Below are 57,671 nucleotides of genomic sequence, written 5' to 3'. Positions count from 1 at the left end.
GAGAATCAGGACGCGGCGGTCGGCCAGCCGGGTCCGGAACAGGGCCGCGCGTTCGTCGGTGGACTCGGGTACGGCGGCGGCGCCCAGGGAGCGCAACAGTTCGGCGAGCGCCTCGTGGACGCTCTTGGGGCGCTCCGAGGTCGCCCCCAGGCGGACGTACAGCTGGCCGTCGGGGAAGCAGTGGCGCACCAGGTGGGCGGCGTGTACGGCCAGGGCCGTCTTGCCCGCGCCGGGCTGGCCGCAGACCACGACGACGCGGGGCGCGGCGGCCGCCGGGCCGAGCAGCGTGACGAGATCGGCCGTCTCGGCCTCGCGGCCGGTGAAATCGGCTGTGTCGGAGGGAAGTTGGTGCGGGACGCGCGCCGTCCGGGCGTGGCCGGACGGCGGGGGCGGGACGTCCGGCGGGTGTACGTCGCCGGGCTCGTGCACCGCGGCGCGGTGGGCGAGGGTGCCGTCCCTGTCGAGGATCCGTCGATGGAGGCGGCGCAGCTCGGGCCCCGGGTCGACGCCGCACTCGCGGGCGAGGAGGGTGCGGGCCCGGGTGTACGTGTTCAGCGCGTCCGCCTGGCGTCCGCTGCGGTACAGCGCGAGCATCAGCTGCGCCCAGGCGTGTTCGTCGAGCGGGTCGGCCACGACCATGGCGCGCAGCCGGGGCACGGTCTCGTGGTGCCGGCCCATCGCCAGTTCGGCTCCCACCAGGGAGCGTTCGGCCAGGCGCCGGCGTTCCATGAGGTGGACCGCCTCGGCCTCCATCGCCGCGGTGGGGGGAAGGTCGCCCATGACGGGGTCCCGCCACAGGTCCAGGGCCTGTCGCAGGAGCAGCGAGGCGGTGTGCGGGTCGTCGTCGAGCAGTCGTTCGCCCAGGTCGGTCAGGCGCAGGAAGTCGTGCAGGTCGAGTTCGCCCGGTTCGACGTGGAGTACGTATCCGCTGGTGTGGGTCCGCAGTCGGGTCCGGTCCTCGAGCAGTGCCCGGGTCTGCCAGACGTAGGTGCGCAGCATGCCCCCGGCGGAGGACGGGGGGTTGGGACCCCACATCAGATCGGTGAGCCGGTGCCGGGGAACCGGGCGGTTGGCGTGCAGCAACAGCACGCTGAGCAGGGCACGCTGCTGGGACTGGGGAATGTCGAGCAGGCGGTCGTCGGCGGCGCGAATCTCCAGAAAGCCCAGGACTCGAAATTTCACGGTGGGCCTTTCGCATCCTGGGGGGATCCCGGTGAACCCGAGCGGGATGGTGGGATGACGAGACGAGACTCCCGGTCGTTGCGCGGGTGTCCGCCGCGCCGGCGGCGCGCCCGAGGAGCCTCGCGCGGCTCTGTAGTGTGCCCATGGTCGACGTTTTGTGGTCGATAGAGCACGCTCCGTGGTGTATCTACGCCCGAACGAGTGAACGCCGTCGGACCGGTTCACCGGCGGTCTCCGCGATCGACGCCGGCCCCGCCCTCGCTCGGGAGGAGGCGACGCCGAGGAGCACCGCTCCGCCGGCGCCGCCCGGGGCGCGCAGGCAGATCCCCTCGGTGCCGTCGACCCGGTGGGGCCGCGACGCGTGCCGACCGACCGCCCCGCGAGAGGCGGTACTCGGGTGCGCGGTCGGAACCGCCGACCGGCATCACGATGCGCGAGGCCCACGACGGACGTCGCGTAGACGCCCAATAGACGGTGCACCTCCTAGAGTCGAGCGCTCGGCACCGTGGATCGTCATTCGGACAGTGGGAGATCGTCTATGCGCGTTCCGGGGCAGCGGCTCGGAACGCGGAGCGGGAATCCCGCGTCCGCATTCCCCACGATCGTGGACCGCCTCGAGGCGTACCCGCGGCGCGAACTGTGGTTCCACCAGGGGCGCGAGCTCGTGCGCCGCCCCTACGCGAAGGTCCACGAGGACGTCCTCGCCGCATGCGCCGCGCTGACGGCGGCCGGTGTCGCCGCCGGGACCCACGTGGGGCTCCTCGGCGAGAACAGCTACGACTGGATCGTCACCGACCTCGCCCTGATCCGGCTGCGCGCCGTCTCCGTCGCCCTGCCCGTCGAGGGCAACCGCGCGCGCACCGAGGAGGAACTGCGCGCCGCCTACCACCTCGGACTGCTGTTGATGTCGCCGGGCGAACATGCCCGACGCCGGCCGGAACAGCCCTGGGTCGCCCCCCTGGGAGCGGTCGACGGCGCGACCATGACGGCACCGAGGACGGGCACACCCGTGCCCGACGCGGACGCCTTCACCCTGGTGTTCTCCTCCGGGGCGAGCGGCAACCCCAAGTGCATCATGATGAGCGCGCGCGGCACGGTGGCGGCGATGGAGGAGTACGCAGTACAGCTGCGCGTGAGCGCGCGCGACGCCATCTTCGTCGTCCTGCCGCTGACCGCGTTCCCGCAACGGCTCATGGTGTACCTGGCCATCTGGTGCGGCTTCGACATGCGGCTCGCCGACATTCCCCGGATGCACCGGGCGCTCACCGAGATGAAGCCCACCCTGGTGGTGGGCCCGCCCGCGTTCTTCGACATCGTCGAGAGCCGCTACCGGGGGCTGCCGGAGGCCGACCGACGCCGGGCCGAGCGCCTGCGGCGCCTCACCGGCCTGATCCCCCTCCGCGGCCCGCGGCAGCGGGTCCGGCAGCGGTTGTTCCGCGACCTGCACACGCTCTTCGGCGGCCGGTCACGGCTGCTGATCACCGGGTCGGCGCCCGCCCGCCGCTCGACCCTGCGCCTCCTGGAGGAACTGGGCTTCCCCCTGCACGAGTTCTACGGAATGACCGAGGTCAGCGTCATCTCCTGGAACCTGCCGGGCCGGACCCGACACGGATCCGTCGGCCGTCCCCTGCTCCCGGGCACCGTCAGGCTCGCCGACGACGGCGAGATCCTCACCCGCTTCGACCCGCCGCGCAGCGTGGGCTACTACGCGGCCGACGCCCGCGACGCGGCCGGCACCTACCGCCCCGACGGCTGGGTGGCCACGGGCGACCTCGGGCGGTTCGACGGCGGGTACCTGTACGTCACGGGGCGCAAGAAGTCCGTCATCATCACCCGGTCCGGCTACAAGCTCCAGCCCGAACCCGCCGAGCAGGCACTCGCCGAACACCCGGACGTGGCACACGCGGTCCTGCTGGGCGGCGAGCACGCCCACGTGATCACCGCGCTGGTCTCGCTGCGCCGCCCGGCCGACGACGAACTCCGCAACGGCCTCGAGCGAATCGTCGACGACGTCAACCGGACCCTGCCCGAGCCGGCCCGGATCGCCCGCCTCCTGTGCACCGAGGCGGAGTTCACCCCCGCCAACGGATTGCTGACCCGGACGATGAAACCCGACCGCGCGGCGATCGCCGACCGCTTCGGCGACCGCCTGCTCGCACCACAGGAGACAGGTGAGGCACGATGACCACGCGGACACCGGCGACGGACGACCCGAACCCGCGGGTCGTCGCCCTGATCGCGGAACTCGCCGGGCCCTGGGCGAGCGCCGCCCGGGTCGTGCCCACGGCCCGACTGCGCGAGGACCTGGGCATGGACTCGTTGGCCAGGGTCGCGCTCGCAGCCCGGATCGGTGAGGACACCGGGGCCGACCCGGGCGAATGCTTCGAGGAGTTCGCCACCGTGGTCACCGTCGGCGACGTCCAGGCCCTCCACCGCCGACTGTCCGGCGGCACCGGGCGGGATCCCGCCGCGTCCACCCTCGACCGGCTCGTGCGGCTGCTCGGCCGGCTCGGCCCCGAGGCGCCGGACACCGCCGGCCTCGACCCGGCGGCCCCGCTGCGCGACCTGGGACTGCCCTCGATGGCGCTGGTGGAGTTCTTCGTCCGCATCGAGGAGGAGTTCGCCTTCACCTGGGACGAGGACACCGCCCCCGAGGTCTTCCGCACCCTCGCGGCCCTCGCCGCCCACCTCGACGCGCACGCCGGCCCGTCCGTCGGCGTCCGGCCCGTCCACCCGGAGCCCGCCCCGTGACGCCGTCCGCCGAACGCCCCCTCCTCGTCACCGGGACGACCGGGCTCGTCGGCGGCGCCGTGGTCCTCGAACTCCTGCGCCGCACCGACGCCGACGTCTACTGTCTGGCCCGCGACGGCCGCGACGAACCCGCCGCGCGACGGGTGCCCCGCCTCCTCGCCGGCATGGCCGGCGCCTACGGCATGGACGACGTCCTCGACGCGATCAGGACCCGCTGCAGGGTCCTGCCCGGCGATATCACCCGTCCCGGCTGCGGCATCCCCGAAGAACTGCTGCCGGCGACGGTCGATGAGGTGTGGCACGCCGCCGCCTCGCTCAAATATCGCGAACGCGACCGCGCCGAAATCGACCTGCACAACGTGACGGGCACCCGCAACGTCGCCGACCTGGCCGTACGCCTGGGCGCCCGAGCCTTCGACCTCGTCAGCAGCGCCTACGTGGCGGGCACGCGGACCGGCCGGATGCCCGAGGAGCCGGTCCCCGTCGGCTGCCGGGCCAACAACGCCTACGAGAGCTCCAAGATGGCGGCCGAGGCCCTGGTGTCCGGGGTGCCCGTCGAGACCGTCCGCGTGCTGCGCCCCGGCATCGTCATCGGGCACAGCACCACCCTCGCCGCACCGACCACCGCCGGCCTGTACGGCCTCGTCGACGAACTGGCCGCCTTCCGCGCCCGGATCGAACCCCGGCTGGGCAACTACCTGGACCACTACCCGCTGGCCTTCCTGGGCGACCCCGTCGGCACCCGCGGCAGCCTGGTCTGCGTCGACACGGTGGCCGCAGCCGCCGTCCGGCTGAGCCGGGTCGGCGCGCCCGGCGGCACCTATCACCTGACCAACACCGAACCGGCCTACCTCGGCCGGACGATCGAAGGGGTGCTCGCCGCCCTCGGCATGGCAGCGCCGCGCTGGGTGTCCGACCGTGCCGAACTCAGCTCCATCGACGACGCGCTGAGCAAACGGCTGGAGTTCCAGGCCCCCTACATGCTCCAGGACAAAGTCTTCGATTCGGCCCGGACCCGACGCTACTGCGGCGAGGAACTCTTCACCGTCCCCCTGAGCACCGAGCGCATCGCGGAGTTCGTCACCCGCTACGTCCGGGACCGGGCCGGCGAGCAGGTCGAGGCCGGGCGAAGGACGGTCCCCAGTGTTTGACTTCGCCGATCCGGCCACCTTCGACCTGCGCTACCGGGGCACGGTTCGCTGCCGCACCACCACCGGCGCGGACCTGTACTACGAGATGGCCGGATCGGGGCCACCCGTCGTGTGTCTCAACAACTTCTTCATCGTCGCCCCCGCCTGGCGCAACTTCACCAGCCGCCTCGCCCGCGACCACACCATCGTGACCTACGACCTGCGCAACCAGGGAGTGTCGCGGCCCGGCCCGGGCACGCCCCACATCGACGACCACGTCGACGACCTGCGCGACCTCCTCGACCACCTGGGCCTGGACGCCGTCCATCTGGTCGGCACCTCCGCCTCCACCCTGATCTGTCGGGACTTCGCCCTGCGCCACCCCGACCGGGTGCACGGTCTGGTCCTGACCGGCCCGGCGTTCTCGCCCTACGGGCCGCTGCGCATGCGACTGATGGCCAAGGACTGGCTGCAGCGCCTGGAACACGCCCAGGTCGCGGGCGTGTTCGACTACCTGTATCCGCTGGTGTTCACCGACAAGGCCATCGAACGCGGCGGCCGGGCCACCTACTTCGCGCTGCGCGAGCACTTCCTCGCGCTCAACTCCGAGGCCCAGGTGCGCACGTGCGTGACCGAACTCCGGCAGGCGTCCGGCGACCCCGACCTGCTCACGCGGATCACCCGGCGCGTCCTGCTGCTGATCGGGGACGGCGACCACCTGTGGTCCGCGTCCACCCTGCGGGACGCCCTCGCCCTGATCCCCGACGCGGTGGGCCACGTCATCGAAGGCGCGGGGCACATGCCGTTCATCGAGGCGACCGAGGAATTCGAGGACGTCGTAGCCCGCTTCGTGGCACAGGGATGACGCGCGCGAGCGACGCCGGCACCCCCGCCCCCGCGGACGTCGCCGAGGCCGGCTGGCAGGCGGCCCTGCACGGCTTCATCCCCGTGCCCGCGGCACACGCCCGGCCCGAACTCGACGCCGCGGCAGCCCGGAGCCTGCTGCGCTGCTCCCCGAGGGCGTGGGCGCTGCTCACCGCGGGAGGGCTCACCGCGCACCCCACGCCCGACGGCGAACGGTTCGACGGCCGCGACCTGTTCAACCTGGCCGTTTACTCCGGCTCGCGCGCGTCCGTGCCCGAACTCGCCCTCTCCCTGGCCATGCGCTTCGCCCGCCAGGACCCCCGGGACTGGGCCCGCGAACGGCGGTGGGACCTGCACACCACCCTCACCTGCCCCCGCCACCGGGGAGCGGGGGAATGGCGCGCCTGGTCCCCGCACTCGCACGACACCCCGGAGCCCGGCGGTGAACCGCAACGCTGGCGCGATCCCGAGCCGACCCAGACCCTGGAGCACCAAGTCCGGACCCGCGGCGTGCACGCCCGGCTGCGCTGCTCCCGGCTGGCCGCCGAGACCGCCGACGAGCTCGCCCGGCCGCTGCGCTACGTGCGGATGCCCGCCGCCGTGCGCGCCGACGCGCGGTGGATGGCCGACCTGGGGCTGGTCGACTGCGTGAGCGGCACCCTCGCGCTCGCCCGGCGGCTCGGCGCCGCCGGATTCGAGGTGCGCGGCCGGTCGGGCTGGCTCGTGGGTCCGCAGGTATCCGCGCACACCTGGCTGGACGTCCGCGACGACGACGGGCGGTGGAAGAGCGTCGACGTCGCCCACCACCACCTCGCCCGCGCCCTGTTCGGGCCCGGCGCGATCGCCCCCGAGGCATTCGCCGGCTCGCGCCCCGACCGCCTCGTCCCCACCTCCGCACCCGTGGGGGAGGAACTGTTCGCCCACCGGTGCCTCGCCGCACCGTCCGATGTGACCTGGCAGATCTCGGCCGCGAGCCGATAGGCCCCCGACCAAGGAGGCGTGGACAGACATGACCCAGGCGGAAAAGCCCGTACCGCCCGCCGTCGACCATGTGCGAACCGACACCGCGGTCGCCGACGCGCCCGACCGGGCGGTGACGCTGCGCGCGATGGCCCCGGTGCTGTGCGTCCTGTGCATGGGGCTGTTCATGGTCTGGCTCGACACGACCATCGTCAACGTCGCCCTACCCGAGATCCAGAAGTCCCTCGGCACGGGCTTCACCGGCCTCCAGTGGGTCGTCAACGTCTACACCCTGACGTTCGCGTGCCTCATGCTCGTCGCCGGCGACATCGGCGACGTGTTCGGACACAAGCGGGTCTTCCTCACCGGCATCGTGGGGTTCACCCTCGCCTCGGCACTGTGCGCGCTCGCCCCCACCATCGAAGTACTCCTGGCCGCACGGGCGTTGCAGGGCGCCTCGGGAGCGGTGATCATGCCCATCTCGCTCTCCCTGATCACCACGACGAGCGGCACCGCGCGCGTACGCGCCCAGGCCGTGGGCATCTGGTCCGGGATCGGCAGCCTCGGCCTGGCCGGCGGTCCACTCGTCGGCGGCCTGCTCGTCACCCACTTCGGCTGGGCAAGCGTCTTTTGGATCAACGTGCCGATCGGGGCACTGGCCGCGCTCGCCGCCCGCCGGGTCATCGTCGCCCACCGCCCGCACACCGACCGGCGCATCGACGTCGTCGGCATGCTGCTCTTCACCGCCGGCGTCGGAGCCCTGACGCTGGGCCTGATCCAGGCCAACGACTGGGGCTGGACGTCGTCCCGCGTCCCGGCCGTGCTCGTCCTCGCGGCGCTGCTCCTCGCGGGGTTCGTCGGATGGGAACTGCGCACCCGCGCCCCGGTCCTGCCCCTGGGCCTGTTCCGCGACCGCGGCTTCACCGTGCCCAACCTCGCGGGTATGGTCACCTTCTTCGGCATGTTCGGCGTCCTGCTCTTCCTGTCGGTCTACTTCCAGTCCTTCGAGGAACTGTCGGCCTACGAGACGGGGTTGCGCTTCCTCCCGCTGACCGCCGCAACGGCGGTGGCGGCCCCCGTCGCCGCGTGGGTCACCAGCCGATTCGGACCGCGGCTGCCGCTCGCCGCCGGCTGCGCGGTCTCCGCACTCGGCCTCTGCGCCCTGTCCCAGGTACGGATGGACGGCGGCTATCTCGTGTACACCGGCCCGTTCGTGCTCATCGGTTTCGGCACCACGCTCGCCGTCACCCCCGGAACCATCGCGGTCCTGGCCGCGGTGATGGACAACCGCGCGGGCATGGGCGCCGGAGTCGTGCAGACCTCACGCCAGATCGGCGGCGTCCTGGGCATCGCGATCCTGGGCACGGTCGTCGTCCAGGGCTTCCGCGACCGACTGCCCGACGCGCTGGCCGCGGTCCCGCTGTCCCCGGACTCCCGCGCCCGGGTCGTCGACGCGCTCTCGTCGGGAAGCAGACCGAACCTGGCCGGACTGCCGGACCAGGCGCGCACGGCACTGCTGCGCCCGGCGGGCCGGGCCCTGGCCGACAGCATCCAGACGGCCATGGCCGCCGCCGCGGTGTGCAACCTCGTCGCGGCCGTAGTGGTCCTCGTGGTGATGAAACGCGGGCACAAAACGCCCTCGGTGCCCGATCATGGGTCCCCATGATCGGACATCTGGGCCTCAACGTCCCCGACCTGCGCCGCGCCGTCGCCTACTACGACCGGATCATGCCGCTGCTGGACTTCGAGACATACCTCGACGACGCCACGCAGCACGCCTACCGGCCGATCGACGGCAAACGCGGCACCTACCTGTTCCTGTACGAGAGCACGGACCCGTCCGGCGGCTACTCGCGCCACCGCACCGGTCTGCAGCACCTGGCGTTCACGGCCCCGACCCGGACCCGGGTCCGGGAGGTCGCCGCGCAGGTGGTCGCCCTGGGCGGCGACCTCGTCCACGCCCCCGGCGAGTTCCCCCAGTACCCGCCGCCGTACTACGCGACCTTCTGGACCGACCCGAACGGCTGGCTGCTGGAGGCCGTGTGCCATCACGACAGGGAGTGACCGTGCACGACTACGTGATCGTCGGCGGCGGATCCGCCGGGTGCGTCCTGGCGAACCGACTCAGTCGCGACCCGCACGTCAACGTGCTCCTGGTGGAGGCGGGTCGCGACGACGCGGTCCGCGAGATCGGCATCCCCGCCGCCTTCTCGCAACTGTTCAAGACCGACGTCGACTGGGACCACCACACCGACGCCGAACCCGTACTGCACGACCGGGAGATCTACTGGCCCGCCGGCAAGGTGCTCGGGGGCGGCTCCTCGATCAACGCGATGGTGTACATCCGCGGCAACGCGGCCGACTACGACGGGTGGGAAGCGAGCGGCCTCCAGGGGTGGGGATACCGCGACGTGCTGCCGTACTTCCGGCGCTCGGAGCACAACGCGCGCGGTGCGGACACCTACCATGGCACCGGCGGCCCGCTCACCGTCTCCGACCTGCGCGACCGGCACCCGCTCAGCGACGCCTTCCACGCGTCGGCCCTCGCAGTGGGCCTGTCCGCGAACCCGGACTTCAACGGCGCCACGCAGGACGGCGTCGGCTTCTACCAGGCCACGGTCCGCCGCGGGCGCCGCTCCGGCACCGCGCGCACGTTCCTGCGGCCCGCCGCACGGCGACGCAACCTGACGGTGCACACCCGCACTTCGGTCCACCGTGTGCTCGTCGAGCGCGGCCGAGCGGTGGGCGTGCTTGCGGAACAGCACGGCCGCACCGTCGAGTTCCGCGCGCTCCGCGAGGTGATCCTGACCGCCGGCACGATCGGATCCCCCCGACTCCTCCTGCTCTCGGGAATCGGCCCCGCCGACGAACTCGCGGCACTGGGCATCGACGTGCATGCCGACAACCCCCGAGTGGGCCACAACCTCCAGGACCACCTGACCATCGGAGCGGGTTGGGAGGTGCGCGGCATGCGCACGCTGGAGTCCGCCCGGCGCCCCGTAGAGGTCCTGCGCTATCTGGGCGCGCGCCGAGGGCCCCTGGCCTCCCACGTGGTCGAGGCGGGCGGTTTCACCGGACCCGCCGGCGGCCCACCGGACCTGCAACTGCACGCCGCCCCCGTGCTGTGGGACAACCACGGGCTGACGCCGCCGCCGTGCCCGGGCTTCACCATCGGCGTGTCCCTGCTGACCCCCCGCAGCCGGGGCACGATCACCCTGCGAAGCGCGGATCCGACGATCCGCCCGGCGATCGCCCCGCGCTACGGGACCGAACCGCGCGACCTCGCCCTCCTGGTCGACGGCCTGGAACTGGCCGTCGAGATCGGCACGAGTCGGCCGCTGCAGCGGCACTTCGGGGGTCTGTACGGCCTGGCCTCGACGGACCGCCCCGCCCTGGAACGGTGGACACGCGCCCGAGCGGAGAGCATCTTCCACCCGGTCGGCACCTGCGCGATGGGCGACGTGGTCGACGAAACGCTCCGAGTGAACGGCGTCGAGGGACTGCGGGTATGCGACGCGGCGGTCATGCCGACGATCCCCCGCGGCAACACCAACGCCCCGACCGTGATGATCGCCGAGAAGGCCGCAGACCTGATCCACGGCTGACGCCCGCGCCGCGAGGAGCCGAGATTCGTTGCCTTCCTTCGCAGGATCGCTCCGGCCCCACCCCAGGGGCCCGGGACGGGGTCGACGGCGTCGAGCATGTCGTCCATCGGGTCCGGCGCGGTCGCCCACGGACCCCCGTCGGGGAGGCCGTTCCCACCGTCCCCAGGGCGCCCGTGCCGCGGCGGACGGAAGCGTCCGGCCCCGATGGCGCGCGGCGACACATCCCTTCAGCGGGTTCCCTCACCGGCGGGCGCCCTTCAGGCCGAAGGCCCGGCCTCGTTCGGCTCACCGCACCCTTCTGTCGCTGCTGAAGCGTGGTACCTCAACGGCCATCGACGCGAAGGGGCGCGGCGGGAGCCGCCGTCGGACGACGGTGTTCGTCTCGTTCCGGTGAACCGCCCGCAACGGGGGCGGTTCGGTGTAAAGGTGGGCGGGTGTCCTTCGCGGGGTCCACACTTCTCGCCTCGTGGCGTGCCGTGCGGGCTGTGCCTCGCGCAGGTCGACGGGGAAAGGCTCCGGCCGCGGCAACACGCGGTCGGAGCCTTTCTCGTTCGTCACGCGGACGACCCCGGCGGAGGGGACACCGTCTCGCCCGTGGACGGGTTCAGGTCGACTCGCCGCGCCGGATCCGGTCCGCGAAGCTCTCGATCTGCCGGTCGAACAACTGGTCCATGGTCGACACCAGTTGCGGGTCGATGTCCGGGCGCAGCAGGCCCGGCACCAGGTCGTCGAGTCCGACGTGGTGACCAGGCGTGTGGAGGCCTTCGAGGACGAAAGCGTTCAGGTTGGTGTTCAGGGTGCGGTTGATCGGTGCCAGGGCGCGGTTCGGCGGGCCTTGGAGAAGAGGTTCGAGGCGGCGGTACATCGCGCGGTGTTCCTCGTCGGAGCGGGCTGCGGCCTCCTCGGTCGTCACGGCCCGGCAGGTGACGCCATCGTCGTTGGTGAATTCTTGTGTGCGCCTGGTCATTGACCGTGATCGCGTACGGTCCGCAGGTGTTGCGCCTTGGAACCTCGTCGACCTCTTGGGGTGCGGGGCTACCGAATTGACGGGCGTCCCCGGGCTGGGTTTCGGGGTCGCTGGAGCGAGCGCAAGCGCCACCTTCTGCGACCTGATGGTTCGCACCGGCAGGCGCGTTTCCGAGCAGGCCCACGTGGTCGAGTGGGAGGCCCCCACAGGCCCCGGCAGGTTCTGGCTGCCGGGCACGATCGCGAAGGGGCAGTCGGCCGGCTGGATCTACGTTCCGGCGTCGGTCCGGCGTGACCTGACGGACTACGCCTTGCACGACCGCGCCGCGGTGGTCGAGCAGGCGCGAGCGGACGGCCGGTATGACAGGTCCGCCGTCCGTTGATTGTGGAGGGCCGCGCCAGGGCGGACACCGCCCGCTACACGACGGGGGCTGTGGCTCTGCCAAAATCGGATGGCGCCATCACAACGGAAGTGACTCCGCTCATGAGGCAGAGCCTGGGGGTCTGCGGTGCTGAGAGCCCCGTGAACCTGTCGTGTCATCGTCGTCGCGGTGTCGTTGTGGAACCGACCTGCGGACGCCACCGGGGGCCCGCGTGGCGGGCGAGGGCCTGGGTGAGCTCAAAATGCTGTTGTTCGGTCAGCGGCCCGAGGACACACAGGGGGACACGGCCCCACCGTGGGCTGGGAACCGTCCCGGCGTAGAACCAGCCTGCCGGACGCAGCGGGGTGACGTTGCTGTCGACGAAGTAGACGTGCAGTGCCGGGTACGAGTAGGGCACAGAGGCGCAGAAGACGGTCTCCACGGTGACGGTCTTGGCCTGCTCCCAGGTGACGGTGCGGCTGAAGACGTCGGTGGTGACGATGCCGTCGGGGCCGACATGGAGTGACCAGGGCGCTCGCCCCGGGAGCGCGTTCCGGTGGCGCCTGTTGCGGCGTGTGCTCGTCACCAACGCGAAGGGCATCGCGCACGCCGAAATCGCTGCCACAATCGCGAGGACGAGGAGCACGTCCCAGGGGTTGTCCTCCTTGCTCGGGGTCTTGGCGATGCCGTCCGTTGCGATCCAGACGCCGATACTGGTCGCCGCGATCGCCAGGAGGATCAGGAGGTAGAGCGCGAGCACGGGCGTGCGTACGCGGGCCGAGGCGTAGTCGGTGATCGGTTCCCGGCCGGTCCAGGAGATGTCGAAGGCACCGTCCCGAGTCGGCCGGCGTTCGATGCGTGGTGGGGGCGTGCGCCGCGTCCGCGTTGCGGTGACGGTGGTTGCGGTTCGGGTGTCGGAGGCGGCGAGAGCGGTCCGGAGCCGGTACAGGTGTTCGTGGACCTCCTCCGCGGTCCGGGGGCGCCGGCCGGGGTCGCGTTCCAGGAGTGCGGCGACCAGGTCCGTCAGCGCGGGCGGCAGGCCCACGCAGAGCGTGTCCAGGCGTGGGGCGTCCTCGGTGAGCTTCAGTTGCATGATCGCGAAGCTGGTGGGGCCGATAAACGGCGGTCGGCCGGCGAGCAGGGCGAACAGCACGCTGCCGAGCGCGTACAGGTCGGATCGGGCGTCCCCGCGGTCGGTGAGGAACTGCTCGGGCGCGCCGTACTGCGGGGTGCCCGCGGGGGCGAGCCCGGAGGAGGCGGCGAGGGTGAAGGCGGTCTGGAGGAACCCGGCGATGCCGAAGTCGACGACCTTCACGGCGCCGTCGGGGGTGATCATCACGTTGTGCGGCTTGATGTCGTAGTGGACGACCCCGGCCCGGTGCGCGGCGACCAGCGCCGCACAGACCTCCTGCGCGATGGCGAGCGCGCGGGCCGGATCGATCGGTTCCCCGTCGCGGACGTGCTCGGCGAGATTGGCGCCCTCGACCCGCTCCATCACCAGGAACCACAGGTCCTCGTGGATCCCCCGGTCGTACAGGGCGACCACGTTCGGATGGTTGATCTGCGCGGCGGCCACCGCCTCGCGCTCGAACCGGCGCGGCAGATCCGCGTGTCCCGCCGCGTCCAGGACCAGCATCTTGACCGCCACGTCCCGGTGCAGCACGCGGTCTCGCCCGGCCCACACCTCGCCCATGCCACCCCGGCCGAGCCGTTTCAGCAACTCGTAACGTCCCGCCACCAGTTCCCCGCGTTCCACCCGCCACCCCCGATGACAACGGCAATGTCGGGCAACAGGCTACGGCCGACCGGTCAACCACAAGGAGACCTCACGACACATCCGGTCCGGGGCCACGACAGCGGGCCTCGGGGATCGGTTGACCCGTCCGCTGCCGTCACGAAATTGAGATACGCGCCACAGCCAGTTTCACAGAGGCGCAACAGAGCAGCATCATCCACTTGCATGTCCCCGCCCCGGGGCCTAAGACCCCGCGGCGCCCGTCTTCCAGGACTCGGATCGATCAGACGGTCAGCGGTCAACCACAAACCCTGTCCACAAGAATTCCCGGATCACCCACATCAGGGGCACCTCCCAAGATCAACGGACCGGGAACGGTACTCCGCCCCCGCGCCGAGCGGTAGGGGTCGGCGGCGATTTCGCCGGTCGGAACCGACCCGAGGTGGCGGGGCGCGGGTGGCATCGGTACCGGGAGCCGTCCGAGCGATCATTGGCAGAGGCCGGGACTCGACACAGGCGTTGTTCCGCTCCGGTGTCCGACCGGTGGTTCAACTCGGTTGCGTTGAGGGGCTGGTTGGCGCTGGTATTCCGGCATGAGCAGAATCGCTGAAGTCATCGTCCTGGCGCAGGACGCAGACGAAGTCATGGAGCCGCTGACGCGCCCGGATGACACACGCACCTGGCGGGGCACCTTCCACGAGATGAGTCCCGGTGGGAATTGGGGGTTTGGCTGGGGCGCGGAGTTTGTGCGCGTGCGCCCGCGGTCCGGGCTGCTGAAGCATCTGGAGTCCTTGCCGTGGCCCCGACCGGAGACGGTGCAGGTGCTGATTCACGACGAGGAGGACGACTGCTTCGGTCTGTGGATGATCCACGACGGCAGGCTGGTGGAGATTCCGCTTCCGCGGACCCGGCGGGCCTACTGGAGCGGGCCGCACAACGAGGACTTCCCTCCCGATCCCGGGGTCCTGAGTCGGACGGACTGCGCTCCCGTCGACTGGCCGGAGGAGATCGAGGACGGCGACCGGTCGCGGCCCCCTGCGTGGTGAACACGATCTGGTGCGGAGCCCAATGGCGACGGCTGCGGCGGAGCCGTGCCCGGGTAGACGTTGGCCCGCTTGTCGTGCCGGGTCGGTGCGCCCCGAAGCGCTATGGAATCGAGTGAGGTGAGAGACGTTCGCCGGTTGTCGCGGCAATCCGGTCGAAGCTGGGGGCAGTTCGGCTCGGGGGAAGCCGAGTCGGGTCGATGGTCTGTTCCCGGTCCGGGGTGATCTCCCGTTCCAGGCCGATCGGGGCACCGGACACCATCACCCGCAAGAGTGAACGATGGTCTGCCGAAGGCCGAGCGCGCCCAGGGGTTGAGACCGAAGCGGCCGGCAGGTGCCCACCCTGTACTTCGAACCCCATGGGCCAACGAATCAGTTGACTAGGCTGCGAATCCGACCCCGGAAGCGAACTCGAAGCCGCCCCAGTCGGAGCCGAGATCGGCCAGGACCTCGTCGGTCCACAACTCGTCCAGGGTCCGTTCGTCGCCGGCCGCCCAGGCGCGGACGATGGCGTCCCAGCGGCGGACGTTGACGCTGCGGTGCCCGGCAACCCCGGCTCGCCGGTGCGGTTCGCGTACACCGGACTGGTCGTGGGGGTGCAGTTCCACGCGGGTGCCGCGGCCGTCGTTGTTCAGCGGCGGGTCAGCGAACGCGCCACGTTGCGCCGGCGCAGGTCGCGATAGGCCGCGTCGATCCGGCGCAGGTTCGCCCGGTTGGGGGTTTGGTCCTCGGCGAGCCAGGCGGCGAGGGTGCGCAGGGTGACGGCGATGTCGGCGGTGTCCATGGCGGTGTAGCCGGCGGTGGAGGCGGTGAGGTAGCGCAGGCGTGCGGCGAGGCCGCGTTCGGTGTCGACGGGCGAGGCGACGCCGTCGGCGAGTTCGTCCAGGCGCTGTGCGGCCAGGGCGGAGGCGCGGGTGCCGCGCATCGCGTATTTGCCGGGCTCCAGGGAGCGGTACGGCATGCGGTGTCAGGTCCTCTCGGGCGGGGTGGGGGCGAGGTCGGTGGTGGCGGGCGTCAGCTCTTGTCCTTGGTTTGGAGGGTGTAGGTGTCCTTGATCTTCACGTCTCCCACGCCGCGGCCCTCGGTGAACAGGGTGCGCCAGTCGCCTCCGGTGAGGTGGAGTTCGTCGGTGCCCATCACCCGCACCACCGTCAGGCCGCCCCGGTGGGCCTTGTAGGCCTTGACCCACAGGTTGGAGAACGCCTGGGAGCGGATGATGTGCATCCAGTCGGGGCGGTTGATCTCCCGGTTGTAGTTCGAACCGCCCATGGTGGAGACGAGTTTGGCGTACATCTGCTTCACGTAGTCCAGCGTGACGTCGTCCCCCTCGGCGATCGCGGCGTCGCGGGCGTCGCGCAACGCGGTCCGCAGCCGCTCGAGGAGGTTCTCGGTGGCCTGGTGGCCTGCCAACCGCGCCCGTGGCGGCCGGTGACCACACTCGGCGACGGATCCCACCCGCGGATCCCCGACCTGGTCGTACGCGATCTCGACGCCGACCGGATCGGCGCCAAACTCGTCGGCGACATCACCTACATCTCCACATGGGAGGGATTCCTCTACCTGGCCACGGTCATCGACTGCCACAGCAAGGCAGTCGTCGGTTGGGCCATGGCCGACCACTTCAAGACCTCCCTGATATCGTCGGCCCCCTACACCTCCGAAGAGTTCGCGAGGGCACTCGCCGGTCACGGGATGCGGCAATCCGTCGGCCGCACCGGCGTCTGCCGGGACAACGCCATGGCCGAGTCGTACTTCGGAGCCCTGAAGAACGAATGGCTCCACCGTTACGTCTTCCCACACACGCGAAAGCACGCGGCGAAGTCGTCCGATACATCGAGGGCTTCTACAACCGCCGCCGCCTCCACTCGGGAATCGGCTATGGCACACCCCACGAAGTCCTGCATCCAGAGCGGGAATTGAAACTCGCGGCATGGAACAGAAAACCGCCAAGCTGTCCGGAAAACGTAGGGCCCCTCAGTGACACCGGCCAATCTCGTTCCGGACAGATCTGGAACACGGCCGGGAAGAAAACCGGCTGGCGGTACATGAACAAATCCTTTCCCGAGAACCAAATGGTAACGTTCCGTGCTTGCGCGGGCGACTACGACAACAACACGTATTTCACCGGCACTTGCACGATGGAGGAGATGGTCAATACCTCCTGAGATGGCGTCGAGCGCCTGACGTCTTTGCGCTGGTGCTCGTTCGGCAGTCGATAGGTGATCTCCGTACCCGAAGGCCCCTGACGGGGCGTCTGCGAACCACACGTCGGTATGCCGGGCCGGTTCGCACCGTGGACTGGTCCTGTCCCGACAGCGACACGCGACCCCGGCGACGACCCGGCGTCTCGCCGAGGTTCGCCCACCCGAGCGGCAACCCTCTCCGGTCGGACCTCCTGCGGTCGATCGTCACTCTCGGTCGGCCGTCACCCTTGATCGGCGGAAGACGCGGCGAGCTCCGGGGTCGCGTCGCTCCCGGGACGTCGCGCGCCAGGCCGGTGCAGCGTTCCGTTCAGCAACGCGGCGCCCAGGGGGGTCAGTGCGTGGAGGACGGAATTGCCCAGGCGCGTGGTGGTGATGAGGCCGCTCTCGCGCAGTACCGTCGCATGCTCGCTGGCGGTGGGCGGGGACACGGTCAGGCGTTGTGCGAGTTGCCCGGTGGTGCATTGTCCGTCGCCGACAACCTCCAGGGCTCTGGCGCGGGTGCGGCCGAGGAGGGTCGCGAGGGCCGCGGGGTTTCGCGTGGCCTGCGCATCGCCGAGAAGCTGCGCGGCGTCCGCCGCGGTGCGCATCACCGGAAGGAACACGACGGGCTGTTCCCCTTCGTCGCCGACGACCTCGTAGGAAAGGGGGTATTGCGCGAACACGGAAGGCACCAGTTTCAGGCCTCGTCCGGCGAGAACGACTTTCCGGACCACCGGGCCGCGTCCGATCTCCAGATACGGGGGCCGCCAGCGAAATCCCGAAGGCAGCCCGGCAAGCATGGCCTCGACTCCGTGCGTCGCCAGTGTGCGGGCACGGTCGGCCTGCTCGGCCACGAACCGCGGCTGGATACGCGACCAGTGGGGAGCGATCGCGATCCGGTGATGCTCCTCGAGGAATCGGACCAGATCACCGCGCCTGGACCGGTCGTGGGCGAAGTCCCCCATGCCCGCACCGGGTCCTCGATCGGGTTTGCCGGTGTGGAGGGCTCGGATCTTCTCCGCGTACGCCAGTTCCGTGTGCAGGTGGTCCGGTCGGGCCGCCGTCAGCGCCTCCAGTCCCTCTTCGAGATGGGGCGTGGCCCCGGTCACGGTGAACAGGTCGAGAGCCTGACTGTCGAACAGGCCGGCGAAGGCGGAGGCGGCGGCCCCGGCCGACTCGCGCCGCACCCGGCTTCGCCAACCGCCCAGCAGAGCGGGGGCGTTGCCTCGACTCAGCGTGGTCAGGCTGAGCATCGTCTCGCCCAGAGGTCCCCAGCCGTCCACCACACGGGTCCGCGTCAAGTCGGCGGCGGTGAAATGGATACGTAACATCGATACCTCATTCTGCGGCCATCGGCTGGGACGAGTCTCACCGCCGCGCGGTCGACATCACAAGAACCCGTTTCGGTCGTTCGTCGGCGGGCCGCGGCGGCGATCTCCCGGGTTACGTGGCCCTCCGCCGTATCCGCCACGACCCGGCCCGGACTCGTGCTCGTGGCCGGCCGGAGCCTGGGCTGTAGGCGGTGGGCCGGCGCGGTCGATGTGCGGGGGTTCGCTCGCCTGAGCACCCGAGGCTGTGCCGGGAGCTTCCCGCCTTCTCCGAGAACTCCGTGTCCGCGGGAGCAGTGGGAAGCTTCCGGCACGAGTTCACGCCGGTACACCTTGCGAGTGTGGACCGGCCAGGGCTCCTGTGCCGGAGCGTGCCATTTGTCGATGCGCCGGCATCCCGAACGACCTACTCCTGTCCCAACAGCCTTCTGGCCAGCGGTATTCGGTCCCGCCCGAAAGCCGTTGTCGCCGTGGGTGTCGCATCGAGAGAATTCACTCGGGGACACCGGCCACCGTCGCAGCGGCTCGCGGGATGGACAGGACGAACACATCCGACACGAAATCACCGGGGGTTCCTCGGCGAATGCGACGCCGACGACGGAGCCGCGGTCGCGGGTGGAATCGATGTGCCGCCCTCGGCACGGAGATCGCGCGGATGTCGGCCACGGACGAATCCGGCTGGTGGCGCCGCCCCGCGGGGCCGCTGCGAATGCGGTCTCATCCTCCCTTGTCCGTCGACCGTCAGTGCCTCCCAGCACCGGGATGGCGCACGCCGTCGGGGGCAAGCGGTCCGTCCGGCATGGTCGGGGGTGTCCTGCGGTGTTACGTGGCAACAAGCACTGGTTCGGGTGGCATCGTGGGGTGCTGCCTGTGTGTCTGCGGGTGGTGATGCTCGCCGTTGCCGTGCCGGGGTTGGTGATCTCCGCGGACCGTGTCGACGCCCACGCTCGGGCTGTCCGGGTGTACCGGCTTGCCGATCCGTGCCCCGTCGGAACCCCGTGGGCGACGGCTCACCACTGCATCGCGCAGACCGTTGCCGAGGTCGTCGACAGAAAGACACAACGTTGGTGCAGCACGGACAGTGACGGTACGGGATCGTGTACCACCGACCACCTCGTCGCAGTCTCCCTCGCAGGGCAGCGGAGATGGCTGGGCGTCGACAAGCGCACCTACAAAGCCGTGGACCGTGGCGACCGGGTCGATCTGCGCCTGTGGCGCGGCGAAGTGGTGCAAATGAGGGCCGGAGGACACACCGAGCGCTTTCTGACCTCGTCCCAGGAAGCGTTCTTTATGTGGCTGATCCTGGGGTGGGCACTGCTCGCAATGTGCGGACCGGCCATCTTCGGGCTGTGGCTGTTCCGTTGCTGCGGAGGCTGGCTCTTGCTGGTCCTGCCGTACTTGATGGTCGCGGACAACCGCCTGCTTCACGACCCGATGAACGCGCTCGAATGGACCTTCACGATCGTGGTCGCCCTGGCGGGGGTGTGGCTCATGGGTCGCACGCTCTCGCGTGCGAAGAAGGAGGCGTGAACGCGGCACCCGCCGCCGATCTCCCGGAAGAAGTCGCCGAGTTGCGGCGGGCGAATGAGATCCTCAAGGCCGCATCCGTGTGCCGCGTTCACCGCCTGGGGGCTGACGCACGCGGTGACGGTGCTGAGGGGGTTCGGGCACGGCCGGATGTCCGGCGTGATGGCGATGCCGTGGTTGGTGTCCTTCCTCCTGTTGTGGTGGGTCCCGGTGTCGTGGCTGGAGCGCCCGCGCAGGACGGCGTCCGCCGGCGAACGGGCAGCCGTCGACGCCCTGACGGTCACCGTCCAGGTGCCCGTCCACAACGAGGGCCCGGGCGCGCTGCGCGCCTGCCTGCACTCCGTCCTCGTGCAGTCCCGGCTGTCACCCGGGTGCGCGTGGTCGACGACGGCTCCGCCCACCCCGACGGCACGCCGATGGAGTACACCGACGTCCGCGCGGAACTGTTCGCCCGCGCCGCGGCCGTCGGCGTCGAGGTGGCCTGGGACCGCACCGCCAACCGCGGCAAGCGCCACGCCCAGATGCACGTCCTCGTCGACGAGTCGTGCGACCTGCAGGCAGTGGCACGCAGTCGGTACGGCGTTTCGGTGCCACAACCCACTGGCCCCCTCCTGAGCCGTTCGGCTGAGGAGGGGGCCTCGTTTCAGGCCTCGAGCAGGGGCACGAGCGCGTGGGCGAACTCTGCGGGTTCCGCGCTTGCGCCGAGGTGGTTGCCGGGCACGTCGATGTTTCAGGCCTCGAGCAGGGGCACGAGCGCGTGGGCGAACTCTGCGGGTTCCGCGCTTGCGCCGAGGTGGTTGCCGGGCATGTCGATCAGAGGTAGTTCCAGAAGTTCGGCGAGTGCCCGGGTCGCCCGGCGCGCCATCTGGTGATGGCTCAGCGAGCCGGCGCACAGCGTCAACGAAACGCGACGGATGGCCTCGATGTCGGGGACGTAGAAGACAGTGGGGCCGGCCATCCGACCCAGGAAGTAGCGGTTCTTGTCGAGTTCTTCGACCGGTAGCCCGGGCAGCGCCATATGAGCGGGAGGCGTCTGATCCGGTCCCGTGTGGTGGGCAGCGCCGCTGAGGTCGAAGAACTCCTGCGCTGCCCGCTGAGGATCGGCCTCCGCAGCTTCGAACGCCGCTGCGGCTCGGCCGGCCAGGTCCGCGTCGTCCAGGAGGGACACCAGGGGCGGCTCGTGCAGGACGGCCCGCCCGACCATGTCGGGGTGCCGTTTGCCCAGTTCCAACAGCGTCACGGCACCACCACTGGTGCCGGCGAACAGGGCGGGCCCTCCGGTGAACCTGTCGACCAGTGCGGCCAGGTCCTCGGCAAGGACCTCGGGCGTGGGCGCTGCCGTCCCCGGGACCGCGCGGCTGGCACCGATACCACGCGGATCGTGGGTGACGACGGTGAACCGGCTTGCGAGCTCATGCGCCAGTGCTGCGAAACCGGCCCGCCCGGCCGGCGCGCCGACGAGGAACAGCAGTGGCCCCTCACCCTGGACACCGAAGGCGATCGTGCAGTCCGGTCGGTCGAGAAGTTCCACCGAACTCGTGATCCGATCGTCGAAGTCCGCGATCTTGCGAGTGATCACATCCAGCGCACGGTCCAGTTCCTCGCGCCTGTCGTGGACACGACGGCGATGAGCCTTCAACAATCCCACTCGGAGCCCGGCCGGATCGGTCGTCTTGTCGTCGGCGCCTGTGAACTGTGCGATGTCGGCAAGTGGCATCCCCGTCTCACGGAGATGAACCAGCATGCGGATCAGCTCGACGTCGGCCGCCGTGTATCGGCGACGCCCCGCACTGTCGCGCCCTGGCGACGGTACGACTCCCTGACGTTCGAAGTATCGCAATGTGTCGGGCGCCAGACCGATCGACGCCGAGACCTCCGCGATACCGAACACCTCATCTGCCTCACTCATGCCTCAAGCCTCGCCCCTGGACCTCGGTACAGGTCAAGGGACGGCCGGCCGCAGCTTGAAAAAGACCAATCGCCCTTGCCGGTTCGGAACGGCCCCCGGCACGTTGCTCCGCCCAGGAAGAGGATGGGGATGCGGCTGATCGACCTCCGCTCACCAGCCCCGGGACCCGTCGCTGGTGACGGACTTCGTGCGGCCATCGACCCCGATGAACGCGACCGGCCCCGCGGCCACCTCGCCGCTGCACGCTCGGTACGCCCCGGGGCCGTACGACAAGCCACCACGTCGCGCCGTCGCCCGGACGCCGACGTGCCCACGGCTCACTCCGCCTCGACAAGCCCGAACGGTCCTCGGCGGCGTGGAAACAGTCAGCGGCCCGCCGCGAGGACGAGTTCGGCCGTCTTCCGGGCCGCAAGGGCGGGGTGGGCGTCGGGACGGATGACCGCGTGGGCGAGGACGCCGTCGACGAGGACGAGGAGTTGGGTGGCGCCGAGTTCGGGTTCGGGATGGCCGAAGTGGGTCAACTCGTGGGTGAAGAGGGCGTGTAGGCCGTCCTTCTAGCGGCGGATTTCGGCGTGGGCCGGGTGGTCCCGATTCGTGAGGGCCCTCGATCCGCGTCTGCCGGGTCAGCACAAGATCCTCGCCAAGACCGTCGTCACCGCCGCCGGTGTGCCGGTCCTCCCCACAGTCGCCATCCCCATACGGCGACCGCGACCCGCTGCGGAACCCTGGAAGTGGACGGCACACCCATGGCCCTGCCGCCCCCGGAGACCCCTGCCCACCGACGGGGAGTTCCACGACTACGCCACCAAGCGCGACCACACCGGGTACCGGTATCGGAGCCCGGCCGAACACCCCGGCACCACCCTCGACGCGGTCACCACCACCGCGCCCACCGTGCACAGCGCCCTGTCCTGCACCGGTTACCCCCGCTCGGACTTCATCGTCACCCCCGACGGCGGCCCCGTCCGGCTGAAGATCAACACCTTGCCCGGTCACTCCCACACCGGAACCTCGCCACCATGACGGCGGGCATCGGCTACGACCGACTCGTCCGTACGATGCCGGCCACCGCCACGACCCGGGGAGAGTGCCGGCCGTGACCGAGCCGCCCGCCCGCGACGTCGAGGACGCCGCCGCCAACCCCCAACCGGTCGCCGCCCGCACCCCGGGCCTGGCCGCACTCTCCCTCGACCAGGCCGCGGGCCGGCCGGGCGTGTGCAAGGCCGAGAACCTCCGGCGGCTACGTCGGGGACGCCCGAGCAGATCCAGGGGAAGTGCCGGCCGGTGTCCTGGCAATGGCGCCTGACCTACGCCGGGGAACTCACGGCCGCCCAGCGACCGGGCCCGTGTCGATCCGCGTCACGTGTGGCGGGACGGCTCCGATCGTCGTGCCGGTCCGTTCCTCGATGGAAGGGCCGGTGGTGCCCCGGGGGTTCGAGTCCCCCGGGGCACCACGGAAGGGGTCAGACGCCGAAGGCGGCGGGGTACTCGATGGTTCCGGTGGGGACCGTGCGGGTGGTGTCGAGGGCCATGGCCATCATGGCCTCGTCCGGGACCTCGAAGGGTGCGCGGATCCCGAAGCGGGAGGCCGGCGTGAAGCCGAACCGCGGGTAGTAGTCGGCGTGCCCCAGGACGAGGACGAGGTTTTCGCCCATCGCCCGGGCGGCGTCGAGTGCGGCGCGGATGGCCGCGGAGCCGGCGCCGGTGCGCTGGGCCGAGGGCGGCACCGCGCAGGGCGCCAGGGCGAGGGCGGGTGCGCCGTCGACGTGGCAGCGGGTGAGCAGCGCGTACCCGGTCGCGGTGCCGTCGGAGGCCGTGCTGAGCATGGACAGTCCGTCGATCCACGCCGTCGGGTCGGCGCGCAGGGCGTCGACGATGTCGGCCTCCAGGGCGGTGGGGAAGGCCGCGAGGAGGATCTCACGGATGGCGGGGACGTCCTCGGTGGTCTCGGGGCGGGTGGTCCAGGTCGTCATGGTTTCGTCCTCGCTGGTGTGGGGGGTGTGGTCGTGGGGGCGGAGGATGTAGAGCGCGTAGTTGTAGTCGTCGCCGTGTTCGCGCCGCATGTCGATCTCTGTCCGGTGTGCGGCCAGGGCTTCCGCCATGCCGGGGTGCTGCGGGTCGGCTCGGTCCATGCGCTCGGTGAGCGGCGTGTAGTACTCCTCCCACCAGTCGCTTTCCGGCAGCGGGCGGTGCGCGTGGAGACGGTAGCCGGCGGCCTGTGCGGCGGCGGTGTTCGCGGCGTGGGTGCGCGGCGGGTAGGCCGCGTTCCAGTGGGCGCGCACCGGGTCGGCGGGGTGGGGCACGGTCCATTCGATCTCGGTGACGACGAGGACTCCGCCCGGGGCGAGCAGGCGACGCCAGGCGCGCAGGGCGACGTCGAAGCCGATGGTGTAGACGGACCCTTCGGCCCAGATCACGTCGAAGCCGTGGTCGGGGACGGGCGGTCGGTCCATCGAGCAGTTGACGACCGTGATCCGGTCGCCCAGGCCCCGGCGGGCCGCTTCGGCGGCGAGGCTGTCCAGGTACGGCTGATGCAGGTCGACCGCGGTCACGTGCGCGCCGGCCTCTTCGGCCAGGAGCAGTGCGAAGCGGCCGGGGCCGCAGCCGGCGTCCAGGATCCGCGGGTGCTCGGGCAGCGGTCCGGCCATCTTCAGCGCGTGCCGTGTGGTGGCGTCCGAGCCCGGGCCCTGCCGGGGCAGGTCGTGGTGCAGGGTGAAGAACGCCTGCGTCACCGGGTCGCCGCCGTGGGTGGGGGTGTCGTTGTTGGTCACTTCCGGTTCTCCCGGAACTGGTAGGTGGCGCGCAGGTGGCGGGTGATGTCTTTTTTGGTGGCCTCGCGGTCGGCGCGCAGCCGGGCGTCGGTGCGGGAGGCGGAGTAGGCGTTCTCCCGCAGCAGCCGGTGGTAGCTGTCCAGGCGGCGTCGGGGGATCTCGCCGGCCTCGACGGCGGCGAGCACCGCGCAGCCGGGTTCGTTCTCGTGTGCGCAGTCGGTGAACCGGCAGCCCTGCTCGAGGTGTTCGATCTCGGCGAAGGTCTGTTCCAGTCCGCTGTGGGCGTCCTGGAGACCGATCGCGCGCAGGCCGGGGGTGTCCAGCAGGACCCCGCCGCCGGGCAGCGGGAGCAACTCCCGCCAGGAGGTGGTGTGTCGGCCCTTGCCGTCCACCTCGCGGACTGCGCCGGTGGCCAACCGGTCCTCGCCCAGCAGTCGGTTGCCCAGGGTGGACTTGCCCGCCCCGGAGGGGCCGAGCAAGACGACGGTGCCGCTCACGACGGCGGTGAGGGTGTCCAGGCCCCGTCCGGTCACGGCGCTGGTGACCAGGACGTCCACACCGGCGGCCACCCCGGACACCTGCTCCTCGGCGGAGGCCGGGTCCGCGCATGCGTCGGCCTTGGTGAGCACCACGACCGGCCGGGCGCCGCTCTCCCATGCCAGGGCGAGCATGCGTTCGGTCCGACCGTGCCTGAGCGGTACCGCGGGCGAGACCGTCACCACGACGGTGTCGACGTTGGCGGCCAGGACCTGGCCGTGCGAGGTACGCGAGGAAGACGCGCGCACCAGGGCGGTGCGACGTTCCAGCGTCGCGTGCAGCACCGGCGCGCGGCCGCCGGCGGCGGGGCGCAGTGCCGCCCAGTCTCCCGTGCACGGCGCCGACGACGGATCACCGTGGTCGGCGGTGCCGGGAATGTCCGCACGGACGATTCCGGCGTCGGTGACCGCCTGGCACGAGCCGCGTTCGGCCCGCGCGATGCGGGCGGGGATCAGTCCGGCGGCGCGGTGGGGTGCGAAGGCGTGTTCACACGCCTCGTCCCAGCCGTAGTCCGCCAGGGAATGCGGTCGAGGATGACGCGTAAAGGATTGAGACAACGTAGGGACCCTTGAAAAGGGACCCCGATCGGCACAGTGGATCGCCTGCCGCGAGCCGTCAAAGCTCGTGCGGGGGCATCGCCGTCAGGTCAGACCGGGGCCCGGGACGTGAGGATGGTCCGGCGGGCACTGCACACGGCAGCGGCCTTGGCGACAGACATCGACTCACCCCCCTTTTCCGATCCCACAGCGACCCGGTTGTCTCTGCGGCAGTGAGGTTAGCGCCATTCCCGGTTTCGGACAACACCCGGAACCGAGGTGCGTCGGCGCACGGTTCGGCTCGGGCGGCGCGGTCGCGTGCGGCGACAGGTCGAGCCCAGGCCTCGACGCCTGGGCGGGCGTACCGGCCCAGGGAACGGACGCGGTGCCACCCCGTGCGGCGACCTGGGTTCCGGTCTTGGTCGAGGGCGGGACACTGGGCGGGTGACTCGCCGACGCCTGGGCACCGGCCCCACGCCCACACCCGCCGCAGCACCGAATCCCGTCGACGATGTCGCGCGGCTCACGGTCGCCGGCCGCGGCGTTCCCTCGGGCGGAGCGCCGTGGCGGACGAACCTGCCGCGACGCAGGGACCGCTGCCGTTGGCCGGCCAGGCCATTGTCGTGACGGGTGCCATGACAGGTGTGCTCGCGGCCTTGTCCCGCAACGAGATGAACGAGTCGATCGAACGCGCCGGAGGCCGCGCCGCGTCGAGCGTCTCCGCGAAGACCGCCCTCGTCGTCGCCGGAGACAAGGCCGGGTCCAAACGCGCCAAGGCCGAAACCCTGGGCATCGAGATCATCACGCCGGAGGAGTTCGCGATGCTGGGGGCGCCCGTCCTGGACGACGCGTCGAACTGACGCTGCCCGCCTTCGGATCCCGCGCCGGCCGTGACTGCGTTCAAGGACGCCTGGGGAAGCTCTCGCGTGTCCTCGGCGACCCCTGTGGAATCACGACGTCGATTCCGCTTGGCGGGATTTCGAGAACGAATTCGACGTCCGCCTCCCGCTGGACTACAAGAGGTTCATGTCGGCCTACGGGCCGTGCGTGATCAGCGACACGTTGACGCTGTTCCATCCTCGAGCACCGAAGGCGGACGACAGTCTCAGCCTGCGCTGGAAGACCGCTACTCCGGAGCGTGTCATCGAGAGTGAAACGGTCACGTCCCGGCGGATCCACACGGCCCGACCCGCGCGCCGCCGCCAACCACCGCTATACCGTGCGTTCCGACACACCCACCGCCTCGGCGGCGACCTCCAGCGACAGTTGGTAACGTCCTCGACGGCGTCTGGCCACCCCTGAGGACGGGGTCACCGCGGCCGGCGCCCCGCTGGGACGGGTTCCCGTGCCTACGGCCCGTCCGCGCGCACGCTGATCTCGAACCAGGTCGTCTTGCCCCGTCCCGCGGGCGAGCTGCCCCAGGCCGTGGCGAGGGCGTCGACGATCAGCAGGCCTCGTCCCGACTCGGCCTCCACATTGCGTGCGTCGTCCTGGAGCAGCGTGGTCGGTACGGGGGGATACGGATCGCTGTCGCGTACCTCCACCCGGATCCGGTGCGGATAGGCACGCAGTCTCAGGTCCACCTCGCTGTGGGCGTGGATGAGCGCGTTGGTCACGACCTCGGAGACCAGTACCTCCAGGTCGTCGAGCATGGGCAGCAGCGACCACCGCTGCAGCACGTCCCGCAGGAAGCGGCGGGTCTGGGCGACCCCGAGCAGGTCGTGCCGTTGCACCGACATGCGGGCGACGCGCGCCGTCTCGTGCGGCCGCGCGCCTTCGAACCGCATCAGGACAAGGGCTGCGTCATCGCTGCCGGCCTCCCGCGCCGAGCCGGCGTGGACCATGGCGTCGGCCAGCACTTCGAGGTCTTCGCCGCCCTTGTCGGCGAGTAGACCGGTCAGCCGCACGACCGCGTTGTCGAACCCCAGCCGGCGTTCCTCCAGCAGGCCGTCGGTGAACAGTGCCACCACCGATCCCGGGCGCAGATCGATCGCCGTGTCCCGGTAGACGGCCCGCGTGTCGACCCCCAGCGGCGGTCCGACCGCGAGTTGCGGCTGCGCCACGTCGGGGCCGTCACCGACCAGGGGTCCCGGATGCCCCGCGCTCGCGATGGTGGCGGCGCCGGCCGCCACGTCGACCCACATGCAGCAGCACGTCGCGAACAGGTTGGCGTCCAGGCCCGACAGCACGCTGTTGCTCCGCTCCAGCACTACGGCGGGGCCATGCCCCTCCGCGGCGTACGCCCGTACGACGCTGCGCAGTTGGCCCATCACCGCTGCGGCGGCCAGGTTGTGGCCCTCCACGTCGCCGATCACGAGCCCGATACTTCCGTCGGGCAGGTTGAGCACGTCGTACCAGTCACCACCCACCGCCACGCCCTCGGTCGCGGAGAAGTACCGGGCGGTGGTGACCGCTTCGGGTATGTGCGGCGGGCTCCCGGGCAGCAGGGTGTGCTGGATCCTGCGGGTGAGGGCGTGCTCGACCTCCTGCGACCGGGCACGGGCCAGGGACTGGGCCACCTGCTCCAACAGGAGGCTCAAAAGCGTGGTTTCCGTGGCGGACAACGGCTTCCGCGAGCCGGTGAACTCGATGGTGTAGCAACCCATCGCCCGGCCGCTGTGCAGCAGGGGGAAGTATCCGCGCGCTCCCTCGCCGGGATCCACGGTGACGCCCGGATAGGCACGCTCCACCTCTTCGCCCGAGCCGAAGATCCTGGCCCTGGCCGTGGCAACCGTGTCGGTCTCCGGAGTGCGCCGGGACAGCGGTGTCCCTTCGATGTCGCGGACCGCTTCGCGGGGCAGACCGGCTGCCCCCGCCACGTGCAGCCGCTCCCCCTCGACGACGGACAGCGCCGAGGCCCTGCCGCCGAAGGCCTGGACAACCCTGGTCTGGGCGAGTGCGAGGATGTCGGAGACCTGTGCCGCACCGGCCAGCTCCCTGGCAAGCCGCTGGATCTGGTACAGGTGGCTGCTGCGGACCGTCGCCGACGCCACGGCCTCCAGCAGCCTCGGCTCGAGGTCCGGGTCGCCTGCGGCGGGCTCCGGTCCCGCAGGGATGAACACCGGAACGGCGGGAGCCGTGACGGCCTCTTCCCCCCCGGTCAACTCCTCGAGGTCGGCGGCCAGCCGGTCTGCGACCGCCTGCATGTACTCCCGCTCCTCGGTCGTGACCGACCTCGGCGGTACCAGACGTATGCCGATGGTCCCGAACCGGTTCCGTGAGGTTCGTATCGGCGCAGAGACGACCGCCATGGAGAAGGTGATGTTGGTCGGGAACCGATGCGGCGATCGACGTACCCCCTCCCATACGTCGACCTCGTCGAAGGCCACCAGTTTCCCCGTCCGATATGCCCGTGTCGTCGGCCACGACAGGTCGTCGATGTCGAAACCGGACGGAATGCCGAAGCCCAGGGGAGAGTCCACGATCATGGCCGCGGCCAGTGTCCGGCGGCTTTTCGTCGGGAGATAGGCAGCACAGGTGCTCGCTCGCAGCCGGTGGTATACGTCCAGCAGGGAGGAAGCAACCAGCCCGCCCTGGCGCGTCCCCGGGTCGATGGCGCCGCAAGGCGGCTGGGCAAACAGTTCCCGGTCCATGAGACCTACCGTCGTTTGGGTAAACGAAAGCCACTCCTATTCCCTGCAAAAATATTCGTTCATTATTGGGTCCATTGTAGACAAACCGGATCAGAGCGCCAGAAGCATTGTCGGAGCCACCGAGGCGAACTGTCTCGAACTCTGTGAACCTCGGCTCCGGATGCTCGTCGAGCACGCCCGAATCCTTCTCCTCGACCGCGGGAGGACCCTGACGCCGCGGGGCCTCCCGCTGGGATTGCTCAGGGTCGGGGACCGTCGACCCGGCGACCGCATCAACGGCCAAGCCGCTCGTGCCGGTTTCGCTTTCGGGTGCGAGTGGGGGTCGGCTCCGTGGGCTTCTTGGCGTGGAGGCTCGAGGGAGGGCCATGCCTACGGTGGGGCCGCCATGGTGGTTGGCGGTGGTGGTGATCCGGGCGGGTCGCGTGGACGATGGCTCGAACTATGGACAGGTCCAGGCCGGAGCCCTTGGACGAGCCGGGGCGGTCGGGGCGGAAGCGGCGGAAGAGTTCGAAGAGTTCGGGGATGTGGTGGGTGGGGACGATCGGGCCGGTGTTGCGGACGCGGAGGGAGCGGGCCGAGACGCCCAGTGGTCACACTGGCGACGACGACGCCGACGCCAAGCCCGGATAAGCCACTACCAACGACCAGGCGACCCGCTCCCACCCTGACGGGCAAACACCGTGCACTAGGAGCCCGGGCGCCGCTGTGCGACCAGCGCGGCGATCTGTGGGCGGTTGATCTTCCCGGTGCTGCTGCGGCCGACGGAGTCGACGAAGTGGAACTCGCGCGGTGTCTTGAACCGCGCCAGACGGTCGGCCAGGTGACCGCGCAGGCGGGTGGCAGCCGGCTCGCCGCCCTCCTCGCCGCCCTTCAGCTGCACGACGGCGACGACGCGCTGCCCCCACTCGTCATCCTGCACGCCGACAACCACGGCGTCGGCGACCGACGGCTCCGTCACGAGGGCGGCTTCCACCTCGGCCGGGTAGATGTTGACGCCCCCCGAGAGGATCAGATCGGAGCGTCGGTCGCCGACGTAGAGATAGCCGTCCTCGTCGAGGTGGCCGATGTCGCCCGCGGTCCGGAACGGGTCGTGGGCGTCCGATGCCCCGGCGGGGATCAAGTCCCCGGCCGCACCGCTGTAGGTGAAATCGAAGCCACCGCTGACGTAGATGGTGCCGGGCTCGCCTGCGGGGAGCGGCCGTCCGTCGCTCCCGCGGATCTCGAGCCGGATGCCGGGTGCCGCGCGGCCTGCGGAGCCTGGTTTCTGCAACGCCTCCTCGGACGTGATGATCGTGGCGATGCCGAACTCCGTGCACCCGTAGTACTCGGTGAGGACCGGACCCCACCACTGGATCATCCGGTGCTTCAGCTCCGGCGGGCACGGTGCTCCAGCGTGGGTGACCAGCTGGAGCGAGCGGCCTGAGAAGGAGTCGCGGATCGACTCGTCGAGGTCGAGAAGCCGATGAAACATGATCGGGACCATGAACGTGGTCGTGACGCCGAATCGGTCGATGAGCGAGAGCGTCTCGGCCGCGTCGAACCGTGTGGTGATGACGAGCTCCTGCCCCAGGTGCAGGGCGCAGAGCGCGTTGAGATTCGGTGCCGGGTGGTAGAGCGGGGCGACCACCAGGTGCACCTGGGGGAGCCCGGTGTCGGTGTCGTACTGCGCGAACCGCTGCCGAGCCCGGGCATCGGCAGCCTCGTCGGGGGTCGTCGTCGGCAGCGCCCGACGGACACCCTTGGGGCGCCCGCTCGTCCCGGAACTGTAGTACTGCACCGAGCCCGCGCTCCGCTGCGTCGGCGCAGCGGCAGGATGCCGTGCGAGCAGGTTCTCGGCCGAGAGTCCGTCCGATGCGCTTCCGACCACGACGACGCGGTCGGGAGCGAGGCCGCCACCCAGGCGAGCTCCTTCGACGGCAAGCGGCTCGAGGGCAGACTCGGTCACCACGGCGCGAGCCCCGGAATCCCCGATCAGGTAGGCGGCCTCGGAGGCGGTCAGGTGCCAGTTGACTGGCACGAGGTATAGGCCGATCTGCTCCGCCGCGAGCTGTGCGGCGATGAAGGTCGCACCGTTCCTCAGGACGAGGGCCACGGTCTCGCCGCGCCGCAGATCCAGGTCGTCCTGCAGCAGGCGGGACCAACGGTGGGCGTCATCGAGCAGGTCGCCCCGCGTGACGGTCTCGGACCCGAGCCGCAACGCGACGCAGTCGCGGTCGCGGGCCGCGATCTCGAAGAAGCCCCGAGCAGGCGCGGCCGCCGGTGTTGTCATGCCGACACCTCCTGGTTCGAGAGCACCAACGTCGCCGCCTCCGAGAAGAAGTGTCCGACACCCTGGACCACACTGACATTCACGTCGGGCACCTGGGCGAACGCCTCGCCCCGGAGCTGGCGGACGGCCTCCTGGATCGCGAACATCCCGTACATGCCGGTGTGGGTGTAGCGAAGGCCGCCGCCGTTGGTGTTCATCGGCAGGTGCCCGCCCGGGGCGGTGTTACCGTCGGCGACGAACGCGCCGGCCTCCCCACGCCCGACGAAACCGAGCGCCTCGAGGCCGTACAGCGGCACGTGTGCGAACGCGTCGTAGACCATCAGGTGATCCACGTCGTTGTGGCTGATGCGCGCCTCGGTGAAGGCAGCCGCGGCCGACCGTTCGAACGTCTCGGCGCGCGTGAGGTCAGGCATCTGCGACACCAAAGGGCTGTCGGCCGCCTCGCCCGACCCCCACAGATAGACGGGGGTACGGCGCAGTTCGCGGGCACGCTCTGCCGACGTGACGACCAGCCCACCGCCTCCGTCGCTCACCATGCAGCACATGAGCTTGGTGAACGGCCAGGCGATCGGCGTCGATGCCAGGACCTCGTCGACGCTCGCGAGACAGGGGCGGGCCGCTCGGGGATTTCCGTGCGCCCACTCGCTCTGCCGAGCCGGCACGGAGGCCAGCTGCTCGAGCGTCGTCCCCGTCTCGTGGGCGTAGCGAAGGTAAGGGAGCGTGAACATCGTGGGAGGGCCGTTGACGCCGAACGGTAGCTCGAACTGACCGAGCATCCCGTCGGCCGGCATCGGACGCGGATGGCGTCCGACCACCGACCGACGGGATTCGCCGTGCAGCACGAGGACGACTTCGGCCTGTCCGGCCGCGATCGCGGCAGCCGCGTGACGCACGTGCACCAGAAACGACGTCCCGCCCACGCTCGTGCCGTCGAACCACGTCGGACGGACTCCCAACGCGTGAGCGATCTCGACCGGGTTGTGCACGGCGCTCGTGATGCCGTCGACATCGTCGAGGCTCAGGCCGGCGTCGGCGAGAGCGAGCAGCGCGGCATCGACGTGGAGGTCCAACTCGGACATGGCGGGCAGTCGTCCGAGGCTCGTTTCGGCGGCGCCGGCGATGGCGGCCACGAGGCGACTCACGCGGCGTGCCCCTCTCGGGGGGCGAACACCGGAACCACCTGGCCGCGCCGGTCCTCGAAGGCGACCTGAAGCGGCATGTCGATGACCAGCTGGTCGGGCACAGCGTCGTTTCCGATGATGTTCGTCATCATGGTCGGCCCTTCCTCAAGCCGGACGATTGCGATGACGTGCGGACCGACTGCTTCGAATCCGGGGGCGGGGAGGTGGTTGACGACATAGCTCAGCAACGTCGCGCGTCCGCTCACGTCAACCCACGACACCTCGCGGGAGCCGCAGGACGGGCACGCGATGCGGGGGTAGAAGAAGTGCTTTTCACACGAGCCGCACTGCTGGACCGCCAGGCGGCCCTCGGTCGCGGCGTCCCAGAAGGGGCGGGTGGTCGGTGTCGGCAGCGCCTGCGCGGCGCCCTCGCCAGGGGTGATCTCGGACGCAAACATTGGTACCATGAGCGGTACTATACAGGTCGTTATGATACCGTCCAGTCGTTGTCGGCACTCGGCGCGACGGAGCGGAAGGAAGATTCGTGGGCACTCGAACGATCTACACGGGCGCGTTGGTCCTGGTGGGCGACCCCCGCAGCGGCAGCTTTCAGCGAGTCGACGTCGAGGTCGTCGACGGCCGGATCGGTCGGCTTGCCGAGAACCTCGGGTCCACGCCCGAAGGTGCCGATGTCGTCGATGCGTCCTGGGCTTGGATCATCCCGGGGTTCGTCGACGCGCACCACCACATGTGGCAGGCGACGATGCGCGGCCTCACGGTGGACTTCACGCTGTCGGACTACGTGTGGACGATCCGGCGCAACCACTCCGGCGTGCACCGCGCGGTCGACATCTACAACGGGACGCTCGGTGCGGCCGTGGGGCTGCTCGACTCCGGCACGACCTGTTCGGTCGACTACTCCCACAGCATCTTGACCCCCGAGCACGCCGACGCGGGCGTGGCGGCCATCAACGAGTCCGGAATCCGTGGCGTGTGGTGCTACGGGCTCTATGACCCCCACACGACGAATCCGTACTTCACGTCTGTCGAGTCCCGCCTCGAGGACGCGCGACGCGTGCGTTCATCGTTGTTTGCGACCAGCGGCGGGCGGGTGCGCTTCGGGATCGCGCCGACCGAGATGAGCCTGAACGGCATCGAGCAGGCCGCCCAGGAAATGGTGCTCGGGCGCGAGCTGGATTGCCTGATCCACACTCACACCAACGCCCGGTGGAAGCCCGGATACCGGTCGGAGATCAAACAGCTGGCCGAGGCTGGGCTCCTCTGGTCGCACCAGCTCCACTCGCACTGCAACACCTCCGATGCCGAGGACTTCGCGATCCTGGCCGATCATGGGGCCAAGGTCTCCTCCACCCCCGAGACCGAGCTGAATATGGGGATGGGGTTCCCGATCGCCGCCGTCGCCGACCGCGCCGGTGTCGTGGCGGGGCTGGGAGCGGACATCCAGTCGAACAACTCTCCCGACATGTTCACGACCATGCGCCTGATGCTGGCGGGGGAGCGTGCGCGGGCCAATCAGCGCGCGCTGGAGGAGAAAGGCATTTACGACATGGGTGGCCTCGAGTTGCGTGCTGCCGACGTGCTGTACTTCGCGACGCTCGGCGGGGCCATCGGTCTGGGCCTGGAGGACGAGTGTGGTTCGATCGACGTCGGCAAGGCCGCCGATCTCCTTTTCATCCGCAACACATCCCTGAACCTGACACCAGCGGTCGACCCGATGGGTGCGATCGTCATGAGCGCTCGAACCTCCGACGTCGACACCGTCCTCGTCGGCGGTGAGGTCGTGAAGCGGGACGGCGCGATGCGTGCCGACCTCGTCGAGAAGGCGATCCGAGGCCTGCGGGAGTCGGGCACCCACATCGTGAACGAGTCGCAGGCGTACGGGGGCATGATGCCTCCGCAGCCCGAGTGGTGGGGCGCCGCGACCGCAGCGACGGGCTCGCCGTCATGACCCGTCGGCGGCCTCCTTTCGAGCGCCGGGACAGCGAACTCCGGGAGACGACATGCGGTGGGTGACATGCCGGCACGGGCACGGTCCGCGGGTCGGTCTGGTCGTCGACGACGCGGTGCATGTCTTGGACGACGACCGCACGCTCATCGACGTGATCTCCGCAGGCCAGGTCGTGATGGAGCGCATCGCCGAAACGGCGCGCCGATCGCCCGCGACCGTCGTCCCACTCGAGTCGACGGTGCTGCACTCCCCGATCCCGCAGCCGCCCTCCGTGCGCGACACGGTCGGCTTCCTCGACCATGTCCGCGGGTGCCGAAGGGCCTACGGCCGTGACCCGGAACTCGGCGAGGTCTGGAGCCGTGTTCCCGCCTTCTACTTTGCCAATCCGGCCACCCTGTTCGGCGCTCGCGACGACGTCGCGATCGCGCCGGGCTCACGCTGGTTCGACTTCGAGCTCGAAGTCGCAGCGGTCATCGGCACGCCCGGCTCGGACCTGGATCCTGTCGCCGCCCAGGACGCGATCGCGGGCTACATGCTCTTCTGCGACTGGACCGCCCGAGATCTGCAGCAGACCGACATGGCGCTCGGCATCGGTCAGGGCAAAGGCAAGGACTCCGGCATGACGTTCGGTCCGTGGCTCGTGACCGCCGACGAAGTCGCGAACCGGCTCGTCGACGGTCGCCTCGACCTCGAGGTGGCGGTCGAGGTCAACGGCGTCGAGATCGCCCGCGGGACGACCGGTGCGATGGACTGGACCTTCGGAGAGATCGTGTCGTTCGTGTCGCGCGGCACCCGTTTGGTCCCCGGCGACGTCATCGGGTCCGGCACGATCCCCGGCGGTTGCCTGCTCGAGCACCTCGTCGGTGACCCGGAGACCTACGACGGATGGCTGAAGCCAGGCGACACCGTCTCACTCAACGGTCGCGCCCTCGGACGCACGCATCAACGCATCGTCGACGGCGCCCGCCCTCACCCGCTCTCGAGCGGCTACTGATCCCGACCGACACGAGGAACCTGTGACGAACACCTACACGCGCGGCCTGCACGAGATCGCCCCGGGAATCTGGGCCTGGCTGCTGCCCGACGGCGAGTGGGGCATGAGCAACGCGGGGCTGGTGCAGGGCGAGGGGCAGAGCTTCCTCGTCGACACCCTCTTCGACCTCCCCCTCACGACCGAGATGCTGGACGCCATGGCGGACCTGACCGCCTCCACGCCGATCCAGGGCGTCCTGAACACCCACGCCAACGGCGACCACTGCTTCGGCAACCAACTCCTCGACGACACGGTCACGGTGTACGCGACGAGCGAGACCGACCACGAGATCCAGCACGGCACGACCCCCGAACGGCTCCACATGCTGGCGACATCGGACTTCGGACCGGTCCTGTCGCCCTTCCTGCGGAGCTGTTTCGGAGCGTTCGACTTCACCGGCATCACTCTGCGAAACGCCGACACGGTCTTCAACGACTCTCTGACGGTGACAGTCGGCGGTCGCGATGTCGAACTGTTGCGGCTGGGCCCGGCGCACACTGCCGGCGACGCCATCGCCCACGTGCCCGATGCCGGGGTGATCTTCGCCGGCGACCTCCTCTTCATCGGTGGGACGCCCATCATGTGGGCCGGCTCGCTCACGAACTGGCTGCGTGCCTGCGACCGGATGACCGCGCTCGATCCGACGGTCGTGGTGCCCGGTCACGGACCGCTCACCGACGTCGACGGGGTCGCGGAGATGCGGGGCTACCTGGCCCACGTCAAGGACCGCATCGCCGACGGGGTGGCGGCGGGTCGACCGTGGCGCGAGACCGCCGACCGGATGGATCTGGACCGCTACGCCTCCTGGCCGCAGGCCGAACGCATCGTCGTCACGACCTACCAGGCCTACCGGCAGGCTGCGGTGGACACCCCTCAGGAGGACGGCATCGACCTCTTCGGCGAGATGGCCGCCTGGCAGCAGCGCCATGCAAGGAAACACTGACGCCCCGGCGCCGCGGCCGACGACGGATGGTTCGGCCGATGAGGTCCGCCCGATCCCTCGGCAGCGAGGCGGGCCCGTGGTCTCGCGACAGTCCGACGTGCTCGACGTGCTCGAAGCGGCGTTCCTGGACGAGTGTCGGCGTACAGCAATGTGGCTCTGACACGAAAATACGGGAACGGCAAACCTCAAGCGCCTGCTCGGAGTCGCCGCCATGGCCGCGATCCGCAACGAGGAGTCCTCTCCGTCGGTGTTCTTCGCCGCGTCTTCGCCCGTCGGGGCGGGAAGGCCGAGCTGCTCGGCGTCGTGATTCGCAGACTTCGGGACCCCTGGTGCCGGCCCGGCTCGGTGCCGCACGAGGCGAGGCGTTGGAGCTGTTCGGGCATCTCTGCCGCCGTGGCCTGTCCTGATCGGGCGTCGCCGAGAGCCGGCGGGGGGAGCACATCCACTTGTGCGGTACCAGAAGAGCATCTATAGTACCAGAACTGTTACCAGCACCTCATGCTGGTCCGCGGTGGAACGGCGGTGGCGCTCTTGGCGCCGCTCGGATCGCTGACGACCCCCGCAAGGATCTGCGTCGACGTGCTCTTCATCGTCGGAAGGACCTGTCAATGACCGACACCCCATCGGTGTACGTGGTGACCGGAGGTGCCGGCGGACTCGGCGGCGCCACGGCGAAGCTCTTGGCGGAGCGCGACGTGTCCGTCGTGGTGACCGACCTGGTCGACGCCGACGAGAGCGAGTTGCGCGCGCGGCTCGGTGAGCGCGTGACGTTCGTCCGCGGCGACGTCTGCTCGGAGAGCGACCTCGGCCAGGTGCTCGACCACGCCTGCGAACGCGGCACGATCCGCGGGCTGGTCCACTGTCCGGGGAAGGGCTTCCCCTGCAGGATCGTGGACCGTGCCGGGACGCCATTCCCGCTGGACCGGTTCGAGACCGCCCTGAGGCTGAATCTGGTGGGCACCTTCAACGCCCTGCGGCTGACGGCCGCACGCATGGCCGCGAACGACCCCGACGAAGGCGAACGCGGGTCGATCGTGATGACCGCGTCGGTCGCCGCCTGGGACGGGCAAGTCGGACAGATCGCCTACGCCGCCGCGAAGTCCGGCGTCGTCGGCATGACCCTGTGCGCCGCTCGTGACCTCGCCGACCTCGGCATCCGCGTCAACACCATCGCTCCTGGCATCTTCGATACCCCGCTGCTGGCCCGGTTCTCCCAGGACATCCGCGACGGCCTCGCGGAATCGGTCACCTTCCCGAAGCGCCTCGGTGACCCGGAGGAGTACGCCTCGCTCGCCGACCAGCTACTCCACAACCGCTACCTGAACGGCGAGGTCATCCGCCTCGACGGCGGCATCCGGATGGCGCCCCGATGAGCGCCGCCGGCGCCCCGGTCTTGTTCGAGGAGACCGACGGTGTCGCGACGATCACCCTCAACCGTCCCGCCGTGCGCAACGCCGTCGACGCCTCGATGGCGGGAGCTCTCGCCGAGATCGTCGACCACCTGGACGATCGCAGCGACCTCCGCGCAGCCATCCTCACCGGTACCGGCGGCAGCTTCTGCTCGGGCATGGACCTGAAGGCCTTCGTCCGTGGCGAGAAGTCCTCGATCCCGGGCCGCGGGTTCGCCGGATTCACCGCCCGCCCTCCTGCCATCCCCGTGATAGCCGCCGTCGAAGGTGCCGCCGTCGCCGGCGGCTGCGAGCTCGTGCTCGCCTGCGACCTGGTTGTCGCGGCCGAGTCCGCACGCTTCGGGGTGCCAGAGGTCAAGCGCGGACTGGTCGCCGTAGGCGGCGCCCTCCTCAAGCTGCCGTCGAGGATCCCGTACCAGGTCGCAATGGAGTGGATCCTGACCGGCGACATGGTCGGCGCTCGTCGCGCCCACGAGGTGGGGCTGGTCAACGCGGTGGCACCCGACGGTGAGGCACTGGCGGTCGCCCGGCGTTTGGCAGACCGCGTCGCCGCCAACGGCCCGCTGGCGCTTCGCGCCAGCAAGCAGATCGTCGCGGCGTCGTCCTCGTGGAGCCACGAAGAGGCGTACGAGCGTCAGCTCGAGATAGCGCGCCCGGTGACGGAGTCGGCGGACGCCCGGGAGGGCGCCCGTGCCTTTGCCGAGAAGCGAAGCCCCGTGTGGAGCGGTCGATGAGCGCGGGGCCGCTGGACGGCGTGCGTGTCGTCGAGCTCGGCGGGATCGGACCGGCGCCGTTCGCGTGCATGATGCTCGCCGACCTCGGCGCCGACGTCATCAGGATCGACCGGCCGGGAGCCGAGCTCCACCCGGTGATGCACCGCAATCGCCGCTCGATCGCGCTCGATCTCAAGTCTCCGGAGGGCCGCGCGATCGCGATGCGGCTGATCGCGGCCGGCGACGTCGCCATCGAGGGCTTCCGCCCAGGGGTGGCCGAACGCTTGGGCCTTGGGCCTGACGACGTCTCCCGCGAGGCGCCGCACGTCGTGTATGGCCGGATGACCGGTTGGGGACAGGACGGTCCCTGGGCACAGCTTCCCGGGCACGACATCAACTACATCGCCCTGACCGGCGCCCTCCATGCGATCGGCCCCGCCGACGGGGACCCAGTGGTGCCACTCAACCTCATTGGCGACTTCGGCGGTGGCGGCATGCTGTTGGCCTACGGCGTCCTCGCGGCCGTCGTCAGCGCTCGCACCACAGGGCGAGGGCAGGTCGTCGACGCCGCGATGATCGACGGCTCGGCGGCCCTCATGGCGATGCTCCACGGGTACCTCGCGGAGGGGCGATGGGTCGACGAGCGTGGGGTGAACCACCTCGACGGCGGCGCTCCCTACTACCGGACGTACGCGTGCAGCGATGGTCGGCACGTGGCGGTCGGCTGCATCGAGCCGCAGTTCTACGCGAGCCTGCTCGAGGGGCTTGACCTGGGCGACGACCCGGACTTCGCGGCCCAGGACGATCGCTCGCGATGGCCGTCCATGGCGCACCGCCTGCAGGCGATCTTCGGTTCGAGGCCGCGTGATGAGTGGGCCGAAGTGTTCGCCACGAGCTCGGCCTGCGTCACCCCGGTCCTGTCGATCGGTGAAGCGCCACTGCACCCGCACCACGTCGAACGGCAGACCTATACCTCGCTCGGCGACGGTCACATGGCGCGACCCGTGCCGCGCTTCGCAGGAACACCTGCCGCCGAGCCACGCCCGGCACCCGTGGTCGGCAGCGACGGCTTGGCGCTGCTGGGGGAGCTCGGCCTCGAGCCAGCCGAGATCCGGAGTCATCTTGAGGCGGGGGTGGTCGTGCTGCCGCCGAGCGCCACCGACGAGAGGGGACCGAGGTGACGACGGCGCGCGAGCTCGTGGCTCGTCACGTGTTCGACGGCATGACGATCGCCGTCGGGGGTTTCGGCCTCTGTGGCAACCCGTTCGACCTGATCGAGGCGGTCCGTGACTCGGGCGTGACCGACCTGACGATCGTCTCCAACAACATGGGTACCGACGGCAAGGGCCTCGGCGTGCTCCTGGAGGGTCGGCAGGTCCGCAAGGTCGTGGCGTCCTACGTCGGTGAGAACCGCCGATTCGCCCAGCAATACCTCGACGGGCAGCTTGAGATCGAGTTCACCCCACAGGGCACCCTGGCCGAACGGCTCCGCGCGGGCGGGGCGGGGATTCCCGCCTTCTACACCCCGACCGGAGCCCACACGATCGTCGCCGAGGGCAAGCCGACCACACAGATGGGCGGCCGTACCGTGATCCTGGAGCACGCGATCGTCGCGGACCTCGCACTCGTGCGCGCCCACCACGCGGACGCGGCGGGCAACTTGACGTACCGAATGACAGCGCGGAACTTCAATCCCGTCGTCGCCACTGCGGGGCGGGTCACGCTCGCGGAGGTCGACCGGGTGGTGGAGGGGTACCTCGACCCCGACCTCGTGCAGACGCCGGGGATCTACGTCGACGAGGTGATCGTCGCGTCGGCGCGAGCGCCGGAGATCGAGCAACGGACGACGCGGCCGCGGCAGTCCGAAGGAGGCGCCCATGTGGAGGCGTGAGCAGATGGCCGCCGTCGCGGCGCGCGAGCTGGTCGACGGCGCATATGTCAATCTCGGGATCGGCATTCCGACGTTGGTGGCGAATCACGTGCCGGCGGGCATCCGGGTGACCCTGCAAAGCGAGAACGGCATGCTGGGCATGGGGAAGTTCCCGCTCGAGAGCGACGAGGACGCCGACCTCATCAACGCCGGTAAGCAGACGGTCACGATCGAGCCGGGTGGCAGCTTCTTCGGGTCCGACCAGTCCTTCGCGATGATTCGCGGCGGCCACATCGACCTGGCGATCCTCGGGGCCATGCAGGTGTCGGGGTCGGGCGACCTCGCCAACTGGACGATCCCCGGTGTGCTCGTCAAGGGCATGGGCGGGGCGATGGACCTCGTGGCGGGAGCCCGGCGGGTCGTCGTCCTGACCGACCACACGACGAAGGACGGCCGGCCGAAGATCGTCGAGACCTGCGACCTGCCCCTGACCGGCCGCAGTGTCGTGAACCGGGTCGTCACCGACCTGGCCGTCTTCGACGTGACGCAGGCAGGTCTGGCGCTGGTCGAGCTCGCCCCCGAGGTGACGCTGGAGGAGGTCCGCGACCGCACGGGCTGCCGGTTCGACGATCTCCGAGAGGGTACGGCGCACGGCATCGACTGACGGTGCAGCCGCCCGACCACGACTCCAGGCCCAGGAAGCGGTATCGTTCGCGACCTCGGAGTACCGTGAATCGGGCCGGCGCAGTCCCGGCGACGACGCAGTGAAGTGAGGTGGACCATGCCAGACGTCAGGTCGAACACCCTTTCCGGGCGGCAGTCCGACGTACTCAACGCCCTTGAGGAGGCCTTCCTCGCTGAGGGCTTCCGCCATCTCACGATCGGTGACATGGCCGCCCTCGCTCGCACCTCCCGCCGCACGATCTATCACCTGGGGCAGAGCAAGGACGAGGTCGTGGTCGGCGTCGTCGACCGCTACTTCAACTCGATGGGCAAGGAGGCGCTGCGCCGCGCCCACGACACAGCGAATGTGCACGACCAGATCGAGGCCTACCTGTCAGCCTCCGTTGAGCGCAATCGTCGAGCCAGCCGTCAGTTCGTGCACGACGTCGAGAACTATCTGCCTACGAGCCACGTCTACGACCGCCATCAGGAGATCGCGATTCGTGAGCTGGAGACCATCGTGCGAAAGGCGATGGAGCGGGGAGAGGTCACCGGGGGGTCGCCGGCCTTGTGGGCCGAGATGCTCGGCGCCGTGATCCGTCATCTGCGGAACCCCGATGTGCTCGATCGGGTGGGCGCCACCCGCGGCGACGCACTCGAGTTGTTCGGGCGGTTCTGCCGCCGCGGCCTGGCCTGAGCTTGACTCCGCCGGGGATCTTGGATGTCCGGACTCGACTATCGAGGGTGCGCCAGGACTTCGGCCCGGGAATCTCGTTCTCATCCAGGAAGGCCTGGAAGGCAGCCGGCGGTCTCGGTGGCGAGGCTTCCTCGGTCACTGACCGGCCGCTGAGGCGTTCGGTGTTCACGGCGATGGCCGTGAGTACGTGTTGCGGGTGGGCTTTCGGCTGTCCTCGGTAGCGGCAGCGGCGCATGCCGGGTCCGTGGGCGAACTCGTTGTGGTGCCTTCCATTCCGGAGCGAACCGCGTAGCGCGCCTTCCACTCGGGTGTCTGCTGCTCGCTGCGGACGCGGACGTGCAGGAGTTCTCGCGGAGGAAGCCCACCTTCCGGGCGCTCTCGCGGGAGCCGGCGCACCGCGTGCCGGCCCCGGCCGACCTGGCCTCGGGGGCAGGTGACCCGTCGGCGGTCGAAGGCGGTCGGCGTGGCCGTCCCGGGCCGGGCGTTCGCGGAAGTCGGCGAGCACACTGTGGTGGAAGCCGGGATCGTCCGGTTCCAGGGCCAGGGCGTGTGAAGTCGATGCGGCATCGGACCGCTTCCGCTATCTGACGGTCCGACAGACCGAGCAGGAACTGCACTACACACGCCTGGCCGGTTGGGCGGGCGAGGTGCCGGGGCGTCGTCGCGCGGGTATCCGCCCGCGAAGTCCTCGTCGCATCACAGTCCGTCCAGCCGGTCTCTCACCCACATCGCCGTCGTTCGGATTGCTCGCGCGCGATCTGCGCGGTCAGAGACGGGACTTGCCCACCGGATCGGGGACGAGCGAACTCCGACATCCCCGGCAGAGTAAAGCTGAGCCGTGATCGTGTGGCCGCTGGACAGGCGGCACCGGCAGGGACTGAACGGCATGGGACCGCATTTGATGTAGCCGCCCTGCCGCCCTGCCGCCGTGGTCCGGCCGTGTGACGCTCCTGTTGCCGTCCTCGAAGGACCGCCGAGGGCAAGGTTCGATGATGACCTTGACCGGTACCAAAGGTGCGCTTACGATACCGAACACAGTACCTAATGTGGGCTGGGTCACTCGATCGATCGTGATCGTCAGCGCAGTTCCGTAGCCGCCGGGCCGCTCCCCCGAGCGACTCGTGTGGTCATCGAACTGCCGCAGGACGGCGCGGACACCTGGTCTGCGCCGACGTGAAGCTGAGGGAGGAGAAGGTATGACGAGAACTCGCATCGCGGCGGTGTGCGGGGCGCTGCTGGCGCTCACGCTGTCGGCGTGTGGCAGCTCGTCGTCTCGCGGTCCCACCGGGTCGACCAGCGACGACGTCATCAAGCAGGCGAAGGCCTCGACGGAGCAGGCGTTCGCAGGCACCGATCGTGCCCTGCCGACCGGCGGTCCCAAGGCGCAGGCAGGCAAGACCGTGTGGGCGCTCGCTTGCAGCACCCAGGCGGCCGGCTGCGTTGTGCCGGCCCAAGGATTCGTCGACGCCTCGAAGGCGCTCGGGTGGGACGTCAAGCTGGTCGACGGGAAGGCCGACCCGGCGGTCTACAACTCCCAACTGCGGGCCGCTGCGGCTGCGCACGTCGATGCCGTTGCCTTGTTCGGCGTCGATTGCTCCGTGGTCAAGGCCTCGATCGAGGTGGTGCATACAGCCGGCGTCAAGGTCTACGGCGGCAACGCGCTCGACTGCGACGACAAGTCCAGCGACGGTGGCAAGCCCCTGTTCGACGAGCACCTACGGTTCAACCGGAGCCTGATCTCGTACGAGGACTACATGAGCACCTTCGTCGGCCCCACGATCGCCGACTGGGCGATCGCCAAGACCGACGGCACGGCGGAGGTCGTCCTGATGCGCCAGGACGACAATGCCACCCTCCGGATGGTCGGAGACGCCCAGGCCGGCCGCCTCGCCAAGTGCGACGGATGCGTGGTCCATGAGGTGACGTTCACTTCTGTCGACCTGTTCGGCGGGAAGCTTCAGGGCAAGGCCGCCGCCGCGCTCCAGCAGTTCCCGAACGCGGACGTCGTCATGGTTCCCGCCGACTCGGCAATCACCCTCGGAGTGGGGGCGGCTGTCAACCAAGCGCGCCAGGGCGGGCGCAAGGACCTGCTGCTCGCGGGCAACGAGGGTGTTGCCTCGTCGATCACCCTGATTCGCAACGGGACGCAGTCCTACGCGGTCGGCCGGCCGCTCACCTGGACCGGCTGGGCTGCGGCGGACGGCCTGAACCGGCTCTTCGCCGGCGAAAAGCCGGTCGATTCGGGCATGGGCATCGGCAGCATGGACGCCGAGCACCTCCCCCGCGGCGACGTGTACGACGGCAACCCGGCATCGTCGGGCTACCGAGAGAACTACAAGAAGATCTGGGGAGTGACCTGAGTGGTCGACGCCACCTCCGGGAGACGGGCGAGCGCTTTGGGGATCGCCCGCCTCTCCAAGAGCTTCCCCGGCACGCGAGCCCTCGCGGACGTGAGCCTCTCGGTCGACCCCGGCCACTTCCACGCACTCGTAGGCGGCAACGGCTCAGGAAAGTCCACGCTCATCAAGATCCTCGCCGGCGTCTACAGCGCCGACCGGGGTGGGTCGCTCCACCTGGGTGACGCGAGCTTCGACGTCGAGCAGCTGACGCCGCGCTGGTCCCGGGAGGCAGGCATCAGGTTCGTCCACCAGGACCTCGGCCTGTTCCCGGAGCTGACCGTGACAGAGAACGTCCTCGCCGGCAGTCCGTTCCCCCGACGGCTCGGCGGCATCGACTGGTCCGAGGCACGCCGATCGGTCCAACGACTGCTGGACGCGCTCGAGATCCCCGTCCGCGCGCGGTCTCTCGTGCGTGACCTGCGACCTGCCGACCAGACGCTCATCGCGGTGGCGCGCTGCCTGCGCGACCGCGACTCCGGCGGCGTCGGTTTGCTCGTCCTGGACGAGCCGACGACGCGCCTGCCCGCCGACGAGGTGGACGGCCTGCTTCAGCGGCTGAGTGCCTACAGCAGTCGGGGCCAGAGCATCCTCTACGTCACGCACCGGCTCGACGAGGTTCTCGGCTACGCCGACACCGTGACGGTGCTGCGCGACGGCCGCCACGTCGACACCCGCCCCGCGGCCCAGCACGATCGCGAGAGTCTGGTGGCGCACATAGCAGGACACGCGCCCGCGGAGCGACAGCGCCGGCCGCGGACTTCCTTCGGACCAGCCGTGCTCTCGGTCGAAGGCCTGCGGGGTGGTCCCTTGGAGAACGTCACCTTCGATATCCGCGCCGGGGAGGTCGTGGCCCTGGCCGGGTTGGTCGGCAGCGGCCGGACCAGCGTGATGCAGAACGTCATGGGAGCGGTCAAGCCGCGGGGAGGCTCGGTCTCAGTGCGCGGCCGACGGCTCCGGTCCGGGCACGTCGCCGAGGCGATCTCGCGTGGCCTCGCGCTCGTCCCCGAGGAGCGGGCGCGCGACGGTGCGTTCCTGTCCCTGTCGGTGACCGAGAACCTCTCGGCGTCGACGATCCGTCGGTACCGGCGCGGCGGCTGGTTGCGACGCACCGACGAGCGCAGGGATGCCGAGCGCGACATCGACACTTACGGCATCAAGGGAACGGCGGACGCACCGATCGCTCGGTTGTCGGGCGGGAACCAGCAGAAGGCCGTGATGGCGCGGGCGATGAGGTCCGCCCCGGTCGTCCTGCTCCTGGACGAGCCGACGCAGGGGGTCGACGTCGGTGCACGGGCCGACATCCACGCCCGGATCGACGCAGCCGTCGCCGGCGGTGCGGGAGTGCTCCTTGCGACGTCCGACCTCGATGAGTTGCTCCATCTCGCCGACCGGGTGCTCGTGCTTGCCGACGGCCGCATCACAAGCGAGGCATCGGGGCCGGATATCACCCGCACATGGATCTTCGACAACGTCTACCAGCACGAAAAGGAGGCATCGACATGACATCCCAGGACGTCCGTACCACCCTCGAGATGCCGACCGAGAAGCCACCCGCCGAGGACAACGCCGTGACGACGACGAATGGATGGCGCCCGTTGCTCCTGCGCCTGACCGAGCGTTTCGGACTCGTGATGCTGCTGCTGGGCGTCGCGATCTACTTCACCGTCGATCCCGCCACGTCGGCGACGTTCCCCACGGTGTCGAATCTCCGCAACATCGTGGCCAACGAGTCGGTGCTGATCCTGGCGGCGCTCGCCGCCCTGATCCCCTTGGTGGCGCATCGCTTCGACCTCTCGGTAGGAGCGATCGTGGCACTGACGTCGATCGCCGCGGCGAAGGCGACCACCTCGATGGAGCTGCCGATCCTCGTCGGCGTGGTCATCGCCGTGACGATCGGTGCGCTGGTCGGGCTGGCGAACGGGATCCTCATCGCGTACTTCCGGGCCAACTCGCTCGTCATCACCCTCGGCATGGCCACCCTGCTCGGGGGCGTGGCGTCGGCGTGGTCCGGCCATCAGACCATCGTCGGCGTCCCCGTGACCCTCACGAACTTCGGCAACGGCCTGTGGTTCGGCGTTCCGCGGCCGGTGTACCTCGTCATCGTGGCCGCACTGGCGGTGTCCTTCCTCCTCGGGCTGACGCTCTTCGGGCGGCGTCTGTTGTCGGTGGGCGTCAACGAGACGGCGGCACACCTCGTGGGCCTGCCGGTCCAGCGCACGGTCGCCCTGGCCTTCGTCGCCTCGGGCGCGCTTGCCGGCCTTGCGGGTGCTCTGCTCCTCGCCCGGACCGGGAGCGCGGCCTCCGGGGTCGGGGTGGGCTACCTGCTTCCGGCGCTCGCTGCGATCTTCCTGGGGTCGACCACCATCCGCCCGGGGCGCTATACCGTCGCGGGCACTCTCGTCGGCGTGTTCTTCGTCGCCATCAGCATCAACGGCTTGACCCTCGCAGGAGCGGCCGACTGGGTCGAGCCCGCGTTCAACGGCGCCGCCGTCATCGTCGCGGTAGCGGTCTCCTCGCTGCTGACCCACCGTCGCCTGACGGGTGCGTCGCGATGATCGCCTCATACGAGCTCGACGCGGAGGAGACCGCGATCGTCGCCGTGGTCCGCAACTGGGTCGACCGCAAGGTCAAACCCGTGGTCCGGGAGCTGGAGCACGCCGACACCTACCCCGAGAAGCTCATCGACCAGATGAAGCAGATGGGCATCTACGGCCTGGTCATCCCCGAGCCGTGGAACGACGCCGGGGTGAGCACGCCGTGCTACGCCGCGGTCACCGAGGAACTCGCCCGCGGATGGATGAGCCTCGCCGGTGCGATGGGCGGCCACAGCGTCGTGGCGAAGCTCCTGATCGACCACGGCACACAGGAGCAGAAGGACCACTACCTGCCACGCATGGCGACCGGTGAGGTCCGCGCGACGATGGCGCTGACCGAGCCGGGAGGGGGTTCTGACCTGCAGGCCATGCGCACGACGGCCCGCAAGGAGGGCGACGACTACGTCGTCGACGGCTCCAAGACCTGGATCACGAACGCGCGGCGCTCCCAGCTCGTGGCGCTCCTGTGTCGCACAGACCCGGACGCGGAGCCCGTGCACCGGGGCATCAGCATCCTGCTGATCGAAAAGGGTCCGGGCTTCGAGGTCTCCCGTGATCTGCCGAAGCTCGGCTACAAGGGAGTCGAGAGCTGCGAGCTCTCCTTCGACGGATACCGCACCCGGCAGAGCAGCCTGCTCGGGATCCAGGAGGGCCAAGGGTTCGCGCAGATGATGCGTGGTCTCGAGATCGGTCGCATCCAGGTTGCCTCGCGTGCGCTGGGCGTCGGCGCCGCGGCCCTTGAGGACGCGCTGCGCTACAGCCGGCAGCGCGAGAGCTTCGGCAAGCAAATCTGGGAGCACCAGTCGATCGGCAACTACCTGGCCGACATGGCCACGCAGCTGACCGCAGCCCGTCAGCTCGTGCAGTACGCAGCACGGCGCTTCGACTCCGGTGAGCGCTCCGACATGGAGGCCGGCATGGCCAAGCTCTTCGCATCCGAGGTGGCCATGAAGATCGCCCTCGACGCGGTGCGCATCCACGGCGGTTACGGCTACTCCACCGAGTACGACGTGGAGCGGTACTTCCGCGACGCGCCGCTCATGATCGTCGGCGAGGGTACCAACGAGATCCAGAAGAACGTCATCGCCCGCCAACTCGTCAAACGGAACCCGGCCTGATGGGCGCGAGCAACTGCACGTGGTTGTTCGTCCCCGCCACGACCCCACAGCGGTTCGCCGGCGCCGCGGCCTCGGGTGCGGACGCCGTGATCCTCGACCTCGAGGACGCCGTCGGTGTCGATGCCAAGGACTCGGCCCGTGGGTCGGCTGCGGCGTGGCTCGCGAACGGAGGCCGGGCCTGGGTGCGGGTCAACGCGACCGGCACGCCATGGCACGACGACGACGTCGCGGCACTCACCGGGCTGCCCGGCGTGCTGGGTCTCGTGGTGCCGAAGGCCGAGGACCCGGTGGCGCTCACGGAGCTGGCCGGACGTCTGCCGGCCGGGCGGGATTTGGTCGCGCTCGTGGAGTCCGCACTGGGCGTCCACCGGTCCGTGGAGATTGCCGAGGCCCCCGGCGTGGAGCGGCTGGCGTTCGGCTCGCTCGACTTCGCGGTCGACGTGCGGGCCGAGCACGTCGACGACGCGCTGCTGCTGGCGCGCAGCACCCTCGTGCTCGCCTCCCGCGTCGCGGGGCTGCCCGCACCGATCGACGGCGTCACGACCTCGGTCCGCGACACCGACCTCGTCGCCGCAGAGGCCCGACGGTCCCGCACGCTCGGGTTCGGCGGGAAGCTCTGCATCCATCCTGCCCAACTGGAGGCGGTGGCGCGGGTGTTCGCGCCGACCGCAGAGCAGCTGGCGTGGGCTCGCGGCGTCGTCGAGGCAGCCGCGGCCGCAGGTGGAGGCGTGGTCGCCGGTCCTGACGGTCACATGATCGACAAGCCCGTGATCGATCGCGCCCGCGCGATCCTGCGGGACTGAGCAGGAGGGGATCCCGCATGCTTCCTCTGGAAGGACTCACCGTCGTGTCGCTCGAGCAGGCCGTGGCCGCACCGTTCGCGACCCGGCATCTCGCCGACCTCGGCGCCCGCGTCATCAAGGTCGAGCGACCCGGCGCGGGCGACTTCGCCCGCGGCTACGACCGCACCGTGCACGGAGACTCCAGCTACTTCGTGTGGCTCAACCGCGGCAAGGAGTCGATCGAGCTCGACATCAAAGCGCCCGAGGACCGCGCTGTGCTCGACGCTATGATCGCCACTGCCGACGTCGTCGTGCAAAACCTTGTGCCCGGTGCCGTGGAACGTCTCGGCCTGGACGCGGCAAGCCTCCGAGCACAGCGCCCGGAGCTGATCCACTGCTCGATCTCGGGGTACGGCACCGCGGGGCCGTACCGGAGCAAGAGGGCCTACGACCTGTTGGTGCAGTGCGAGACCGGCCTGCTGATTGCCACAGGAACGCCCGACACCCCCAGCAAGGTTGGCACTTCGGTCGCCGACATCGCTACGGGGATGTACGCGTACTCCGGCGTTCTCGCCGCACTGCTGCAGCGCGCGACGCAAGGAATCGGCGCCACGATCGAGGTCGCAATGATCGATGCGCTGGGCGAGTGGATGAGCCAGCCCGCCTATCACGCGGTGCACGGAGGCACCGAGACGCGTCGCACCGGCGCGAAGCACGCCTCGATCGCACCGTACGGCCCCTACCCCGCCGGCGATGGAAACCTCGTGTTCCTCGGGGTCCAGAACGACCGCGAGTGGGCGAGGCTCTGCACCGATGTCCTGCACCGGCCGGAGCTCGTCACGGACCCGAGGTTCGTCGGCAATCCCGAGCGCGTGGAGAACGACGAAAGAATCACTCCGGTCATCACCGAGGCCTTCGCCGGTATCGATGCCGAGGAGATCGTCGCGCGCCTCGACGCGGCGGGCATCGCCTGCGCGCGCTTGCGGGCACCCTCCGAGCTCATGGCCCACCCACAGCTCCAGGCTCGCGACCGATGGCGCGAGGTTCGGACCCCCGGTGGCGTGATTTCCGCGATGCTGCCGCCGGTGTCGACGGACGGTCAGGAGCCGCGCATGGGTGACGTCCCGCGCCTTGGTGAGCACAACGCGGCGCTACGCGCCGAGTTCGCAACCGGACGTACCGAGGTCTCCGCGTGAGCGAGCACCCGACCCACATCGAGCGCCGCGAGGTGCTCCGGCCAGAGCCCGCGCTCGCGCTGACCCGCCTGCTGGAGGTTGGTGAGCCCGACTTCGATCGCGACGGTCTGCCGCTGCTGTGGCACTGGCTGTACCTCCTCGAGCGGCCGACCCAGGCCGATCTCGGCACCGACGGCCACCCCGTCGCCGGCGTGATTCCAGCGCCACCGGAGCCGGGGCGGCGTCGCATGTGGGCAGGCGGACGGGCCACGAGCCTCGCGCCGCTGCGCCTCGGTGTCCTGACGACCCGGCGCACCGAGATCGTGTCGTCGACCGACAAGGACGGCCGCAGCGGACGGCTGACCTTCGTCGTGGTCCGCCACACGATCGAGCAGGACGACTCACCCGTCGTGGTGGAAGAGCAGGACATCGTCTACCGCGACGCCGTGACGCCGGGTGCCCCGGCGCCGGTCCAACAGGTCGAGGACATCGGACTGGAGCCGGGGGAATGGCGTCTGCCGATCGATCCGACGCTGCTGTTCCGATTCTCCGCCCTGACCTACAACGCCCATCGCATCCATTACGACCGTGACTACGCGCGCGAGGTCGAGGGGTACGCCGGGCTCGTGACGCACGGTCCGCTGCAGGCGATCGCGATGGCCGAGGCCGCGCGCGAGCGGGGCGCGGACCGACGGGTCTCGATCGACTACCGACTGGTGTCCCCGCTGTTGGACCACCAGGGGCTGGTGGTCTCGGCGATCGCCGATGGTGCGAGCTGGCGCACGGGCGCGCGTGACCTTTCCGGCCGCGCGACAGCTCGCGGGCGAGTCACTCGAGGCGGGCTCGTGCAACCCTCCTGACCTATTCGACGCGATCCTGGGGCCGGTCGGATCCGACCACAGGGCGCGCGCGAAGGCGGCGGTGGCGCCCGGGTCGTGAGGCCCTCCCGCGCCGTCACGGCGTCGGCGGAACGCGTCTCGTCCGCGCGACGTCCGCCCCGACACCGGGCTTGTCCGGCTGTCGTACGGCCAGGCCCGAGCTCTGCTCGACGCCCACACCTCGCTCGACGGTGTGCCGGGGACGGGCTGGGCCTGCACGAGTACCGTCATTCTGGCCTCACATACCTCGGTGAAGCCGGGGCCGGCCTGCCGATGCTCATGGCCAAGTCGCGGCACGAGAAGCCCGAGAACGTGAGGAAGCACTTCCATCCCTCGGCGGAGGCGATCGCCGAGGTCACCAGCCTGCTCGCACCCGACGGCGGCAGGCGCTGACCTCGACACGGCAGGGCCGCCCGATCAACTTCCGTCTGCCTCTACCTGACAAAGATGCCGAGCAGACGCCGGCCGCCCGGCCCGCCTCCCGGCCGACCGGCGACATCGCCGATTGGCCCGGCCGTCCCGAGTTGTCAGGTCCCCGTCGGTGGTGCGCTCATCGCTGCCGTCAGGAACGTGATCGCCCAGCGCCGGGCTGCCTGGCCCGCTACCGGGGACAGGCAGGCCGGGGAGCTCTGCTGGTGGACCTCGACGCGGTCCACAGCCGTCACCGCGAGGATCCCCCGCATCCGGAACCGCAGTTCCTCCGAGGAAAGGCCGGGCAGTGCGCGCCCGAAGGCCGCCAGGTAGCGCTCACGGACCGTGTCCTCGGCCGGACCGGTCCAGCTGCGCACCTCCTCGGCCGGGTCGCTGAGGATCGTCACGATCAGCCGGGATGTCCGGGCACCGCCCTCGTCACCGGCCGGCATCTCGTCGAACAGCGGCCCCGCGAATGCCTCCACCAGTTCGGTGACCGCAGGGTCCGGAGTCCTGGCGAGCAGTCGGTCGAGTCCTGCGCACTGCGCGGCGTTGATGGGCTCGATCACGCGGCGAACGACCGCGGCCAGGAGTTCCGCCTTCGAGCCGAAGTGATACCCGACGGCGGCCAGGTTCGCTCCGGCGAGGTCGGTGATCGCGCGGACCGAGGTGCCGCGGTAACCGCGCTCGGCGAAGAGGTGTTCGGCCGCGTCGAGGATCTGGGTGCGGGTGTCGGGTGGCGCCATGCCTGCGTACACTACAGACGTTTGATTCAAACGAACGTATGACTGAAACGAACGTATGACTAAAACGGACGTACGAAGAGAGTTGCCATGAAACTGCTCGTGTACGGCGCCGGGGTTCTCGGCAGCCTGTTCGCCGCCCGCCTGCATGAGGCCGGGCACGACGTTGCGCTCCTCGCCCGGGGCAAGCGCCTGGCCGCCCTGCGCCGACACGGCGTGCAACTCGCCGAGGCAGACAGCCCGGCCGTCAGGCGGGTACCGGTGCCGGTGGTCGAGCACCCGACCGGCGGGTACGACCTGATCGCGGTCTTCGTCCGCACCCATCAGGTGGACGCGGTGCTGGACTCACTCGCTGGTCTCGAAGGCGACGTGCTGTTCCTGCACAGCTGGGCGGCCGGCCCGGAGCCGCTGGGCGCGGTGATCGGGCACGAGCGGGTGCTGCTCGGCTTCGGCACAGCCGGCGGCACGATGGACGGCGACGTGGTCCGCTACCGCGCGACCAACTTCATGACCCGCCGGGTTGCGATGCCGATCGGCGAACCCGACGGCCGGACCACCCCGCGACTCGAACGGATCGTGCGGACGTTCCGCACCACCGGGATCAACGCCAAGACCGAGCCGAAGATGGATGCCTGGCTCAAGACACACGCCGCGTTCGAGGTGCCACTCGGGCAGGCGGTGCACACGGCGGGCGGCCCGGTAGCGCTTGCCGACGACCCCGACGCGGTCCGCGGCATGCTCCACCTCATGCGGCGGAACCTGGCCGCCATGCCGACGCCGCCGACCCCTCGCGGGTTCGCTGCATTGCGGACCCTGCCGGAAGGTCTGCTCGTGGCCACCCTGCGGCGCTTCCTGCGAAGCCCGACGGCCGTACACAGCGGACTCAGCGACGCCTCGCCCGCGACAGCGGCCGAACTCGCGCGACTGGCCGAACAGATCCGCGCCTATACGAAAGCCCGGTAGGCGACAGGCGGCTGCGCCTCCTCGGCCGGATCACATGGGAGTGCTGCTCTGGTCTATTTGGGGCACTCCTCGGCCGCCGGCCCCGCCGGGCGCCGCACCGGTCACCCGGGTATCGGGCAAGAGCCTCGCCGTGATGACCCGGAAGGTCAAGAACCAGCGATCGGCTCGGCTACGTGTGGACCTTTTCCGCGATCACCGCGTCACCGGGGCCCGTGCCCACTACGACCGTCACCGAGAAGCAGGAGACAGGTACTCGGCAGCACAGCGCAACCTCTACAACCGCCTTCTCGGCTGCCTCCACCATTGCCTCACCAACCGCATCGCCTACGACGAGACAACGGCCTTCCCCACGAAACCCGTCGCCTTGGCGGTGGCAGCTTGACCGCAAACCGCATCGGATGTCCGGTCGGCGATGACGTTGGCGTCCTTGGCGTCGGTCTTGCCGGTGCCCCGGTAGCCGGCCGATGCCCGGTTGACCGCGAGGCCGGGGATGTAGAGCAGCTGCCGGCCGTGGTTGAGCAGCACGCTGATCAACAGCGTGGCCATCCCCTCTATGACGTCGACCGCCCATACGGCGTCCTCGTCGATGGCCAGTACGTCGGCGAGCAGGGCCAGCAGTTCCGGCTCGTCGTTCAGCACGCGGCGCGAGAGCAGTCGCTTGCCCTCGGCGTCCAGGACCACGCAGTGGTGATTGGTCTTGCCGATGTCCACGCCCGCCCATATCTGGGGCACGGGTTCCTCCGCTTCGTCGGTGTGCGCTGTTCCCCCGAACGACCTCGCCGGCGTGGTCCTACTCAGCGATGCACCCGCAGGGCCCGGCATGCCAGGGGCCAGGCCGGGGTGCGACGCGCCTCGCGGAGGCAACTCAACGCGTCGTCGAGGCCGACCCGGGCGTGGTCGAGCCGGGCGGTGGTGACGTCGGTACGGGGCCGGGGTCGTTGTGCAATGCGGAGTTGGTTCGTGGTGGAGTGGGGCGACCGCGACGGCCGTGGTGAATATCGACGCGAGGGGGTCGGGTCGTGGGTATTGCGCCGTATCCGGAAGGGTTGTGGGGCGGGCGTGTTCCGCCGCACCTGGAACGGACCCTATCGATCCTGGAGTCCGCGTATCCGCAGGGAATGCCGGACGAGGAATATCTGCCGGTGATGCGGGTCCTGGCCGAGGGGATGTCGATCCGGAACCCGGGGGACGTGATGTTCGCGTTCACCACCTTCGCGGAGGCCCGCCACGACGCGTACGGTATCGCCGGCGACCTCGAATCGACCGACCCGGACGTGCGACGGGTCCGGGAACTGCTCGTGGGGTGCGGTTGGGATCCCGACTCCGACGAATAGGCACGGACGAGCGTACGAGTGGGCCCGGTCGGGGCGAGTGCCCTTTTGGGAGTTCACCCCTCCCGACCTCGGCCGTATGCAGGCCTCGGCCGCGGCGGGCAGCGTTGAGGAAGTCGCATTCGGCGGCGAACCGAGAAACGCGACCCACAACCTCGACGAACCACGGGGCGGGCTCACCACCGACGTCCTCCACGGCTTCGAGCCGTTCGACGGGCCGACGAAAGCCGTCAGACCGCAAGATCCTCCTCCCACCGGCGGTCGCAGTGACCGAACTGCGCGCCGACAACGACTCGCCAGGCGTCGACTTCCCTGGTCGTCGACCGCATCGGCAGCGGCGGCAACCGCACTCGCCCGGTTCCGCCCATCGTCCTGGATGAACGCCCCGGAGCTCACCAGGCACGGTCCGGGCCCTGATCAGGGAACGACGGTGACGAGGAAGGCGTCGCCGTCGAGCATGCGGTGTTCGCCGTAGAAGGTGCTGCCCAGGCGGCTGCCCACGCGTTGGTTGTCGTCGCGGTCGATCAGACGTGCGGAAAAATGCCCGTCGCTGAGCGGGGATCGGGCTGTGTCGCAAGCCCCATGGAACCGCGTCTCCGGGGGTGCGCACGGATCGTGGGGCCAGGGACCGCGGTTGGGCCGATCATAGGGATTCGGCCGTTGTCGGCGGTTTTCAGGACGCGCCCGCCGGTCTCGGGTACGGGCCGGGAAGTGGTCCGGAAGGTTGACCCTGACGCCTTCGGCGGCGCTCGGTGTGCACCGTCCCGGGCGCGTCCGCCGATGGGGTCGTGTGCGGCCGCGGCCTGCGGTCGTCGGGGGCTTCCTGCTCCCGCCGCCGGGTTGCGGTACGAAGGGGGAACCTCGATGTACTCGACCGTCCAGTTACGCCTGCCCCGTGCCCGCCGGCGGCGCCTCGCGGCAGCGGCCGCGTCCGCGCTCCTGGCGTCCAGCCTGGTCGCCTTGGCCGCGGGCCCGGCCGCCGCGGTGGCCCCCACGGTGGTCGCCACCATCGCGGTGGGCCCGGGCCCGGAGACCTCGGCCGTCTCACCCGACGGCACCCGCGTCTACGTCGCCAACGGCGACTACATGGGCGGCGGCAACACCGTCAGCGTCATCGACACCGCCACCGACACCGTCACCGCGACCGTCACCGTCGGCGACGCGCCGCAGGGCGTGGCCGTCACCGCCGATGGCGCCCGCGTCTTCGTCGCCAACAGCGCCGGCAGCACCGTGAGCGTCATCGACACCGCCACCAACACCGTCACCGCGACCATCCCCGGTGTCGCCGACCCGATGGACGCGACCCTGAGCCCCGACGGCACCGAGGTCTACGTCGCCAACAACTCCTACACCACCGGCAGTGTGACCGTCATCGACACCGCCACGGCCACGGTGACCGCGACCATCCCCGTCGGCGCGTTCCCCCGGGACATCGCCTTCAGCCCCGACGGCACCCGCGCCTACGTCACCATGCAGGGCAGCAACCAGCTGGCCGCGATCGACACCGCCACCCACACCGTGCTGTCGCCGCTGTCGCTGGGCGCGATGCCGTTCTACGTGGCCGTCAGCCCGGACGGCACCACCGCGTACGTCACCCACGCCAACACCACCACCGTCTCGGTGGTGGACCTGGCCACGTTCACCGTCACCGCGACCTTCGCCACCGGCAACGCCCCGGCGGGCGTCGCGTTCGGCCCCGACGGCACGTCGGCCTACATCACCAACGCCCAGAACGACAACCTGGTCGTCGTCGACACCGCCACCCTCACCGTCACCGACACCGTCGGCGTCGGCAGTGCCCCCACCTCGGTGGTCCTGAGCCCGGACGGCTCCCGCGCCTACGTCACCAACGCCGGGAACAACACCGTCACCGTCCTCGACATCGGCGCGGTGACCCCCGCGCCGGCCGTCACCGCCGTCAGCCCCACCAGCGGACCCGTCGCGGGGGGAACGGTCGTCACGGTCACCGGTACCGACTTCACCGGAGCCACCGCGGTCACCTTCGGCGGCACGCCCGGCACCGGCCTGTCCTGCAGCGCGACCTCGTGCACCGTCACCTCACCCGCGCACGCCGCGGGCACCGTCGACGTGCAGGTCACCACCCCGGCCGGGACCAGCCCGGCCACCACGGCCGACCGGTTCACGTACCTGGCGCCGAACGCCGACCTGACGACCACCGTCGCGGACTCCGCCGACCCCGTCGCGCTCGGCGACACGGTGACGTACACCCAGACCGTCACCAACAACGGTTCCGCCACCGCCACATCGACGACCTCCGCGCTGACGCTGTCCGGATCCGCGGCCGCCATCGTGTCCGCGAGCAGCAGCCAGGGCTCGTGCACGGTCAGCGCGCCGACGGTGAACTGCACGCTCGGCACCCTGAACAACGCCGCCTCGGCGACCGTCATCGTCGTGGTCGAGCCGCAGGCCACCGGCACGGTCACCGCCACCGGCAGCACCGCCTCCGCCGTCGCCGACGCCACCCCGGGCAACAACTCCGACGCGGAGAACACCACCGTGAACAACGGTCACGGCTGCACGATCACCGGCACCGCCGGCAACGACACCCTGAACGGGACCAACGGCAACGACGTCATCTGCGGCCTGGGCGGCAACGACACCATCAATGCCGGCAACGGCAACGACACCGTCTACGGCGGCACCGGAGCCGACACCCTCAACGGCGGCGGCAACAACGACCTGATTTACGCCGGTCCCGGCAACGACACCGCCGACGGCGGCAACGGCGACGACACCCTCTACGGCGGTGACGGCGACGACATCATGGGCGGCGGCAACGGCGCCGACTACCTCTACGGCGAGAACGGCAACGACACCAACTACGGGGAAACCCTGCTCGGTTCGCTGCTGTACCTGTTCGACAACGGCGACGACCACATCTACGGCGGCCCCGGAAACGACGACCTCGACGGCCAGAACGGCAACGACACCCTCGTCGACACCTCCGGCACCGACACCATGAGCGGCAACCTCGGCAACGACACCATCAACGTCCAAGACGGCACCGGCGGCGACACCGCCAACGGCGGCCTGGGCGCCGACACCTGCACCGCCGATGCGGGAGACACCACCACCAGCTGCTGACACGCAGGCCCCCGTACGGCGCTGCGAAGCACGGAAGAGGAGCGGGGAGAAGCACGGCCGGGACCGGGCGGAACATCCGCCCGGCCCCGGCCGTTCGCTCGAGCTCGCTGTCGACCACGGCCTGCGACGCGGCGACCTCGGCGGCACCGCCGACCACGCCCGGCTTCCCGGCCTCGGCCAGGGTGATCGAGGCCGGGGCCGCGGCCAGGCGGCCGTCACGGGTCAGGGCGAAGTCCACCGCGGTGAGGTAACTGCGGGACGCCACACCGCCCTTGGGTGCCGGGCCGCTCGTGCCACACGCCGGCAGCAGCCGCGTCTGCCGCTTCTCGTGCCCCACCGCCGCGCCGTACCCGGTCGTGGCCGGCTCCTGCTGCGCGTACAACGCCGCCGCCGGAGCGGTCGACACCGTGCGGCCGGTGAACGCGAAGAGGTCCCGCGACTGCATGGGTGCGGCCGACCCTCACTGTCGGTCGGCGTCCGAGGCGAGCAATCGGTGCACGGCG

47 protein-coding genes and 4 pseudogenes (2 of these 51 running past the window's edge) are annotated in these 57,671 nt (G+C 70.3%); 34 read left to right on the top strand and 17 right to left on the bottom strand.

The annotated features are described in order from the left end of the window. A protein-coding gene (locus ACFZBU_RS36495; RefSeq protein ID WP_391588033.1) for a BTAD domain-containing putative transcriptional regulator crosses the window boundary here: on the bottom strand, positions 1–1,182 show its 5' portion. Its footprint begins 1,110 nt before the window's first position; 1,182 of the gene's 2,292 nt are visible here — the first part of the coding sequence; the start codon lies at positions 1,180–1,182; its stop codon lies beyond the left edge, outside the window. A gap of 604 nt (positions 1,183–1,786) precedes the next feature. Here ACFZBU_RS36495 and ACFZBU_RS36490 point away from each other — a divergent pair. Genes ACFZBU_RS36490 through ACFZBU_RS36455 form a run of 8 tightly spaced genes read left to right on the top strand, consistent with a single transcriptional unit; the run spans position 1,787 to position 10,492 of the window. Further along, entirely contained in the window at positions 1,787–3,367 is a 1,581-nt protein-coding gene (locus ACFZBU_RS36490; protein ID WP_391588032.1) for an AMP-binding protein, read from the top strand. Further along, entirely contained in the window at positions 3,364–3,933 is a 570-nt protein-coding gene (locus ACFZBU_RS36485) for a phosphopantetheine-binding protein (RefSeq protein WP_391588031.1), read from the top strand. Before ACFZBU_RS36490 ends, ACFZBU_RS36485 begins: the two co-directional genes overlap by 4 nt. Then, entirely contained in the window at positions 3,930–5,084 is a 1,155-nt protein-coding gene (locus tag ACFZBU_RS36480) for an SDR family oxidoreductase (protein WP_391588030.1), read from the top strand. Before ACFZBU_RS36485 ends, ACFZBU_RS36480 begins: the two co-directional genes overlap by 4 nt. After that, on the top strand, positions 5,077–5,928 hold the full coding sequence (locus tag ACFZBU_RS36475) for an alpha/beta fold hydrolase (RefSeq protein ID WP_391588029.1): 852 nt from the start codon (positions 5,077–5,079) through the stop codon (positions 5,926–5,928). The genes ACFZBU_RS36480 and ACFZBU_RS36475 overlap by 8 nt, the downstream gene beginning before the upstream one ends. After that, on the top strand, positions 5,925–6,908 hold the full coding sequence (locus tag ACFZBU_RS36470; protein WP_391588028.1) for a hypothetical protein: 984 nt from the start codon (positions 5,925–5,927) through the stop codon (positions 6,906–6,908). The genes ACFZBU_RS36475 and ACFZBU_RS36470 overlap by 4 nt, the downstream gene beginning before the upstream one ends. Before the next feature lie 28 nt (positions 6,909–6,936). Then, complete coding sequence (locus tag ACFZBU_RS36465; RefSeq protein WP_391588027.1) at positions 6,937–8,553, top strand: MFS transporter; 1,617 nt, start codon at positions 6,937–6,939, stop codon at positions 8,551–8,553. Further along, positions 8,550–8,951, top strand: coding sequence for a VOC family protein (locus ACFZBU_RS36460; RefSeq protein ID WP_391588026.1), 402 nt, complete (start codon positions 8,550–8,552; stop codon positions 8,949–8,951). The genes ACFZBU_RS36465 and ACFZBU_RS36460 overlap by 4 nt, the downstream gene beginning before the upstream one ends. Before the next feature lie 2 nt (positions 8,952–8,953). Continuing rightward, a complete protein-coding gene (locus tag ACFZBU_RS36455) occupies positions 8,954–10,492 on the top strand; it encodes a GMC family oxidoreductase (RefSeq protein ID WP_391588025.1) in 1,539 nt (512 codons plus the stop codon). A gap of 604 nt (positions 10,493–11,096) precedes the next feature. Here the strand turns inward: ACFZBU_RS36455 and ACFZBU_RS36450 are convergent. Then, positions 11,097–11,405: a hypothetical protein gene (locus tag ACFZBU_RS36450; RefSeq protein ID WP_391588024.1), complete on the bottom strand. Its 309-nt coding sequence runs from the start codon at positions 11,403–11,405 to the stop codon at positions 11,097–11,099. Positions 11,406–11,604: 199 nt separating this feature from the next. On the opposite strand from ACFZBU_RS36450, the gene ACFZBU_RS36445 reads away from it, so the two are divergent. Beyond that, the gene (locus ACFZBU_RS36445) at positions 11,605–11,841 is read left to right on the top strand and encodes a hypothetical protein (protein ID WP_391588023.1); all 237 of its coding nucleotides are present in this window, start codon (positions 11,605–11,607) and stop codon (positions 11,839–11,841) included. A 154-nt stretch (positions 11,842–11,995) separates the two neighbouring features. Here ACFZBU_RS36445 and ACFZBU_RS36440 read toward each other — a convergent pair whose 3' ends face one another. Further along, complete coding sequence (locus ACFZBU_RS36440) at positions 11,996–13,576, bottom strand: serine/threonine-protein kinase (protein WP_391588022.1); 1,581 nt, start codon at positions 13,574–13,576, stop codon at positions 11,996–11,998. A gap of 572 nt (positions 13,577–14,148) precedes the next feature. Between ACFZBU_RS36440 and ACFZBU_RS36435 the strand changes: the two genes are divergently transcribed. Further along, positions 14,149–14,601 (top strand): hypothetical protein, encoded by a 453-nt coding sequence (locus ACFZBU_RS36435; RefSeq protein WP_391588021.1) that lies wholly within the window; start codon positions 14,149–14,151, stop codon positions 14,599–14,601. Between the two features lie 377 nt (positions 14,602–14,978). On the opposite strand, the pseudogene ACFZBU_RS36430 reads toward ACFZBU_RS36435, so the two are convergent. Together ACFZBU_RS36430 and ACFZBU_RS36425 are read right to left on the bottom strand one after the other, a co-directional pair. Further along, positions 14,979–15,559: pseudogene (locus ACFZBU_RS36430) on the bottom strand (transcriptional regulator). Positions 15,560–15,612: 53 nt separating this feature from the next. Beyond that, positions 15,613–16,008 (bottom strand): hypothetical protein, encoded by a 396-nt coding sequence (locus ACFZBU_RS36425; protein ID WP_391588020.1) that lies wholly within the window; start codon positions 16,006–16,008, stop codon positions 15,613–15,615. 18 nt (positions 16,009–16,026) lie between these two features. Here ACFZBU_RS36425 and ACFZBU_RS36420 point away from each other — a divergent pair, with 18 nt between their 5' ends. Then, complete coding sequence (locus tag ACFZBU_RS36420) at positions 16,027–16,518, top strand: DDE-type integrase/transposase/recombinase (protein WP_391588019.1); 492 nt, start codon at positions 16,027–16,029, stop codon at positions 16,516–16,518. Between the two features lie 505 nt (positions 16,519–17,023). On the opposite strand, the gene ACFZBU_RS36415 is transcribed toward ACFZBU_RS36420, so the two are convergent. After that, positions 17,024–18,112: an ArsR family transcriptional regulator gene (locus ACFZBU_RS36415; RefSeq protein ID WP_391588018.1), complete on the bottom strand. Its 1,089-nt coding sequence runs from the start codon at positions 18,110–18,112 to the stop codon at positions 17,024–17,026. A gap of 816 nt (positions 18,113–18,928) precedes the next feature. Between ACFZBU_RS36415 and ACFZBU_RS36410 the strand changes: the two genes are divergently transcribed. Continuing rightward, positions 18,929–19,639, top strand: coding sequence for a hypothetical protein (locus ACFZBU_RS36410; RefSeq protein ID WP_391588017.1), 711 nt, complete (start codon positions 18,929–18,931; stop codon positions 19,637–19,639). Between the two features lie 727 nt (positions 19,640–20,366). On the opposite strand, the gene ACFZBU_RS36405 is transcribed toward ACFZBU_RS36410, so the two are convergent. After that, on the bottom strand, positions 20,367–21,545 hold the full coding sequence (locus ACFZBU_RS36405; RefSeq protein WP_391588016.1) for an alpha/beta fold hydrolase: 1,179 nt from the start codon (positions 21,543–21,545) through the stop codon (positions 20,367–20,369). 594 nt (positions 21,546–22,139) lie between these two features. Here ACFZBU_RS36405 and ACFZBU_RS36400 point away from each other — a divergent pair. Next, entirely contained in the window at positions 22,140–22,568 is a 429-nt protein-coding gene (locus ACFZBU_RS36400) for a hypothetical protein (RefSeq protein ID WP_391588015.1), read from the top strand. Positions 22,569–23,008: 440 nt separating this feature from the next. Here the strand turns inward: ACFZBU_RS36400 and ACFZBU_RS36395 are convergent, their stop codons facing one another. Both ACFZBU_RS36395 and rsgA read right to left on the bottom strand, forming a co-directional pair. Beyond that, positions 23,009–24,316: a GNAT family N-acetyltransferase gene (locus ACFZBU_RS36395; RefSeq protein WP_391588014.1), complete on the bottom strand. Its 1,308-nt coding sequence runs from the start codon at positions 24,314–24,316 to the stop codon at positions 23,009–23,011. Beyond that, positions 24,313–25,410 (bottom strand): ribosome small subunit-dependent GTPase A, encoded by a 1,098-nt coding sequence (rsgA, locus tag ACFZBU_RS36390; RefSeq protein ID WP_391588013.1) that lies wholly within the window; start codon positions 25,408–25,410, stop codon positions 24,313–24,315. The genes ACFZBU_RS36395 and rsgA overlap by 4 nt, the downstream gene beginning before the upstream one ends. A 575-nt stretch (positions 25,411–25,985) precedes the next feature. Between rsgA and ACFZBU_RS36385 the strand changes: the two are divergent. After that, positions 25,986–26,249: pseudogene (locus ACFZBU_RS36385) on the top strand (BRCT domain-containing protein); the annotation flags it as partial. Between the two features lie 489 nt (positions 26,250–26,738). On the opposite strand, the gene ACFZBU_RS36380 reads toward ACFZBU_RS36385, so the two are convergent. The 5 genes from ACFZBU_RS36380 to ACFZBU_RS36360 form a co-directional block, all read right to left on the bottom strand. Further along, complete coding sequence (locus tag ACFZBU_RS36380) at positions 26,739–28,817, bottom strand: SpoIIE family protein phosphatase (protein WP_391588012.1); 2,079 nt, start codon at positions 28,815–28,817, stop codon at positions 26,739–26,741. 437 nt (positions 28,818–29,254) lie between these two features. After that, positions 29,255–29,506, bottom strand: coding sequence for a hypothetical protein (locus ACFZBU_RS36375; RefSeq protein ID WP_391588060.1), 252 nt, complete (start codon positions 29,504–29,506; stop codon positions 29,255–29,257). A gap of 161 nt (positions 29,507–29,667) precedes the next feature. Then, a complete protein-coding gene (locus tag ACFZBU_RS36370) occupies positions 29,668–31,251 on the bottom strand; it encodes an AMP-binding protein (RefSeq protein WP_391588011.1) in 1,584 nt (527 codons plus the stop codon). Then, entirely contained in the window at positions 31,248–32,381 is a 1,134-nt protein-coding gene (locus tag ACFZBU_RS36365; RefSeq protein WP_391588010.1) for a thiolase, read from the bottom strand. Before ACFZBU_RS36365 ends, ACFZBU_RS36370 begins: the two co-directional genes overlap by 4 nt. Positions 32,382–32,389: 8 nt before the next feature. Next, positions 32,390–32,830: a Zn-ribbon domain-containing OB-fold protein gene (locus ACFZBU_RS36360; RefSeq protein ID WP_391588009.1), complete on the bottom strand. Its 441-nt coding sequence runs from the start codon at positions 32,828–32,830 to the stop codon at positions 32,390–32,392. Between the two features lie 86 nt (positions 32,831–32,916). Here ACFZBU_RS36360 and ACFZBU_RS36355 point away from each other — a divergent pair, with 86 nt between their 5' ends. The 17 genes and pseudogenes from ACFZBU_RS36355 to ACFZBU_RS36275 form a co-directional block, all read left to right on the top strand. After that, entirely contained in the window at positions 32,917–34,341 is a 1,425-nt protein-coding gene (locus tag ACFZBU_RS36355; protein ID WP_391588008.1) for an amidohydrolase family protein, read from the top strand. A gap of 124 nt (positions 34,342–34,465) precedes the next feature. Then, complete coding sequence (locus tag ACFZBU_RS36350) at positions 34,466–35,335, top strand: fumarylacetoacetate hydrolase family protein (RefSeq protein ID WP_391588007.1); 870 nt, start codon at positions 34,466–34,468, stop codon at positions 35,333–35,335. A 22-nt stretch (positions 35,336–35,357) separates the two neighbouring features. Then, a complete protein-coding gene (locus ACFZBU_RS36345) occupies positions 35,358–36,317 on the top strand; it encodes an MBL fold metallo-hydrolase (RefSeq protein WP_391588006.1) in 960 nt (319 codons plus the stop codon). A gap of 608 nt (positions 36,318–36,925) precedes the next feature. Then, positions 36,926–37,690 carry an SDR family oxidoreductase gene (locus tag ACFZBU_RS36340; RefSeq protein ID WP_391588005.1) on the top strand — a complete coding sequence of 255 codons (765 nt, stop codon included), beginning with the start codon at positions 36,926–36,928 and terminating at the stop codon, positions 37,688–37,690. Further along, positions 37,687–38,460 carry a crotonase/enoyl-CoA hydratase family protein gene (locus tag ACFZBU_RS36335; protein WP_391588004.1) on the top strand — a complete coding sequence of 258 codons (774 nt, stop codon included), beginning with the start codon at positions 37,687–37,689 and terminating at the stop codon, positions 38,458–38,460. Before ACFZBU_RS36340 ends, ACFZBU_RS36335 begins: the two co-directional genes overlap by 4 nt. Next, positions 38,457–39,620 carry a CaiB/BaiF CoA transferase family protein gene (locus ACFZBU_RS36330; RefSeq protein WP_391588003.1) on the top strand — a complete coding sequence of 388 codons (1,164 nt, stop codon included), beginning with the start codon at positions 38,457–38,459 and terminating at the stop codon, positions 39,618–39,620. Before ACFZBU_RS36335 ends, ACFZBU_RS36330 begins: the two co-directional genes overlap by 4 nt. Next, positions 39,617–40,330 (top strand): CoA transferase subunit A, encoded by a 714-nt coding sequence (locus tag ACFZBU_RS36325; protein WP_391588002.1) that lies wholly within the window; start codon positions 39,617–39,619, stop codon positions 40,328–40,330. The genes ACFZBU_RS36330 and ACFZBU_RS36325 overlap by 4 nt, the downstream gene beginning before the upstream one ends. A 4-nt stretch (positions 40,331–40,334) precedes the next feature. After that, positions 40,335–40,973, top strand: a complete 639-nt coding sequence (locus ACFZBU_RS36320) for a 3-oxoacid CoA-transferase subunit B (protein ID WP_391588001.1) — start codon at positions 40,335–40,337, stop codon at positions 40,971–40,973. Between the two features lie 117 nt (positions 40,974–41,090). Continuing rightward, positions 41,091–41,669 (top strand): TetR/AcrR family transcriptional regulator, encoded by a 579-nt coding sequence (locus ACFZBU_RS36315; RefSeq protein WP_391588000.1) that lies wholly within the window; start codon positions 41,091–41,093, stop codon positions 41,667–41,669. 1,196 nt (positions 41,670–42,865) lie between these two features. Beyond that, entirely contained in the window at positions 42,866–44,029 is a 1,164-nt protein-coding gene (locus ACFZBU_RS36310; protein ID WP_391587999.1) for a substrate-binding domain-containing protein, read from the top strand. Continuing rightward, entirely contained in the window at positions 44,030–45,571 is a 1,542-nt protein-coding gene (locus ACFZBU_RS36305) for a sugar ABC transporter ATP-binding protein (RefSeq protein ID WP_391587998.1), read from the top strand. Then, on the top strand, positions 45,568–46,623 hold the full coding sequence (locus ACFZBU_RS36300) for an ABC transporter permease (protein WP_391587997.1): 1,056 nt from the start codon (positions 45,568–45,570) through the stop codon (positions 46,621–46,623). The genes ACFZBU_RS36305 and ACFZBU_RS36300 overlap by 4 nt, the downstream gene beginning before the upstream one ends. Beyond that, positions 46,620–47,780, top strand: a complete 1,161-nt coding sequence (locus ACFZBU_RS36295; RefSeq protein WP_391587996.1) for an acyl-CoA dehydrogenase family protein — start codon at positions 46,620–46,622, stop codon at positions 47,778–47,780. Before ACFZBU_RS36300 ends, ACFZBU_RS36295 begins: the two co-directional genes overlap by 4 nt. Further along, the gene (locus ACFZBU_RS36290) at positions 47,780–48,583 is read left to right on the top strand and encodes an HpcH/HpaI aldolase/citrate lyase family protein (RefSeq protein WP_391587995.1); all 804 of its coding nucleotides are present in this window, start codon (positions 47,780–47,782) and stop codon (positions 48,581–48,583) included. The genes ACFZBU_RS36295 and ACFZBU_RS36290 overlap by 1 nt, the downstream gene beginning before the upstream one ends. 17 nt (positions 48,584–48,600) lie before the next feature. Then, entirely contained in the window at positions 48,601–49,758 is a 1,158-nt protein-coding gene (locus tag ACFZBU_RS36285; RefSeq protein ID WP_391587994.1) for a CaiB/BaiF CoA transferase family protein, read from the top strand. Continuing rightward, positions 49,755–50,597 (top strand): mesaconyl-C4 CoA hydratase, encoded by an 843-nt coding sequence (locus ACFZBU_RS36280; RefSeq protein WP_391587993.1) that lies wholly within the window; start codon positions 49,755–49,757, stop codon positions 50,595–50,597. The genes ACFZBU_RS36285 and ACFZBU_RS36280 overlap by 4 nt, the downstream gene beginning before the upstream one ends. A 121-nt stretch (positions 50,598–50,718) precedes the next feature. Beyond that, positions 50,719–51,008, top strand: a pseudogene (locus ACFZBU_RS36275) (site-specific integrase); the annotation flags it as partial. 134 nt (positions 51,009–51,142) lie between these two features. Here the strand turns inward: ACFZBU_RS36275 and ACFZBU_RS36270 are convergent. Further along, the gene (locus ACFZBU_RS36270) at positions 51,143–51,772 is read right to left on the bottom strand and encodes a TetR/AcrR family transcriptional regulator (RefSeq protein WP_391587992.1); all 630 of its coding nucleotides are present in this window, start codon (positions 51,770–51,772) and stop codon (positions 51,143–51,145) included. Positions 51,773–51,859: 87 nt separating this feature from the next. Here ACFZBU_RS36270 and ACFZBU_RS36265 point away from each other — a divergent pair, with 87 nt between their 5' ends. Next, the gene (locus ACFZBU_RS36265; RefSeq protein WP_391587991.1) at positions 51,860–52,732 is read left to right on the top strand and encodes a ketopantoate reductase family protein; all 873 of its coding nucleotides are present in this window, start codon (positions 51,860–51,862) and stop codon (positions 52,730–52,732) included. A gap of 402 nt (positions 52,733–53,134) precedes the next feature. Here ACFZBU_RS36265 and ACFZBU_RS36260 read toward each other — a convergent pair. Beyond that, positions 53,135–53,464: pseudogene (locus ACFZBU_RS36260) on the bottom strand (IS110 family transposase); the annotation flags it as partial. Between the two features lie 287 nt (positions 53,465–53,751). Between ACFZBU_RS36260 and ACFZBU_RS36255 the strand changes: the two are divergent. Then, entirely contained in the window at positions 53,752–54,066 is a 315-nt protein-coding gene (locus ACFZBU_RS36255) for a hypothetical protein (protein WP_391587990.1), read from the top strand. Positions 54,067–54,927: 861 nt separating this feature from the next. Then, positions 54,928–57,168: a beta-propeller fold lactonase family protein gene (locus tag ACFZBU_RS36250; protein ID WP_391587989.1), complete on the top strand. Its 2,241-nt coding sequence runs from the start codon at positions 54,928–54,930 to the stop codon at positions 57,166–57,168. Between the two features lie 460 nt (positions 57,169–57,628). On the opposite strand, the gene ACFZBU_RS36245 is transcribed toward ACFZBU_RS36250, so the two are convergent. Next, positions 57,629–57,671, bottom strand: partial view of a TetR/AcrR family transcriptional regulator gene (locus ACFZBU_RS36245; RefSeq protein ID WP_391587988.1) — the final stretch only. It continues 548 nt past the right edge of the window; the window shows 43 of its 591 coding nt (coding positions 549–591); the start codon falls outside the window, past its right edge; the stop codon is at positions 57,629–57,631.

This window comes from Embleya sp. NPDC008237, from assembly GCF_042956465.1.
GTDB lineage: Bacteria > Actinomycetota > Actinomycetes > Streptomycetales > Streptomycetaceae > Embleya.
This window is presented reverse-complemented; position numbering and strand designations above follow the sequence as displayed.

Coding starts and splice junctions, on each gene's coding strand:
- ACFZBU_RS36485 (WP_391588031.1), top strand. CDS start 3,364: ATGACCACGCGGACACCGGCGACGGACGACCCGAACCCGCGGGTCGTC.
- ACFZBU_RS36470 (WP_391588028.1), top strand. CDS start 5,925: ATGACGCGCGCGAGCGACGCCGGCACCCCCGCCCCCGCGGACGTCGCC.
- ACFZBU_RS36465 (WP_391588027.1), top strand. CDS start 6,937: ATGACCCAGGCGGAAAAGCCCGTACCGCCCGCCGTCGACCATGTGCGA.
- ACFZBU_RS36460 (WP_391588026.1), top strand. CDS start 8,550: ATGATCGGACATCTGGGCCTCAACGTCCCCGACCTGCGCCGCGCCGTC.
- ACFZBU_RS36445 (WP_391588023.1), top strand. CDS start 11,605: ATGGTTCGCACCGGCAGGCGCGTTTCCGAGCAGGCCCACGTGGTCGAG.
- ACFZBU_RS36435 (WP_391588021.1), top strand. CDS start 14,149: ATGAGCAGAATCGCTGAAGTCATCGTCCTGGCGCAGGACGCAGACGAA.
- ACFZBU_RS36415 (WP_391588018.1), bottom strand. CDS start 18,112: ATGTTACGTATCCATTTCACCGCCGCCGACTTGACGCGGACCCGTGTG.
- ACFZBU_RS36405 (WP_391588016.1), bottom strand. CDS start 21,545: ATGAGTGAGGCAGATGAGGTGTTCGGTATCGCGGAGGTCTCGGCGTCG.
- ACFZBU_RS36380 (WP_391588012.1), bottom strand. CDS start 28,817: ATGATCGTGGACTCTCCCCTGGGCTTCGGCATTCCGTCCGGTTTCGAC.
- ACFZBU_RS36370 (WP_391588011.1), bottom strand. CDS start 31,251: ATGACAACACCGGCGGCCGCGCCTGCTCGGGGCTTCTTCGAGATCGCG.
- ACFZBU_RS36360 (WP_391588009.1), bottom strand. CDS start 32,830: ATGTTTGCGTCCGAGATCACCCCTGGCGAGGGCGCCGCGCAGGCGCTG.
- ACFZBU_RS36340 (WP_391588005.1), top strand. CDS start 36,926: ATGACCGACACCCCATCGGTGTACGTGGTGACCGGAGGTGCCGGCGGA.
- ACFZBU_RS36335 (WP_391588004.1), top strand. CDS start 37,687: ATGAGCGCCGCCGGCGCCCCGGTCTTGTTCGAGGAGACCGACGGTGTC.
- ACFZBU_RS36330 (WP_391588003.1), top strand. CDS start 38,457: ATGAGCGCGGGGCCGCTGGACGGCGTGCGTGTCGTCGAGCTCGGCGGG.
- ACFZBU_RS36320 (WP_391588001.1), top strand. CDS start 40,335: ATGGCCGCCGTCGCGGCGCGCGAGCTGGTCGACGGCGCATATGTCAAT.
- ACFZBU_RS36315 (WP_391588000.1), top strand. CDS start 41,091: ATGCCAGACGTCAGGTCGAACACCCTTTCCGGGCGGCAGTCCGACGTA.
- ACFZBU_RS36310 (WP_391587999.1), top strand. CDS start 42,866: ATGACGAGAACTCGCATCGCGGCGGTGTGCGGGGCGCTGCTGGCGCTC.
- ACFZBU_RS36300 (WP_391587997.1), top strand. CDS start 45,568: ATGACATCCCAGGACGTCCGTACCACCCTCGAGATGCCGACCGAGAAG.
- ACFZBU_RS36295 (WP_391587996.1), top strand. CDS start 46,620: ATGATCGCCTCATACGAGCTCGACGCGGAGGAGACCGCGATCGTCGCC.
- ACFZBU_RS36290 (WP_391587995.1), top strand. CDS start 47,780: ATGGGCGCGAGCAACTGCACGTGGTTGTTCGTCCCCGCCACGACCCCA.
- ACFZBU_RS36285 (WP_391587994.1), top strand. CDS start 48,601: ATGCTTCCTCTGGAAGGACTCACCGTCGTGTCGCTCGAGCAGGCCGTG.
- ACFZBU_RS36270 (WP_391587992.1), bottom strand. CDS start 51,772: ATGGCGCCACCCGACACCCGCACCCAGATCCTCGACGCGGCCGAACAC.
- ACFZBU_RS36265 (WP_391587991.1), top strand. CDS start 51,860: ATGAAACTGCTCGTGTACGGCGCCGGGGTTCTCGGCAGCCTGTTCGCC.
- ACFZBU_RS36250 (WP_391587989.1), top strand. CDS start 54,928: ATGTACTCGACCGTCCAGTTACGCCTGCCCCGTGCCCGCCGGCGGCGC.